The sequence below is a fragment of the Chloroflexota bacterium genome (assembly GCA_026710945.1).
In the GTDB taxonomy this organism is placed as follows: domain Bacteria; phylum Chloroflexota; class UBA11872; order VXOZ01; family VXOZ01; genus VXOZ01.
Genome location: JAPOQA010000047.1, coordinates 1 through 48,902 on the forward strand (window position 1 = coordinate 1; position 48,902 = coordinate 48,902).

A 48,902-nucleotide genomic window follows, 5' to 3' on the forward strand; every position below is an offset into this window, starting at 1 on the left:
AATTCGTTGACAGAATTCTCTCCCAAATTGGCAGTGTTGACAGATCATGTCATTCCGAGCGGAGCGAGGAATCTAGGGCCCATGCAACGTGTCGCCCAATAGGCTCAACATCTTAGATTCCTCTCTTCGCTGCGCTCCGTTCGGAATGACATGTATTCAGGCAAGAGCAGAGTTTTACTCCCATGAGTCTTCTATCAAATCTGTCAACGAGTTAACTGACTCTTACAATTCCCGCGAAAGCGGGAATCTATCCGATCTTCTCCGGTCGCACATGCCGTCGAGTGCGGGTCTCCCAGCTTGCGACTCTCGGCTTCTCCTCCGGCTTAGATGACCTACGCAATGAGAGTGCTTTTAACCCGGCACTACATCGAGCTCAGTGAGAATTGTCGGGCCGCCCTCAAGCGTGCGGTGCACCGGGCAGCGCTCGGAGATTTGCAGGAGCCGCTTGGCCTGGGCTTCGTCAATTGCGCCGGAGACGACGATGTAGCGCCGGATGAGGTCGATTTTGGAACTGCCTTCTTGCTCGCACTCCGCGCAGTCGCGGGCGTGTACGCGTTCGTGGCTGAGTTCCACCCGCACTGAACCCAAGTCCCACGCTTTCCTGTCGGCATACAGCCGCAGCGTCATGGCCGTTCAGGTGCCGAGCGCGGCCAGCAGGAGTTCATAGGGATTGGGACCGAGATTCTCGCCCTCCGGCGGCGGCTCGTCCGCGACGAGTGCGTGTGAGTCGGTGACCACGACGTGCTGGAGCCGTTCGTGGCTCTTTACCGTGACTGTCTGCATCTAATTGCCTCCATTCAGCATAGAAGGATCCTCAACGAAACATCTAGATACCTTGCCTGAAAAGGTATGCATCTTGCTCACCAAGCAGCGGGGGACAAGCCCCCGCGCTACTATCTGCATCGGAATCCCTCCGGGTCTCCGAGAAGTGCCCCGCGGCGTATGGTTGCTAGAGTCTGGTATGGAGTCTCGTTGGCTTACATTGCAGCCATGAGTTTTGTGCCAAACTCCGTGGGGTCGCTGCGTTCGATTACAAGGTCCGTCGCGTCGTGAAAGCGCATGAAGTCGCGCATGGCGCGGGCGACGGAGGCCGCCAGCCGGTCGCTCGGCTTCACGCCGGATTCAAGGTGAAGCGCCTTCAGCCGGAGCAGGCCGGTCTTTCGTTCCAGCTTTGGATCAAAGCGGCCGACCAGGCGTCTCTTGTTCAAGATTGGCAGACAGAAGTATCCCCACTTCCGCTCGGGCGCAGGCACATAGCACTCCAACTTCTGATGGAAATTCCACATGGCGCGGTCACGGCCTCTGGCCCAGAAGAGACTATCGAAGGGATTGAGAAACGTCGTCCGGCGGACGCGAAGGGAGCCATCTGCCGCGGCATCCAGCAGCGGCAGGTTTTCGCGATGCACGAGGAGATCGTGCGTTCCACCATCTGCGAGCTGGGCCTGAACAGTGGCGAACGTGCCATCTTCCATCAGCCCTCTCACCAGGGGCCGAGCCTCGCTGGCCTTGAGCTTGAAGTAGTTACCGACTTGCTCCGGCGTGCAGACCCCAAATGCCCGCATGGAAATCTCCAGCAAGTGCTTTAGCGCCTTTTCCTCCGTTGGCTCTTCTCTATTGACCCAGGACGGCAGCACACGATCACGAATGTCGTAAATACGCTGGAAGTTTACGCGGTTGGCGATTGCGAGTTCGCCAATGTTGTAGAGATGTTCCAGTGAGACCTTTGCATCGTCCCAGTTCCACCATGTTCCCGGTGCGCGCTTCTCGGTGCGAAAGTCTGCCGCGCGGGAGCCCCCGCTTTCCCGCACCGCTGCGTAGACATCTTTCACAAATTGCTGTTTCTCAGCATTGGCCAGCCAATTCCGGTACGACTTGTTATCGCCCTCCCGGTAGCTGCGCATGCGCGGCAGCAAATACGGGTAGAGGGTCAAGGGGATGATGCAGGCGGCGTGCGCCCAGTACTCGAACAGTCTCCGATTGTTGGTGGGCGATGCATTGCCGTCGTCAAAGAGGAGTCTATCCAGAAGCGAGGTGTCGTAGCTGCCCAGCCTGCTCCAAAGTGTGACGTAGTGCGCGCGGTTGACGACCTGGAGCGTATCGATCTGCACCCAGCCCACGCGCTCAATCGCCGCGTAGACATCCTCGATGCCGGGTCGTGAGATCGCGCCCAGCGACCTCCCCAGACCTTGGGCATGCAATGCCAACGTCAGAACGGCATACAGTGGATAGGGCGACCGCGCGCTCATGGGCGTGGGGTTGATTCTGCCTGTGGGCGTGCTGTGACACTTGCCGGCAAACCGTTTGTGGAGGTAACAGACTCGCGCCTATAGAGCGAAAGCACGCCGGACTCGTGCGCAAGCGCGGGCGCCTGCCAGCGGCTGCGGCGCTCCGAAAGGATCTGCTCAACTTCCTCCGGCGACCGCCGCTCACCTTTTACGCCCACAATTGCCAACGAGCGCGCGGGCACGTCAATTTCGATAAGGTCGTCCTTTTCCACGAGAGCAAGCGGGCCGCCCAGAGCGGCTTCCGGCATCACATGGCCGATGGCCGGGCCTTTGGCGGCGCCGGAATAGCGGCCGTCGGTGATGATGGCGGTGCTTGCTTCCAGATCGGGACGCGCTGAGATGACGGTAGTACAGAAGTACATTTCCGGCATGCCGGAGGCACGCAACCCCTCGTACCGGATGACCATCACGTCGCCGGGTTTGATCTCGTCGTTTGTGACGCCTTCAATCGCATCCTCTTCGCGGTCGTAGGGCACGGCACGTCCCGTCATCTGGTGCGTGCGCGGGTCGGCGGCGACGTGCTTCATCACCGCTCCCTCCGGCGCCAGGTTGCCGGTAAGCACGGCAATCGTGCCGCCCGATTTGTAGGGCTTCTCAATCGGATAGAGCACTTCTTCCCTGCGGACGCCGTGGTTGTCCAGATATCCTGCGATCTCCTCGAACCAGCCGGACTCTGCCAGGTCGTCCAGATTCTCGCCGATGGACTTACCGGTCACCGTAAGGCAGTCGAGGTGCAGGAATTCCTTGACCTCATTCATCAGGGCCGGCACGCCGCCGCAGTACCAGATGTACTCCACCGGATGGGTGCCGTAGGTCTTCACGTCGGTCAGCACCGGCACTTTTCTGCCAATCTCGTCAAACTGCTGCGGACGGATCTCGATGCCGACCTCCGCGGCGATGGCAGGCAGGTGGATGAGAAGGTTGGTTGAGCCTCCGACGGCGGCGTGGAGCACAAGCGCGTTATGGAACGCCTCCGGCGTCAGAATGTCGCGGGGCCGGATATTTTTTTCCAGCAATGTCATCACCTGCTCGCCGGCGTCGCGGGCCATGCGGGTGAGCTCGCGGAGCGCGGCCGGTATGAGCGCGCTGCCCGGCAATGCGAGGCCCAGCGCCTCGGCGATCACTTGATTGCTGCTGGCAGTGCCCATGAACTGGCACGCGCCGGGCGTGGGACAGGCGTGCTTCTGCTTGGCGATCAGCTCTTCCTCGGTGATCTGCCCTTTGTCGCGCATGATGCCGAGCGGGTACATGAGCTCCGACGACATGTTGCAAGGGCCGTTCGTCTGGGTGCCGCCGGGAATGTGGATGGCCGGGAGGTTCACGCGCGCCATGGCCATCAGGTGGCCGGGCACAGCCTTGTCGGCAGTGGAAATGCACACCATGGCGTCATGGGGATGCGCCAGGGCGTGGATCTCCGTCATGTAGCTGATAATGTCCCGCGAGGGCAGGCTATAGCTCATGCCGGCATGGGCTTGCGCCACGCCGTCGCAGATGTCGGTGCAGTAAAACTCGGCGGGCTTGCCGCCGCGCGTGTAGACGCCGAACTTGGCCTGTTCAACCAGGTCGCCGAGATGCACGCTGGACGGGTGGGAACAGCCGGTCACACTCTCCACCAGCACCTGCGGCTTGCCCAAATCGTCAACTGTCCAGTCCATGCCCATGCGCAGGGCATCGCCTTGGCGGTTGAGGTCTCGTAGCTTTTGGCTTCGCAGCGCCATTCCCCAAACCTCCCTCGATCTCACGTCGTGTTGTCCGCTGCCGTATTGCTCTCTATTGTACAGAAAGGAGGCAAGGTGCACCTTGATCATGAGTTGACAGTGGGCGGGATTGAGATGCAGGCTAAGGTGTACGGCACAGAGACGAGCGGCCTAGCAGGCAAGTCTGCTGGCGGCTGTTCGTTTCACTTCCTTCTTTATCAGCGCTTTACCGCGCGGACAGCTTGTTGACGCTTTGCTTCCCTTGCACAACGAAGTGACAACACTCGTCTAGAGCACTGCCAAGCAACAGGCAGTTCCCCCCGATGAAAGTACGGCACTATGACGGCAGAGGACCTGGTGCGCGCGGCGATCGCGAAAAAGGGCAGGATAACATTTGCGGAGTATATGGAGACCGCGCTCTATGCGCCGGGAGTGGGTTACTACACTGCATCCCCAGGTCACCGTGATGCGAGCGAAGAGCCCGCTGACAGACATTCACACTCCGGTGGGAGTCCTGTGTCTGAGCTTCACGCCGGCCCGCCGCATGACTACTACACGTCCCCGCAGCTTCACGCGGTCTTTGGCGCATATCTTGCCCGTCACGTGGCGCGGGTCTGGCAAGAACTTGGCGAACCCCAGCACTTTGACGTGGTGGAGATGGGAGCGGGACGGGGTATCCTGGCGTGGGACATTCTCAATGGGTTGCGCAATGAGATGCCGCGGTGTTGGGAGAGTACACGCTACCAGTTGGTTGACCGTGGTCCCGGTCCAAACGTCGCACAGCGGGAGGCGCTCGCCGCGGTTGCCGCGCAACCCATTGACATAAGCCATGCCCCTTCGGCGCCAGTATACGGCATCGTGCTATCCAACGAGTTTCTGGACGCCTTGCCGGTACATCGGGTACGAGTTAAGGGCGGTGCGTTGCAGGAACTTTACGTGACAGTGCGCGAAGGTCGGCTCTACGAAGTGCATGACGCTCCGTCCTGCCCGGAACTTGGAGCTTACGTGGAGCGACTGGGTCGGCCGCCGGAAGGTTGGCAGGGCGAGATTTGCCTGGCGGCTTTGGCGCGGTGGCAAACCCTTGCACAGGTCTTGAATCAGGGCACGGTGCTCACTATAGACTATGGCGCTACGTGGCAGGAGCTGTGCAGCGCACGCTGGGTCGATGGCACACTCGCCTGCTACCACCGCCATCGTGTCGGCAAGAACCCCTATGACCGCATCGGCTCCCAGGACATCACCGCCCACGTAAACTTTTCCGCGCTTGTGGAGTATGGTGAGGCATTCGGCCTGGGTACGGTCAGTTTGCAGTCTCAAGCGGAGTACCTCATGGGACTTGGCATTGGCGAGGAGTTGGCCGCGCTGGCGGTCCGGCCTGCCACGGCAGAGACGCAGCGCGCCAAGCGCGCCATCACCGACCTGATCTGGCCCGATGGTTTGGGTGGTTTTCGGGTATTGGTGCAGGAGAAGATTGCGGAACACTAGCCAAAACTTGCTTTTGGATTGAGTCCTTCGTCAGAATCAAGGAGTTCGGACAAAACCTCCAATGACCTTCTGACGTACTTTGTCCGTGTGGCGGCAGGCCAGCCTGCCAGGTGCGTAACTACCATCAGCCCTGATAAACACATGAGGATGACCCATACATGGGAAAACTTGCATTGACCGGTGGAACGCCAATCGTTGACGTGCCGCTCGCTATAGCCTGGCCGGTACACGATGAGCGCGACGAGCGAGCGCTGATGGAAGTCTTGCAGAGCGGGGCATGGACGCGCTCCAAGTCGCAGGGCGCGGAATCGTGGGTGTGGCGATTTGAAGACGCCTTTGCCGCGTTTCAAGACGCGCGGCACGGCGTAGCGGTCGCTACGGGGTCGATAGGTATGGAACTGGCCCTGAAGGCAGTAGGCGTCGAGCCCGGCGATGAGGTCATCATCCCGGCCGCCACGTGGATAACTGTGCCCACGGCGGTAATTGCTGTGGGCGGGGTGCCTGTTTTCGTGGACATTGAACCCGGCACGTACAACATCGATGCCGGCAAGTGCGACGCCGCCGTTACGCCCAAGACACGGGCGGTCATGTGTGTCCACAATGGGGGCATGCCGGCCGATTTGGACGCGTTGCGCTCACTGGCAGACAAACATGGCATTACGCTCGTTGGCGACTGTGCCCATGCCCACGGCAGCCAGTGGCGAGGCCGCGGCGTGGGCGCGATCGAGGACGCTGGGGCTTTCAGCTTTCAGGGTAGTAAGGTGTTGCCTTTAGGTGAAGGCGGCATGGTGCTAACCGACCGGGACGATCTCCGCGCGCGGCTGTACGGTTTTCACCACGTGAACGGCATTGTGGGACGCCCGAAACCGGCGCAATCGTTGCCAGCCACCAATTTGCGCATGTCGGAATGGATCGGAGCGCTGGGGCTTGTCAGCCTGGAGCGTCTGCCAAAGCAGATTGCGACCCGAGAAGAAAACGTCCGCTATCTGATACGGGGATTGGCTGAGGTCCCTGGTGTGGATAGTTTGGTGTGGGACCCTCGAGTGACGCGGTGGAGCTTCTATATCTGGCATTGGCGTTTCTTGGGCGCGGAATTCGAGGATATTCAACGCGACACCTTTCTGGCCGCGCTGAAGGCTGAAGGTGTTCCAACGAGCACGGGCCAGACTGCGCCGCTTTACAAGAACCCGGCGCTTACCGAAATGAACTGCGGACGAACCAACTTCCCATTCAATGCGCAGGTGTATGGGCGAAAGATGGACTATGCCGGCGTCACGTGTCCGGAAACGGAGCGCATTGCTGAAACTGAAGCGCTCGCTTTCTCGCACACGCTCTTCTTGGGTTCGCGGCAACGGATGGATGAAATCCTTGACGCCGTGCGCAAGATTCGGGAGAATGTCGCTGAACTGCACGCCTGGGAGCGTGCCCACGGCAGCAGTTCCCCCGCGTGACAGCGCGTAGGGTCTTGTTGTAGAGTGTACGACTTGGGTGGAGAGGCAGGATGGGCGGCGGTCGGTTCCCCGGTCCTCGTGTGGAAAGTTCCTTTTCTCTTGCCGTAGCGCATAGTGTAATATAGGCGTGCTCGTAGCAAATCATATAGGTGAAAACATTGGCAAAACGGAAACTCATCGTCGTTGAGTCGCCGACTAAGGCGCGCACAATCAAGAAGTTCCTCGGCCGCAACTATGCGGTCGAGTCGTCAATGGGACACGTCCGGGACCTTCCCAAGAGCAAACTTGGCGTAGAAGTCGACAACGACTTTGCGCCCTCCTACGTGGTGCCCCGTGACAAGAGCGCTACGGTCAAGAAGCTTACGGAGCAGGCAAAGAAAGCAAGTGAAATCTTGCTCGCCACCGACCCGGACCGGGAAGGGGAGGCGATAGCGTGGCACCTGCTCGAAGCGCTCAAGCGCAAGACGAAGAACCAGGACCTAAGCGCCAAGCGCGTGGTTTTCCACGAGATAACCAAGAGTGCCGTGCAGCACGCTCTGGAGGAACCGCGCGAAATCAATGCGGACCTTGTGGACGCACAGCAAGCGCGGCGGGTGCTGGATCGATTGGTCGGTTACAAGATGAGCCCGTTTCTCTGGCGCAAAGTCCAACGGGGTTTATCGGCGGGGAGGGTGCAATCGGTTGCGCTCCGCCTCATCGTGGACCGCGAGCGGGAGATCGAGGCGTTCGATCCCCAAGAGTACTGGTCGATTCACGCCACGCTCGCGAAGAGACCCGGCAAGCCCGCGCTGACTTCGTCAAAGACGCAGGATGAGTTCGACGCCGAGCTCGTGCAAGTACACGGCAAGAAGCCCGACATTAGCGATGCGGATACGGCACAGGGCATCCTCGCGGAATTGGACAGCGCTGATTGGACCGTGCAGAAGATATCTGTACGAGAGCGGCGGCGGCGGCCGAGCGCTCCGTACACGACGAGCACCTTGCAGCAAGATGCCTCCGGCCGCTTGGGCTATGGCGCCGCGCGCACTATGCGTCTCGCCCAGCAATTGTATGAGGGCATTGAGATTGGCGGGGGAGGCCAAGTGGGCCTCATCACCTACATGCGTACGGACTCCGTGCAGGTGAGCGGCGAAGCGATTGCACAGGTGCGGCAGTTCATCGATCAGACATACGGCGCGGATGAAGTACCCGAAGAACCAAATCGCTATACATCGCGGGTTAAGAATGCCCAGGAAGCCCACGAAGCAATCCGCCCCACCAGCGCGATGCGGACGCCGGACCAAATGCGAGAGTTTCTGGACGCCAACCAGCTCAAGCTCTATACGCTCATCTGGCAGCGGTTCGTTGCCAGCCAGATGCGCCCGGCCTTGTTGCAGACTACATCGGTAGACATCGTGCCGCAGCGGGATGGCTCAAGCCTGGCGTATCGCTTCCGCGCGTCCGCTACCAAAGTGAAGTTTCCCGGTTTCTATCGGATCTACCGAGCGGACGAGGAGGCAGATGACGAGAAGAAGTCGCTGCCCCCATTGGGAGAAGGCGAGGAAGTAGACCTGCGCAAGGTTTGGCCGGATCAGCACTTCACCCAGCCGCCCGCACGCTTTACCGAGGCAAGCCTCATCCGGGCACTGGAAGAGGAGGGCATCGGCCGGCCGAGCACGTACGCGCCTATCCTATCGGTAATTCAGGAGCGCACCTACGTTGAGCGAGAACGACGCAGCCTTAAGCCCACAGAACTGGGAATGGTGGTGCGAGACATTTTGGTCAAGCACTTCCCCGACATCATCAAACCTGAGTTTACGGCGGGGATGGAAGAAGACCTGGATGCCATATCCCGTGGAGAGAAGCAGTGGACACCGGTCCTCAAGGAATTCTACGGTGGCTTCGATGCCGCGTTAGAGAAGGCCGACCAGGAGGCGGAGCGCGTCAGACCCCCCGTGGAAGAAACCGGCGAGAGTTGTGAAGAGTGCGGCAAGCCTCTTCTCCTTCGCAATGGGCGGTTCGGCAAGTTCATTGGGTGCAGCGGCTTTCCGCAGTGCAAGAACACGAAACCCTACATGGATACCATTGGCGTGGATTGCCCGAAGTGCGGTGAAGGGGACGTGGTGCGCAAACTCAACAAGCGGCGGAGCGTCTTCTATAGCTGCTCCCGGTATCCAGACTGCGACTTTGCAAGTTCGCGTCCTCCTACCCCTCAAACCGGTGCTGTAGAGGACAAGGCCGTCAAGGAACCAGCGGAAGTTGCCGGTGGCTAGCCCCCTGATCCACAGGGCGTTGAGGTTCGCCAGGGGATCCCGCGCTAGAGGGCTGGGTCTCCAACCGGTGTGCTCTGGCAGATGCCCCGCAGAGTAGGCGAAATTGCCGATCTCGACTGGGTCCTATGCCGCAGTGGAGGAAACCCCTGCCCCCTTCGTTCGAGCTAGCCGAGGACTGCTCCACTTGGAGTCAGTCACCAAGTCCTAGGAAACCGGGATGGAGATTGTCATCTCCGTGAATTCACCGGGTTCGGACGTGGGCGCAATGGAGCCGCCGTGCTGTCGCACGATGTCATTCGAGAGACTGAGGCCTAGGCCGGTGCCCTTGTCGGCCGGCTTTGTCGTGAAGAACGGGTTGAACACCTTTTCCATGACGTCCGCCGGAATACCGGTGCCGTTGTCTCGAATGCGGATTTCGACTGCGTCTGCTACTTTCTTTGTCCGAATCCAAAGAGTCGGCGTGTAAGATTCACCTTGGGCTTCGCGCAGTCGTCGCTTTTCGTCCGTTGCATAACACGCGTTTCCGACCATATTCAGGAAAACGCGCCCCAGGTTTTCTGAGATTACGGGCACTCGACCTGCATCTTGGTCGAGCTCTTCTTCGATGTCTAAGCGGAAATCCGGCTCCAGGGCGCAAGCACTGTGGAAGGCAAGCATTGTATGTTCTTTGAGCAAGTCATTAATGTCCACGAGCTGCATCGCGCCGCCGCCGCGGCCGAGCATCAGCATGTCGCGCACAATGCGGTTCGCGCGATCGCCATGGGAACGAATGCGTTCCAAGTTTTCGGCTAAGCTCTGACAAATGTCATCGATGAGCTGCCGGTTAGCTTGATCCAGCTCTGCGGCGTTATGATCGAGCGTCACTTTTAGCTCGGCAAGCAGTTCATCCGACGCTTCTGAAAAGTTCTTCATGAAATTAAGCGGATTCCTGATCTCGTGCGCGACTCCGGCAGTTAGCTCGCCAAGCTCAGCGAGCTTTTCGCGAAGGATTATTTGCTCCTGCGTCTGCTGAAGCTCAGTCAAGACGCGCTCCAGTTCCTGGTTCTTGCGTTCCAGGTCTTCCGAGAGCTCTTTTACAAGATCCAGTTGCATGGCTTTGATGGAACGTTGCCTGAGCTCCTCGAGGGCCCGCGCCGATTCAGCGAGTTCGTCGTTGCCTTCTATCTCAACTTTGTACTCCAGGTCGCCTGCTCCCATGCGGCGAATCCAGACCTCCAAAGCTACGGTGCGCACGCCGGCAGTGACAAACGTGAACATGATAAATGCCAAGACGAGCGCGATTACGATGCCTACGGCCAGCGCCTGCAGTAACCCCGTGGATAGCTGCTGCAAAGTCTCGATTGGCACGGCAATCGCGGGAGCGGCGGCCCCTTCCGTACGGGCGAGCGCGGCAGGATCAGCTTGCAGCAACTCCCGGATACTCGTAAAGGCAAAATAGATGGCAATGCTGCCCCAAACGGCCAGCAGAATTAACAGGAATACAAGCAGAATCAGCTGATTGAATCTACGGCGCAAACTGAAGACGGGTAGAGTGAATTCTTCCTTGTTATTCACAGGACGCGCTTACCTCGTTACGCATGTCGAGTAGAGGTCTGCCGTTTATGAGTATAATCTCCCCGGCGTGCACTTCCAATTGAGGCTGACAAAACCGCCTGCGATTGACGTGAGGGGAAACAAGCAATCCTCTGCGAAAGTCCACGGCGAGCGGGTTTACAGAGGAAGCAGAGGCAGGTGCAGGATCCTGGGGGAGTTGGAAACTAGCTCAAGGCAGAGTCACCTCGAGTACCGGCGGCAGTTCAGGAATATCCCTTGATCCAGAACCGTTCGTGCTGAGGCGGCTTCGACAAGGACTTGTCGAAGTACGAACGGTTCTTGCCGGCATCGCTAACACCTTCTAAGATCGGCACGTCCCGGCGCACACCGCTTTCGCATTCAGTCGAAAAGAACCGAGTGGTTGGACAACTTTGCGGTGATGGATAGGCGCGCCGGTAGAAGGGCAAAAACTCCGGTAGATGGGTAGGAACTTCCGTAGAAGACTATGAACTCCCGTAGATGGAAAGGAGCTCCGGTAGCACAGGTTACAAACCTGTGCCCTGCCTCTCGGTTTGGTGTGCTCGACCCGTGCTACGACAAGATGGCGCAGGGTCTGCCCCGTGCGTGATACGGGGTTGCAAACGAGTCCTGAGCACTGCGGCAGGCCTGTGCTGAGCACTTCGACAGGCTCAGCACAGACCCTGTCGAAGCGACTAAGCTACACAGCAATTCAGTCGTGTCGGACCACTTGCGACAGAAATTGGAAAAAGCCAAAGCCTGTCGAGCGGTGCGGCCCACTGGAAGCTGAGCTCTTTGGTGTTGGGTGAGGTCCGGCCCGGGGACACGTCCGGTCAATCCTTGGCCGTTGGACGCAGCCGGCCGGTCGCATTGCCCAGTACGTTCACTCCCAGCTAAGGTCGATCTCGTGAGCGGTCTCGATGAAGCGCCGCACCAGATCTACCGTGGCGGCTACGTCTTGTTTGTTCACCATCTCATTGACCGTGTGGACGTAGCGGGTGGGCGTAGAGATCGTGATCGCGGGCACACCGTCCCGCGTCCGCTGAATGGCGCCGCCGTCGGTCCCGCCGCGCGGCAGAATCTCCATCTGGTGGGGGATATCCTCTTCACTGCAGATCTTGCGGCAGTGTTCCACCAAGCGCGGATCGCAAATCAGCGACGAGTCCATGATTTTGATGGCGGTGCCGTCGCCGAGTTTCGATACGCGGTCCGTTTCGGTGCTTCCGGGAATGTCTACTGCCAACGTCGAGTCGAGCGCTAGTCCGATATCGGGTTCCACGCCAAAGGCCGCGACCGTCGCACCGCGTAATCCGACCTCTTCTTGCGAAGATGCGACGGCGTATACCTCAGCCGCATGCTCGCCCAAACCGCGGATTGCCTCGATCATGACGTAAACGCTGACTCTGTCGTCCATCGCAGGGGACACCATTACGTCGCCAAGATCGTTGCACGTGCGGTCGAATGTGATGGGCGTGCCGAGAGGGACAAGTTCTTTCGCTCGCTCGCCCGATAGGCCAACGTCAACGAACAGGTCGTCGAGCTGCAACGCCTTGCCCCGTTCGGATTCGTCCAGGAGATGCGTTGGCTTGGTCGCGGGCATAAGCACGCCGGGCAAGTCTTCCTTGCCGTGCACGCGTACCCGTTGGGCTACCAGGGTACGGGGGTCAAAGCCGCCTACGGGCTGCAGCCGAATGAAGCCGTTGTCGTCTACATGCCGCGCCATGAACCCGATCTGGTCCATATGTGCGGCGATCATGACTTTGGGGCCGCCCTGTCCCTGGCGATAGGCGATCAAATTGCCCAAGGCGTCAACTTTGACTGTGGTCGCCAGTGGCTCCAGTTCAGCGCGGATGACACTGCGAATTGGCTCTTCTCGGCTGGGAATGCCCGGGGTCTCGCATAGCCGCTGCAAAAGCTCCATCGTGTTGCGCTCCTTGCAATAAAGTCTTGGGATGAGTCAGTTGACAGTCGATTTCATTCTGTAGTGTAACCGTGTTCTCGGACAACTGCCAGGCATCCTAGGCTGTCGTCAGCAGCACCGTCATGCGAAATCCGCTCCGCGCGAACAATTTCACCATGAACCGAATGCAGTTTGGGTGTAAGTTTTGCAGCCGCGCGAGCGATTGCCCAGTGTGGGTGTGAGAGTAAAGGAGAGTCAATACCGCAGGCAACAGCGCGGTTCGCGGAGCGTGAGACCTATTCGGTATGATAGTGAGGTAAATCTTCGCACGAGACGAGTGACATCATCATCGACCCCGCAAATGCCTCCCCGGTTGAACCGAACGACGTAGCAGAAGGCACAGCTTCCACTTTCTGGCGGCGGTTGTTGAGTCCACGGACTCTCTTCTCCTTCTTCATTGCCGTGGCGCTCTTGTTCGCGCTATGGCGAGTGGTTGGCCTGGATTGGCGTGGGGTCTGGTCGGAAATACGGCAAGTAGACGTGCGGCTTTATGTGGTCGCGCTGCTGGTGTATTACACCACGCTCGTGCCCCGGGCGCTGCGTTGGCGGCGCATGCTGCACAATCTGGGCCATCGGTTTCCACTGCGCTTGCTGGGTGAAGTGATCTTCCTCTCCTGGTTCATCAACCACCTCATTCCCGCCAAGATGGGGGACTTGTATCGCGGGCTAGTCTTGCGCCGCAGGGAGAAGATCTCCTTTTCTCTCGCCACCGGCAGTGTGATTGCGGAGCGTGTCGTTGACATTCTTGCGCTTCTTGTAATCGCAATTGGCACCGCACTCGTCTTTGTGCGTGGCGAATTGCTCACCGAGATGCGGGGAGTGCTGCTGGCTGCAAGCATCTTGATTGTGATTATGGCGGGTGGCTTGTTTGTCTTTTGGCGCCTGGACAGTACGATGTTGGAGCGTTTCCCTCTCAGTTTGGGACAACGATTTGAGCGGCTCCAGCGCGGTGTTTTTAAGTCTGTCCAGCCATTGTGGCTCGTCGCCCTGTTGACAGGATTGGCGTGGGCTGCGGAAGCAGGGCGCTTCCTGCTGGTGGCAAACGCATTGGGTGTGTCCCTGACATTGCCGCAATTGCTCTTTGTCTTTGCGGCCGGTGCGTTGTTGCTTGCGGCTCCCACACCCGGCGGCCTCGGCGCAGTGGAAGGGGGAATGGTGGGGGTCATGCTGCTGCTCGACGTACCGGTTGACCTGGCGGCGGCGGTGGCATTCCTTGACCGGCTCATCAGTTACTGGCTGGTGCTCATTCCGGGTGCAGGCTACTATTTTACCCACGCCCGTCTGAGACTCTAGCCCCGGTTGCAATGAGTGCGCGTTCAAGATATGCACAGCCGGATTGAGGCACGGACAAGTGTACCGTGATTACGCATGACATGACGCTTGGACGTACTTAAGTATCTAGGATTCTGAAATCGGGTGGAAATTAGTAGCGTGGCTCTCTGTTGGCTATGAAGGTAGGCATCGACTTTACGTCAGCGGCGCAACCGGCCGGCATTGGTCGATATACGCGCTCGCTTGTCGGGGCGCTCGCCGCTCAAAACCCCTCCGATCGTTTCTCGCTCTTGACACCTAGGCAATCCTCACAAGCGCTCCAACCGCTTCTCAGCCTACCTAACGTAACGCGCAGAGAACTACCCGTATCAGAGCGCATATTGGCACGTATCTGGCATAGGTTGCGGCTACCACTTTTTGCCGATCTTCTCGTCGGAGGGGCGGATGTCTTCTACGCGCCGGACTTTACCCTGCCACCCCTGTGGCACGCTCCGGGCGTCATCACCGTACACGATCTTTCGTACCGCCTTTTTCCAGATTCATATCCGGATTCCTTGCGCACGTACTTGGAAACCGTTGTGCCGCACAGCGTAGCGAGGGCAGAGCTGGTCTTAGTTGATTCAGCGGCGACGCAGCAGGACCTGTTCGCGGCATATCAGGTTGATCCGGCGAAAGTCAGCGTGCTTTACTGTGGCGTCGCCCCGGTCTTTCGTCCTCAAGATTCGCAGGCTGCGCGTCAGGCCGTACGCCAACGCTACGGCATTGAGCATCCGTACTTCCTTTCGGTGGGGACGATTCAACCACGCAAGAACATTGCGCGCACGATAGCGGCTATGCAAGGAGTCGTCGAGTCCGGTCTTCCGCATCATCTGGTGCACGTGGGACGTCCGGGGTGGCTCCATGAGGAAATCCTCGATGCGCCGCGTGAACACCGCGTCTCCGACCGCGTGCACTTCCTGACCGGAGTAGATTCTGACGACGACCTCGCGACGCTGTATTGCGGGGCGAGTGCGTTCGTCTTTCCGAGCCTGTACGAGGGCTTCGGCATACCGGTGCTCGAGGCCATGGCCTGCGGGACGCCGGTGATAACCGGTAACATTTCATCCCTGCCGGAGGTTGCAGGCGATGCGGCAATCCTCGTAGAGCCATCGGACGTGAATGCAATTGGCGAGGCGCTGGTGCGCCTCGCTTCATGCGAGAGCACACGGGAGCAGCTTATCGCTGGTGGAAAGAAGCGCGCCGCTCGCTTCACTTGGAAGCGAGCGGCGGAAGAGCTGCGCACACACTTGGCGAGTGTTGCCAAGAGCTAGTTCTTGGCAAGAAACCGGAAGACTCTTGAGCCTAATCGTGGTCAATGTAAAGGGAAGAGGATAATACAATGAAACTTGAGGTGGAAGGTAAAGAGGAGTACGTGAATCTGCTATAATGTGGCAGTGTGAATGCTATTTCGCGATCACCCCATGCACAGCGCGCGTGAAGTTCCTGTGACCACATCGTCTGCATTCGCAGAATCCCACCACGGCGAAAGACCCAGCCTGAATAGCGCTTGTGCAAGAGTCATACCTACCAATTAGTGCATCTAGAGGGAAGAGATTGAGCACAATGGGTAGCGGTGAACTACGACGGTGGCAGGTTCGATTGCTGCTCGTAATTTGGTGTCTCACACTCCTTCCTGCACCTCTCATCGCGAGTACGGAGGCGAGTCGCTCCGCTGCCAATGACCCCGTCGTGCAGGGCGCTATGCACCGCTACTTTGAGCAGATGGGGGGCCAAGCCGTGCTCGGTGCCCCGCTGACGAATGAGCAGCAAGAAGACGGCCTAGTCGTTCAGTATTTCGAAAACGCTCGGTTGGAGTGGTGGTCGGGGCGCGACCAGGTGCGTCTCAGTCCCATCGGCCGCTTGCTCTATCCGCACTGGCGTTTCTTTGCCAGGGAGGAAGCGGTAGAGCAGACGTCGGCGCAGCGTCACTTTCCGGAGACCGGGCACACGGTGCGCTTTGCGTTTCTTCAGTTCTTCCAAGCGCACGGCGGAGTCAAGACGTTTGGACTGCCAATCTCCGGTATGTTGCCTGCAGACGACGACTGGCGTCATCCGGTTCAATACTTCGAGCGGGCGGTCTTTCGCTACGATCCCGCGAAAGCCGGTACTCCCGAGGAAGTTAAGCTTGCCCCGCTTGGACGCGAGTTTCTCGCCCTACGCGATCCATCTCGGCAAACGCCCATTCAAAACGACCAAACCGGCCGATCCGATGGGCCAAAGCTTTTTGCACAGGTGGGGCTCTTCTATGACCCGAACATCAATCGCGTACTCGCATTAGCAAAGGCCGCCGGGTTTACCGGCATTAAGCAGCAGGTACCATGGAAGGCAATTGAGATCGCTCCCGGGGGGTACACCTGGGGCCAGGTGGACCGCATCGTCGAGGCGGCAAATCGGCACGGGTTGGACGTATTGCTAAGCGTGTACGCGGCGCCTGCGTGGTTGCGCCGGGTGCAGGCCCGCGGCAGCCGAGTTGACGTGCCGGAGACCGACCGCACAGAGTCACTCCAAGAGTGGTGGGACCGATTCAAGGAATTCCACGAGGGTCCGCCAGCGAACTTCGCAGACTACGGGCACTTCATGGAGCTGATAGCCAGTCGCTATGGTGACAAAGTGCAAGCCTATGAACTGTGGAATGAACCGAACCTGGCCGCCAACTGGGATGCCAGTGTGTCACCGGAAGAGTTTGTGGAGCTAATCGCTGTGGGCTACCGGGGCGTAAAGCGTGGAAACCCAAGTGCCACGGTAATTGCCGGCGGCCTGGCGCCCACTGGCGTGAACCTCGAGGGAGTCGCTATGGATGACGTGCGCTACCTCGAAGCCATGTACCAGTATCGCGATGGGATGATTCGCGATTACTTCGATGTACTTGGCGTGCACTCTTATGGCTACAATAATGCCCCTAACGATACTCCGGAAAATTACACGACCTCGAGCACCACGTACAAGGACCACTGGTCATTCTTCTTCCGCCGCTTTGAACAACACTGGGACGTGCTGCAGAGGTATGATGACACGAGCAAGCGGATTTGGATGACTGAGATGGGATGGACCACGTACAACTACCACCCTGACTTTGCTTTTGGGGCCGATGTCTCAGAAGAGGATCAGGCACGGTATCTTGTTGAGGCATATCAGCTGGTCAAGGAACGGTTTTGGTACGTAGAGGGATTGGTGGTCTTTAATTTGAACTTTGCCAATCACGTCGTGCCGAGAGACAGTGCGTATTCATTCTCCATCTTGGATAAGAACCTACAACCGCGCCCAGCGTACCTGGCGCTGCGTGCACTAGAGAAATAGCCATTGCACCTATGGAAGTCGCCGTTAATGGGTATTTCCTCAATGTGCACCATACCGGCAGCGGCCAGTATGCGTACCATCTGCTGCGGGCTCTACAGAAGCGCAACGGCAACCATCGCTTGACGGTGCAAGTGCCCTACTTCTCGCGTGATACGATGCGTCCGGTAGGCGGCATTCGTGCACATGCGCCACTGGCTGGTCTCCTTCGCAGCGGGAACCTGGCAAAGCTTTGGTGGGAACAGGTAACGTGGCCGCGACAGACGGCAAAACTGGGTGATGGTGTGGTGGGGCACGTGCCGTATTTTGCGCCGCCGCACTACCACAGCTTTCCGCTGGTAGCTACTATTCACGATCTGATTCCGGTAGTCTTGCCGGAGTATCGGGGTAACTTCCTCGTAAGACTCTACACGAGCCTCGTTATGGCAGCGGCGCACAAGGCAGATGCCATCATTGCGGACTCTGAAGCTGCGAAGCGCGAAATGGTCGAGCACCTCAAGGTGAGCGAAGACGACGTGCATGTTGTCCATCTGGCCGCGGACTCACGTTTCTCGCCAGACATACCGGTCGAGGATGTCCAGGCCGTCCGGCGACGTTACGATCTGCCGGAGCGCTTTCTCTTCTACCTCGGCGGGGTGGACGTGCGCAAGAACATTGGGACACTCTTCGCGGCGCTGACCAAGCTGCCGGAAGACGTCTCGCTTGTGGTTGCGGGTCGTACCCGACACGGCAAGGCGGCCCTGTTTCCCGATTGGGTGCGCCAAGCGACTGAATCCGATGTTGGGCATCGCGTGCGCTTCCTGGGCGGCGTTCCCGAAGCGGATAAACCTCTCTTGTACCGCGCCGCGACAGTTTTCACTTTTCCTTCACGGTACGAAGGCTTTGGCTTGGATCCCTTGGAAGCCATGGCCTGCGGCACGCCGGTCGTGTGCAGCGATACCACGTCGCTCCCTGAGGTGGTGGCAGACGGTGGCATCCTCGTCGCACCTGAAGACGCAGACGCCTGGGCGGCGGCGATTGGACGGCTCTGGGAATCCGCTCAGGAGCGGGGGCACTATGCAGAGCGGGCCTTGACGCGGGCGCGGTCGTTCTCGTGGGAACGCACTGCCGCACAGACGATTGCGGTGTATGAGCAGGTGAGCTGATGCGAGTTCTCTACATTTCTAAAGCCCTCGTGGTGGGCACGTACCAGCGCAAGATGGAAGAGATCGCCAAGTTCCCGGATGTTGAGTTGCGGGCCATCGTGCCTCCCTATTGGCGCGAAGGTGAACATCGCCAGGTATTGGAACGCCGCTACACGTCCGGGTACGAGTTGGTAGCGGAGCATATGCGCTTCAACGGACACTATCACGCGCACTACTATCCAAACCTCCGGCGTCATCTTCTCGAGTGGCGACCCGACGTGGTGCACGTGGATGAGGAACCGTGCAATTTTGCTACTGCGCACGCCATCTGGCACGCGCGACGAGTCGGCGCCAAAGCGATCTTCTTTGCGTGGCAGAACATCTACCGCGTTTACCCCCCGCCATTCTACTTTTTCGAGCTCTTTTCTCTGCTTAAGTCACACGCAGCGCAGGCGGGCACCCGCCAGGCTCAGGAAGTGCTGCGACGAAAGCGCTTTTCATACCCCTCGGCGGTTTTCCCGCAGTTTGGGGTGGATGCAGAGCTCTTTACCCCGGCCCCGCAACCCGCAAACCGTGATGAGGTCTTTAGGATTGGCTTTGTAGGTCGGCTCGTGCCGGAAAAAGGCATACACGTGCTGCTCAACGCTGCTTCGCGGCTTAGTTTTCCCTACCGTGTGCAGCTCATTGGCACCGGTTCCGCCGAACGAGCGCTCCGTGCGCAGGCTGAGTCTCTCGGCATCCAAGATCATGTAGAATTCCTCGGCCCCGTTTCCAACAGCGCAATGCCCGTCCACTACCGAGCACTGCACGTCTGCGTATTGCCTTCCCTCACTATGCCGAATTGGAAGGAGCAATTTGGGCGCGTACTCATCGAAGCAATGTCATGTGGTGTGCCTGTGGTCGGCTCGGAGTCCGGTGAAATCCCTGAAATCATCGGCGACGACGCTGGCGAGCGATCCGGCGTGACATTCCCGGAGGGCGACGTGGATGCGCTTACCACGTCTCTGACCGCCTTATATCAGGAACCCGCCCTGCGACACGAATTCGGCGTACAGGGACGAAAGCGGGTACTGCGTGAGTTTACCCAGGAGCGCATCGCCGCAAAGACCGTGCTCATGTATCGCCAGTTGACCCACGGCTTGATGTACAGCGCACAGCGACAGGCGTCCCAATCCTAGCGCCTTGCCGCGAATCCAGATGACTAGTGGCGGGGTCTCCCCCTTGGCTCCCGTCAGCCGGGCGTGCGGTCAGCGGGAGAATTTGGCGAGGTGAGGGCGGTATCCGGTGTGGAGTTCTCCGCCGCACTCTTGTTGTCATTGCGACCGAGACTTGCTTGAGAGCAAGGTCGAGGCGCCGAACTCTTCGCGCGGCTGGCTGCGGTATAATCGAACCGCTACGGGTTTCATATAGCGTCAGAGTCGACGGAGTACCCCTAGGTAATGTCCTGAAGCCTTGACAGTAATGGGTTCCACTTTGGCGCGTCTGTCACGGTGGCAGACAGCCGAATTGGTTTAATCCACCTCAAGAAACACCAGAGATAGGCATACGGCCGTGAACATTGGATTGCTTTACCATCCTGGTCGCCAGCAGGCGCATGCGCTTGCTACCGTTCTGCACACCGTCATTCAGAAGGAAGGACATAAGGCGTGGCACGTGCCGGTGGAAGCGGAATCTGAGTGGCATGAATTGGTACCCGCCACCGATCTTCTCTTTACATTGGGAGGCGACGGGAGCATCTTGCGGGCGGCGCCGCTCTGCGCGCAGAATGATGTTCCCATTGTCGGCGTAAAGTTTGGCAGGCTCGGCTTTTTGTCGGAGTTGCTGCCGAAAGAGGCAATCCAGATGTTGCCGCGCTTCTTGAATGAGGAATACTGGATAGAAGAGCGTTCGATGCTAGACTGCCAAATCGAGGGTGAGGCACAGAAAACCGTAGCGCTCAATGAAGCTGTGATCAGCCAAGGGCATGTGCGGGGCGTATTGGATATTAAAGTTTGGATTGATGATGCTTTTCTCGCCGACTACGTTGCGGACGGCTTGATGATCTCCACGGCGACCGGGTCAACGGCCTATTCTATGGTGGCGGGAGGGCCGATTCTGCATCCCGAGGTGCGGAACATGCTCATCACGCCCATGTTCGTGCTGCGAGGACCGACGACGGCTTTTGTCTTGCGCCAGTCCGCGCGCTTGCGGTTGCAGGTCTTCCACCAACACGAAGCAGTGGTCACCATTGACGGGCTGCCAGTAGGCGACTTGGCCAATGAAGGGATGATGCACCTGACCACCGCAACGCAATCCTGCAAATTTGCCCGCGTACAGGAGCGCACATACTTCTACGAGACGCTCGTGCAAAAACTCCGGATTCCCCTCGAAAGTTCCTAGGGCCCGCCATGCTGGAGCGCTTGGAAATCCAAAACTTCGCTCTCATAGACGAAGTCCGGGTCGAGTTTGGCGCTGGGTTCAATGTCCTTACTGGCGAGACCGGCGCCGGCAAGTCGATCATCATCGATGCCATCGGCGCACTGCTCGGCAACCGCGTGGGCGCTGCCGAGGTGCGCAGCGGCGCCCGTACCGCCCGGATCGAGGGCGCCTTTGCGCTGCCTAACGTCCCCCCGGACCTCGCAGAGGTGCTGCAAGAGTTCGACATCAGCATGGACGATGAGGATCGATTGCGGCTCTCGCGGGAGATCGCAGCCTCCGGTCGCACAACCGCCCGCATTCAGGGCCGCGCAACTCCTGTGGGCGTTTTGCAGCAGGTGGCCGGCCAGCTTGTTGACATTCACGGTCAGGGTGAGAACCTTTCGCTGCTTCGCTCCAAGCTACAGCTCGACTTCCTGGACCGCTTCGCCGGTCTGGGCAATCTGCGGCAGCGTGTGGCGCAATCCTTCCGCATGTTGCGAGCGGTGCAGTCCGAGGTGCGGCATCTCCGGCAGGACAAACGAGAGTTGGCGCAACGCGCCGACCTGCTTGCCTTTCAAGTTCAGGAGATATCCGAGGCGGGCCTTGCCCCTGGCGAAGAGGAAGCGCTGCGCGCCGAGTATCGGCGACTACGACATAGTGCGGAGATAGTAGACTTGACGGGCGCCGTGCTCGGTGCGCTGAGTGATGCCGCTGAACCGGCGCGGCCCGCCAGCGATTGGCTGGGTGATGCGGTCAAGGATCTCGAGCGCCTGTCTGAACTCGATCCCGACGCGGAGCAGTTTCTCAAAGCCGGACAGGAAGTCTCGGCGCAATTAGAGGAACTGGTTGCAGACGTCCGGCGCTATACCACCGGCCTGGAGCAGGAGCCGGGACGCATGCTGGAGGTGGAGGCGCGATTAGACATTGTTGAGAGTCTGAAACGCAAGTATGGCGATTCCATCGCAGACGTCCTGGGGTATGCGGATGAAGCAGCGGCAGAGCTGGCGCGCATTCAATCAAGTGAAGACCGCGTAGCGGACCTCGCGCAGCAGGAACAGCAACTTGCCGGAGAGCTTGCCGGTTGCGCCGCCGAACTCTCGGGGAAACGGAAGTCCGCCGTGAAGGAACTGGTGGCGGCCGTGCATAGTGAACTAGCGCTGTTGGGGATGCCAAACATGGTGTTCGACGTGGCCGTGACACAAGAGGAAGTGCCGCAAGGACTCCTCATTGAGACCGAAGAAGGTCCCCGGGCGCTGCAGTGTGGACCAACAGGCATCGATACCGTCGAGTTTCTCATCAGCCCAAATCAGGGCGAACCACTGAAACTCCTGGCAACCATCGCATCCGGCGGCGAGGCGTCCCGCCTCTTGCTTGCCCTCAAGTCTGCCTTGGCCCACGCCGACGAAACGCCGGTGCTCGTGTTCGATGAAATCGAGATCGGTGTCGGTGGTCGCAGCGGGGCCGTGTTGGGTGAAAAGATGTGGAGCCTTGTCGAGAATCATCAGGTGATTTGTGTTACGCACCTCCCGCAGGTGGCTGCGTATGCCGATCACCACTACTTCATCCATAAGGCCGCTGAAAGCAGCCGCACGTTTACCCACGTCGATAGGCTTGAAGCGGACCGGCAGGTAGATGAGCTGGTAGCAATGAGTGGCGCCGTAGGTGCGGCGGCAGAGCGGGGCATTCGTGAGCTCCTCACCCGCGCACAGCGCTGGAAGCTGGAACGGGAGGGCTCCCTCATGCAACGTTGAGGGATATCGTGACGCTGGAAACGTGCGATCTCTCCAGAATACCTAGACTTGGACTTAATCCCTTTGTTGAGCAGAATTGCGTGTCATTCCAGTAAGTGTTGAGTATTTCGCTGACAGAATCCTCTCCCCAATTGTCAGTGTTGACAGATCATGTCATTCCGAGCGCAGCGAGTAATCTGGAACCCTGTGACACGAGATTCTTCGGCGCAGAATTCATTCTGAGCCTTTCGGCAGGCTCAAGACAGGCTTGTCGAAGAACTCCCCAGAATGACAGGCATAGGGAGCCGGGTTGCGCCTGGGTTAGCAGAATGCCTCTTCCCGTGAGAGGTCCTGAGTTCAAAGCTTCTCGCAGCGCACTATTCTGCTCCCGATGATTGTAAGTGTTGAGCAATTCGTTGACAGAATTCGCATTACCGAAGAGAGCGCTGCAAGGCCTTGTGATTCCTGTATGTGTTGAGTAATTCGCTGATAAAAGCTTCTACTCACTGAACTGTGTCGAACGTACATGTCATTCCGAGCGAAGCGAGGAATCTAGGGTCCATGCTTGACAAAGTACACTGGCTTCAGCACTCTAGATTCCTCACTTCGCTGCGCTCCGTTCGGAATGACATGCATGCAGGCAAGCGCAGAGTTTTGCTCCCGTGATTCTTCTATCAAATCTGTCAGCGAATTACCTGACTCTTACAATTCCGAGCGTAGCGTCGAACCCTGTTTGAGGAATCCAGGGTCCCTGCTCAACGCACTTTGACGGCTTTTGCACTCTAGATTCCGCGCTAAGAGCGACACTCCGTTCGGAATGACACGTATTCATGCCGTTCGGAATGACATTTATGCAGGCGAGCGCAGAGTTTCGCTACAAGGATTCTTCCACAAAGTCTGTCAACGAATTACTCAATACCAGCAGGAATCACGGAATTCCAGCTGCATTCCGGTCATGTAATGCAAGACGCCCACAGGAGCAAATTCCTGTGGGCGTCAGTTGCCGTCTGTGGCGCAGGCGAAACGGCGCCTATTCCCCGACGCGGATCTTGAGCCGCTTCGACTTCGCCTTCTCCTCCTTGGGCAAGTGCACCTTGAAGATGCCATTCGACCAGGAAACCGCGGCCTCGTCGGCGTAGACGGCGCTCGGGAGCGTGTAGGCAATCTCGAACTCGCCTTCAGGCAAGTTGCGCCAGATGCTGGTACCCGTCTCGGTCTCGGGACGCTCGTAGCGGCCTTTGATGATCAGGCTGCCCTTGCTCAGGGTCATCTCGATGTCATCGGGATTCACGCCCGGGATTGCCAACTCCAGCACATAGGCTTCATCGGTCTCCCAAAGGTTGGCAGGGAAGCCTCGGTTTACCGGGGTTGTGGCGCCGTTGCTAAAGAGACCAGGGCCAAAGAGCGACCGATCGAAGAGCCGGTCGAAGACATCCTGCACCGTCGCGTAGGTGTGGGGCTCGTAGCGCTTGAGTTCAGCCATTGCAATTCCTCCTCTTACTTTACTGTTGATGAACCAAGCCTCTGCTAGTATTCTAAAACATGCGTCGCTCTGTGTCAAGTATCTTTAGTAAGATTATTTAACTTTATTGATGCCAATAACGAACATCCTCTTAAGCCGGCGGAGTGAAGGTGTGATTTTAGGCAAAGGGAGTGGGTCTCGGTCTATGGCGCTTTTGACCCGAGGCTGCGGCGATTGCTATCCTGCTACCGGGTTGAGCGTGGAGAGGAACAAAACATGGCCGTTCAAGTGTTGCCTGCCGCGCTCGCGGCAAAGATTGCGGCGGGAGAGGTGGTGGAACGTCCCGCTTCGGTGGTCAAGGAGTTGTGTGAAAACGCGCTTGACGCGCAAGCAACCTCCATCGCAGTAGTCATCGAGCAGGGCGGGCTGCGCCGTCTATGCGTCGAAGACGACGGAGTGGGAATTGCCGCGAACGATCTTCCGCTCACGGTGCGCCGCTATGCCACCAGCAAGATTGGCAGCGTGGACGACCTCGCGGCCATTCGCACGCTGGGATTTCGTGGCGAGGCGCTGGCTTCCATCGCGGCGGTATCGCATCTGGACATCCGTTCCCGCACAGCCCAAGACCGCGCCGCCCAACAGCTTAAGACCGCCGGCGGCGATGACCCCAAGGTGACGGCGACCTCCGGCCCGGTTGGCACTGCCGTGGACGTGCGGCAGCTCTTTTTCAACGTGCCGGCGCGGCTGGCTTTCTGCAAGAGCCCGCAGGCGGAAACACAACGCGTCACGCAATGCGTGCAGCACCTGGCCCTGAGTCGCCCCGCCGTGCGTTTCTCCCTCACGGTAAGCGGGCGTGAAGTCTTTGCGTCCGCCGGCAGTGGGCGCATCGAGGACGTTTTCATCGCCATGCACGGCCACGAGCTTGCCGAACAGTTGATCCCGGTGGACGATCCGTTGGTGCAGGGCGTGCTCGTGCAGCCCACGGTGAACCGCGGCAACCGCACCGGCGTCTCCCTCTTCGTAAATAACCGTTGGGTACAGCAGCGGGCGCTTCTCTATGCGCTCACGGACGTGTATGCGGAACTCATGCCTGACGGACGATACCCGCTGGCGGCCCTCAACGTCTCGCTTCCTTGGGAAGAGGTTGACGTAAATGTGCATCCGCAAAAGTCGGACATTCGACTAAGGGACTCGGCCCGCGTCGTACGGCAGATGCGTCATATACTGCGCTCGGTACTCTCGCAGCACGTGGCCGTGCAGCCCATGCGCCAACGTTTCCAAACGGCGGACACGTGGCGCAACCCCGAGGCGCAGGCAAGTCCGGGCCAGAGCGCTCGAGCGGTCGATCTCTTTCGTCCGGTGGGCGCGGAAGGGCTTGCGCCGGACAACGGAGCGCTGCAAGCCGCGCCCACCGCGCCGTCGGAGTTGCGGGTACTTGGGCAGATCAATGCCATGTACCTGATTGCCGAAGGCATAGATGGCATGTATCTCATCGATCAACACTCGGCGCACGAGCGCGTACTCTACGAAGCCGTCCTCAAGCGGCTGCCCGAAGCGCAGAGACAACAGTTGCTCCAACCGCAACCTCTGTCGCTGGCGCCGCCGCACCTGCAATGGCTGGAGGGGTACGCAGAGGACCTGCAGCGCATGGGTTTTGAAGTGGAACCGTTTGGCAGCGGCGCATGGCTCTTGCGGGCGGTTCCCACGTTTCTGGCAGAGAAGGGTCATGACTGGGGGCAATTCGTGGCGACGGTGATCGAGCAGAAGGATAACCCGGACTATCGCGGCGATCCGCTTGAGCGGCTCCGGTGGATAATTGCGTGCCACGGCGCGGTAAAGGCGGGGGACACGCTTTCCCACGAGCAGATAACAGCGCTGCTTAGCGCGTTGGAAAGGTGCGATCTGGCGCGAACGTGTCCGCATGGACGTCCGACGATGGTGCGGCTTTCGCATGCGCAACTGGCGCGGGAATTTGGACGCACGTAAGCGGGGCCAATCCCATTGTGTGGTAGGGTTCAGTTGCAGTGTCGCAGCAAGACTGCGCGGATAGCCGTTAAGTCGTAGCGCGGGGGCTTGTCCCCCGCTCTGTTCACAAATGGCCGGTTTACCTAACAGGGGCAGACGAGAAGCATGGCAGGCAATAACCGAGAGGCGCGGGCGGCTGCGGACCTCATCTCCCGCCAGGAGAAGCGTGAGCAATGGAATTGCGACGCGTATCTCTCGCTGGCGCCCGAGGACATGGATTCGGCGGGAGATGATGCCGCGTACCGCCGTGCGGTAAGCGTCGCCAACGTAATCGTCATGCCGTTAGACGAGCCGTCGATCGCCTATTGGCATGAGCTCGACGATGCCGCGCGCAGAGGGCGCATTATGCCCTTTGCTGAGTTCTTGCGTGGCCGCTACCCGCGTGCGCAAGTTCTGGTCTTCTTCGTTGCCGACAACCTGGTGGTTGGGCGGGCGGTTTGGCTCCCCACTAATCCGTCGCCCGACATTACAGTCTTACACGAGGCGCTGCCGCTGGAAGAAATCGAGCCGGAGGTGCTTGCGGGCCTGCCGCTCGATCAACAAGATTAGACTCACGGAGACAGTGGAACGATGAGTGACGGATCGATTGCGGGCGGTGCGGTCAGCTATTCCATACCAGGCAAATAGGTGGATGTTCATCTCAGTCATTCCGGCGCAAGCCGGAATCCATCTTCGCTTCACACTAGGACTCCGGCTTGCGCTGGAGTGACGATGCGCGCGCTGCCCGCCATATCCATTGCATGGTACGAATTGACGCGGCACGTAGCGGGCCAACCTAATGTGTGTCGCTGCCAATAGGTGGCAATCCTACGTGCCGGTTGACGATTCCATTCTGACAGCGGAAAATCTGACTCTCACTGAGCGTGACGAATCAAGCTGCATAGGCCGCTTTGCGGCCACTCTTTCAAACGAACTGCCCTTGCTAATCCTCAGAAGCAAATTCTCATTCACCACACGGTCTAATTGCTGTTGAGATAAGACAAGGTAGCTTCCACCGCCACTTGCAGCGCATGCCCGATCGAGGCTTCGTCGAGATCGTAGAGGCTGTGGTGCAGGGGGTACGTGATGCCGCGGTCGGCGTTGCCAGAGCCAAAGAGCCAGTAGACACTGGGGACACCCTCGGCCAGGAAGCAGAACGTGTCGCCGATGAGCAGCGGGGCGTCCATCATCACGGCGTTGTCAGTGCCAAGAACTCCGGCCGCGGTAGCGTGCACGAGTGACGCCAAAGCGGGGTCATTCACCACTGGCGGGTTGCCCTGCGTAAGTGAGAATTCCGCAGTACAATCCGCACTCTCAGCGGCGGACTCTACCAGGGCTGCCAAGCGCTCGCCCAGTCCCGCGCGCGTGTCAAGATCGCCGCAGCGTACGGAGCCCTTCATTCTGACTGTCGATGGAATCAGGTTGTAGTCCTTGCCGCCCTCGATGAGGCCGACGTTCAGGGAGTACACCTGATTGTTTGGCGCCACGCGGGAGCCGACGCCGTAGAGTGTTTGGATGACGTGGCTCGCTGCCAGAATGGCGTCTTTTCCTTGGTGTCTGCGCGCGGCGTGGGTCTCTTTTCCGGTGATCTCCAGTGAGAACATGTCGTATCCCGTAAAGATGACGCCGGGGCGCAACCACACTTGGCCTACCGGGATTTCAGGCAGGTTGTGGAATCCCATCAAGGCGTCCACCTTCGGGTTATCCAGCACACCGGCAGCCCGCAGGGCTTTGGGTCCGCACGGCGGGCCGCCCAAGGCTTCGGACGCGCCGCCCGTCTCTTCTGCCGGATCGAAGAGCAGCTTGACCGTCCCTGCAAACTGATCGCGCATGTTCGCGAGGATCGCGGCAATGCCGATGCCGATGGCCGTGTGGGCGTCATGGCCGCACGCGTGCATCACGTCGGGAGTCTGTGACGCGTAGGGAACCTGCTTCCAATCGGGGAACGGCAGGGCGTCCATATCCGGTCGAATAGCCAGCACCTTGCCGGGACGGCTGCCGTGCAGAATGCCGACCACTCCTTGCCCGCCAACGTCAGTCTCCACCTCCCAGCCGGCGGCTGCGAGTTTCTCGGCGACAATGCGTGGCGTTTTATCCAGTTCGAAGGCGACTTCAGGGTGTCGGTGGATCTCTCGCCGAATTGCCACGAGTTCCGGTTCCAGTTCGCGGACGCGTGTTTGAACCTCTGCAGTGCTCATTGCTTCCTCACGTCAGAATTGCTGCCAAAATGCCCACCAGGAAGATACCATCAAAGCCCCCCGCCCCGCCAATGCTGACCACGTGGGCTCCCAGACGGTGGATGCGCGGTAGATTGAGGATGTCTGCGCCGATGAGCGTGCCCATTGCGCCGGAGATGTACGCGACGGCGGTGCGTCCCGCCGGATCGGATACGAGAAGGTACGCCAACAGTGCGGCAATGATTGGCGGGATCAACGCGGGAATTGTTATGCCAACGCCCTCTCGCGGACGCGCGAGCGCGAAACACACGACACTCACCGTCGCGGTCGCCACGAGTACTTTGGCCAACGGCGCGTTCGGCAAGACATAGAGAGCCAGCAATACGGGGATCACCGCGCCACCTACGTTTATGGCGAGGACCTGTTCTTTCACGCGCGGCGGGTAGCGGAAGAGCGGAAACGGGAAGGGCAGGGGCAGCAAGGATTTACCCTCAATTCGTACCTTTCTCCGTGAAACCGGGATGTTGACGAAACTGCCGATGAGAGAGAGGTAGAAGATTATGATGACCAGCGTGGGCGACAGACCCAGGTTCGCGAAAGCGAGTGAGACTGCTTGGACTTGCAGTAAGACTACGAGCAGAGGCAGTAGAACAAAGGAGAAAAGGAGAGGCAGGAGAGGGCCGAGCATGAGTCTTTTACACAGCGGGTGAAGTGTGGGGATCGTCCTGCTTTGCCGCCACGAGCTCGATCCAACCTACCTCGGGCGGACAGTTGAGGCGGATGGGCAGCATGGAAACGCCAACTCCTGCAGAGCAGTAGATTAGGTGGCCACCAACCTGCATCAGACCGGCGTTGCGCGGCAACGGTACACGCGTGTTCGTATGCCAGACTATGTTCTCAGCCAAGCGAACTTGCCCGCCGTGCGTGTGGCCGCAGAGGATGAGATCGAATCGTTCGGTGTGCAATGTGCGAACAACGTCGGGGGTGTGGGCGAGCAGCAGACGTGTGGTGTCGTCGGGTGCGCCGTTCGTCGCGCGCCGGATATCGTCCAGCCAGGTGAAGGGGTCGTCGACGCCAACGAGGGTCAGTGGCTGACCGTTTACGGTAACGTTGGCATGCGCATTCGTGAGCACGTGGACTTGCTGGGATTCGAGCGTGTGGACGAGCTTGGTCGTATCGTGAAAGCGGTGCGGCTGCCCGAACCAACTCTTGATGCGATGGCGGTGTACGTGGTCGTGGTTGCCGAGCACGGCAAAGACCCCATGGCGCGCATGGATGGGCGCGAGCGCTTCGAGAACTGTCTCAATCTCGGCGTCAGGATTACGTCCTCCATGGATGAGGTCGCCGGTTAGTAGTAGGAGGTCGGGTTCCAGGTACGCGAGCTGCTGAAGCATGCGTACGCGTCGCTTGTCTTCGGCGCGCATGTGCAGATCGGTAATGTGGAGAATGCGAACTGTAGCGTCCGGTGAATTGAGGGATGGTATCGGCAGGCGGATTCGCCGCACGCGCAGCCGGTAGGGCTCTATAAAGTAGCCGTAGGCGCCAACGGCAAATATCCCGAGGGCGGAAAGTGAAATTAGCAAGCGAATCACGTGTGCGTGGCATTCATGCTGCGGTTAAACCGATGCAGCCAGGGCTGTGGCCCCGGTGATACTGTACCGCTCGTCAAGAGTGCCCTCCAGTACCCCCTTCTCGCGCACGTAGGCCTCCACAGGGTTATCCAAGCTCAGGTCCTCTCTGCTGCGGGCATCCTTGAGCATGGTGAATGCCGAGCCGCCTCTGGCGTGGAAGGCATCCATCGCTACCCGGTACGTAGCTTCAGGTAGCAACGGCTTGTCGTCCACGCGAATTTCCCGCACGCGCTCACCGGTCGGCTTCGTCAAGTCAACCTGCACCTGCATGCCCGATTGGTGGAGAAAGTTGCATCCCGGCAGAGCCGACGCAGATTCTAGTTGTGTCACCAGTTCATCGCGGCGATCCGGCGGCAGGAAGGCATAGGATTGATCCGCAACGCTGTGTTCGACGGCTTGCTGAACCTGACTGCCTGTCAGAGTGAGCATTTTCGATAAAGGAAATCCTCTGACGCAGAGCTGGATATCCCAACTCGTAAGCGCATGGCCGGGGGCGAAGAGAGGTGTGATGAAGGTCGCCTTCGTCCAAGCGATGTCGGCGCCTGTTGCTTCCCGCCAAATGTCTGTAACGGTGTTACCCAGCCCATTGCTTGATAAGTAGCCCTGGCCCACGTTTTCCCCGGCAGTACCGATTGTGCGCAGCTTGTCGGGATCACTCCGCCGGCCTTGTAGCCGGAGCAGTCGTTCCATTACCGGGTCTTCCGGGGTCGTCGCATCTATGGTGTGCAGAGTGGACTCGATGAGCGGGTTGCCATCCGTTGGGGTGATATCCACCTGGCCGAGGAACATACCGTTAAGGCCGGCCTGTACGATCTTCGTCTTGCCAACGCAAATTGGTCTCAGTGTCGGGTGGTGGCAATGGCCGCTGAGAATGAGATCGATCTCCGGTATCAACTCAGCGAGCAGGATGTCCTGGGCCATGCCGGAATGCGAGAGCACGATGACCATGTCCACCCGGTCGCGGTAAGCGTTGACCAGGCTTGCCGTCTTTGCCGCCGACCGCCGTGCGGAAGGGTAGAAATTGTTCGCAGGCGTCGATAGGTCCCAGTGGCTGTCTTCCGTGCAGACTCCGATGAACAAGATTCGAATACCATCCAGCGTAAGCACGCGATAGGGCCGGCACGAGGCCGGGAGACGCGCGTTGAAACCGCTGGTGCAGAGCATCGTGCCGCAGTTTTGGGCAATCAAGAAGTCCAAGTGCCAGGGATCGAAGCGTGAGAGTTCGGCATTCCCCGGCGTCACAACATCGTACTCAAGTGTCCGCAGCGTCCAGGCGGTGACGCGATCGTCATCTTGTGGCCGCCGGTGGCGCTTGAGGCGGAAGTAGTCGCCAACGTCTACAAAGAGTACATTGTCGATTTGCGCGCGCTTGTCCCGCACGCTCTGCGCCAAACGCGGCGTGGAGCGCACAAAGCCATGCAGGTCGTTGGTATGTAGAATGGTGAAGCCCACGTGCTCATTCAGCTCTAGCGGTACGGAGTTCGCACGTATCCTCGGAGAATCTGACGGCCAATCTCCTTCTTTCTTACAATACTAGACGGAAGGCATGTTTCACAATGCGTTCCGCGACATAGGCGAAATTCATACCAGGGCATGTAAAGAATTCGGCACTTTGGCTGCCCGGCGAATTGTATCATTCACAATCATATTGTCCCGCTTGCAATTTACTCTGCGTGCAAAGAGTTTACTGGTCTATACTAACTTCAATAGAGTATACTCAAGGGCAAGTAACACGCTCATTCTAGATAGTGTTTATCACAGGAGTGCAGATTATGCCGCGCAAAGCCTTAGTAGCCACTGCCTGTGTCGGCCACATAGGCGGACGTCCTACGATTGCCGCAAATCACGAATTGGCGGTTGAGTTGCTCGACCAGATGGGCGGCTTGGGCGCTGATCTGGCGTGCTTGCCGGAGGAGTTTACCCTTTTGGGCTTGCCGCAAGATGAGGAAGAGCGCGCCAAGATTTGGGAGCCAATTCCCGGTCCAACTTCAGACCTATTCGCCGAGAAAGCGCGCCAACACGGCATGTACGTGGTGGCGGGCATGTGCGAGGAGCGCGGCAATACACGCATAAACACCAGTGTGCTCTTTGGCCGCCAGGGTGAAATCGTGGGTCAATATGACAAGATCCACCCCACGCTGGGAGAACTCGAGGCAGGCACGGTGCCTGGTGTCTATGCCGACGTGCCGGTGTTCGAGACTGACTTCGGCAAGCTGGGTATGCTGATTTGTTTCGATGTAGATTACCCGGATGAGTGGGCGCGCATTGGAGAGGCGGGGGCCGAGCTTGTGGTCTTCCCCAGTATGTGCGATGGTGGCTTGCGGCTGCGCGCGTACGCTTGGCTGCACAGTTACATCATCGCGTCTTCGGTGAGCGGTGGACGCTCGCGCATCATCAACAAACTCGGCGACGAGGTCGCCGCCAGCGGCTTGGGCGTGCACGTGGCCCACAGCACCGTAGATCTCGAGGCCGAGGTGTTCCATTACGATATGCAATACCAACAGATTCGCCAGATGCAAACGGACTTTGGCAATAGAGTTACTATTGTCGGCACGCGAGATGATGGCGTGTTCATGGTGGAATCCAATGATGACGCCTGGCCGATCTCCCGCATGAAAAGCGTATACGGCCTTGAAAACTGGCAGGAATACCATGATCGCTCGGTCCGTGAAGCGGAGCGCGTGATTGCACAGCAATCCGTAGTAGTTGGTTAGCCCTAGATTCGAGTTGTTCCGGCACCGCAGTTACGTGATTTGCGATTGAAAGGAGGCCCAGGAAACATCTCTTTATGCCCGCAAGTCAAGCTGTGCTTGGCAACGAGGCTAGATGCCGCCGGCAAGTCGATGCAATTGGGGCAGTTTCTTGGTTGCAAAAGGACAGTGTGGTCAATATAATGGTTCGCAATATCGAAGCACGAAGAAGTGCTATGAGGGAGGAATGAAGATGAGACAGGTTTGTAAGCTCCTAATCGCTCTTAGCGTAATGCTCGCGCTGCTTTTCAGCGTAGCGTGCGCTACTGAAGAGGCGGATACGGGAGAGATGGCAGAAGAGACCGAGGCCAAGACCGAGATGGTGGAGGCGCCGGCCATGACTTCGCGGCTGGACACCGTGCGTGAACGGGGTCATGTCATCTGCGCCAGCCGTAATGACGTACCCGGCTACGGTTCCGTAGACGCGGACGGCAATAACGTTGGCTTCGACATTGACCTTTGCCGCGCCGTGGCTGCGGCAGTGCTGGGTGACCCGGATGCGTTCGAAATCCGGTTGATTACGGCCGCTGAGCGTGGGCCTACCATTCAGTCAGGCGAAGTTGACCTGCTGGTGCGTACCGTGACGTGGACGACTTCTCGTGACGCCGCCTGGGGCAACTACGCCCAGACGATGTTCTACGACGGCCAGGGCTTCATGGTTCCCAAGAGCCTCGGCGTCACAAGCGCGCTGGAATTGGCCGGCGCTGCGGTCTGTGTGACCAGTGGTACGACTACCGAGTTGAACATGGCTGACTTCTTCCGCCAGAACAACTTGGAGTACAACCCGAAGGTCTACGAAGATACGGACGTGGTCTTGGAAGCGTACAAGAGTGGCGCCTGCGAGGTCTTCACGAATGACCGCTCGCAGCTTGCCGCGCTGAGAACGGCTCTGCCGAATCCGGACGACCATGTCATTCTGCCGGAGACGATTTCCGAGGAGCCGCTAGGACCAGTGGTGCCGCACGGTGACGAGCAGTGGTTCGACCTTGTGAAGACCGTGATGGGCCTCCTGATCTATGCCGAGGCGTATGGCATCAACTCCACCAACGTTGATGACATGGCCGTTGGCGAAAACGTCAAGGCGAAGCGTCTGCTTGGCACTGAGGGTTCATTCGGTCAGGAAGAGCTAGGTCTTGATCAGAACGTGGGTCAGACCATCATCAAGGCGGTCGGGAACTACGGCGAGATTTATGCGCGCAACTTGGACAACCCCGATGGCGTCCAACTGCCGCGTGAAGGCTCCCGCAATGCTTTGTGGTCGAATGCGCCGTGTACTGACTGCCCGAAGGGCGGCCAGATCTATTCTCAGCCATTGCGCTAATTCGTAGTCGCTGACTATTGTCGCGTCGGCCCGGACCATTTCCGGGTCGGCGCGACTTTTGATATAAGGATGGCTCGCTTGGCCTACAATAGGGGCAAGCCATTCGAGTGCAAAGGGGCTGGCAGTATGCCGTGGCAAGTGAATCACCGGAAACCAACCAATCATACTGCTATCAGCGGGGAGGCAATATGAGTGGACGTGGGAGTTTGGCAAGAAAGCTAGCTGCCGGATTAGCGCTGGCATTCGCACTGCTCCTGGGTGCGGCATGCGCCACCACTGCAGAACCGGCACTCGAGGAGGCGGCTGCTGATACCGAGGCCGCTACCGTGGCTCCGCCGGCGGTAAGTTCGCGGCTTGAAACTGTGCAAGAGCGGGGTCGTCTCATTTGCGCCAGCCTCAACGACACGCCGGGGTTTGGCTATGTGGACGAAGCCGGTAACAATGTTGGTTTTGACATCGATCTCTGCCGCGCCGTCGCGGCGGCAGTGCTTGGCGATCCCGATGCCGTCGAAATCCGTCTCATAACGGCTGCTGAGCGTGGACCTGTGATGCAATCGGGCGAGGTGGACTTACTCGTGTATGTCACCACGTGGACCACGTCCCGCGACGCCAATTGGGGCAATTTCGTGCAAACGATGTTCTATGACGGTCAAGGTTTCATGGTACCCAAGAGCCTGGGAGTAACAAGCGCGTACCAGTTGGCCGGTGCGGCCGTCTGCGTGAATACCGGTACGACCTCTGAGCTCAACATGGCCGATTTCTTCCGCCAGAACGGGATGGAGTATAGTCCCAAGACATTCGAAGAGGCGCAGGTGGCTTTCGAGGCCTACAAGAGCGGGGCCTGCGAGGTGTTCACTACCGACCGGTCGGCGCTGACGGCGCTGCGCAGTTCGCTTGAAAATCCCGAAGAACACATCATTCTGCCTGAGACGATTTCCGAGGAGCCGCTTGGACCCATGGTGCCCCACGGCGATGAGCAGTGGTTCGACCTCGTAAAGGCCGTGATGGGTATCCTGATCTACGCCGAGGCGTACGGCATCAACTCCGTTAATGTGGACGAAGTCGCCGCTGGCGACAACGTGAAAGCAAAGCGTTTGCTGGGAACGGAGGGTTCATTCGGGCAGGAAGAACTTGGCCTCGAACAGACCGTGGGTCAAACCGTAATCAAGTCGGTGGGCAACTACGGTGAGATATACGACCGCAATTTGGGGCCTGGTACTGGCATAGACTTGCCGCGAGAAGGCTCCCGCAACGCGCTGTGGTCAAATGCGCCGTGTGCTGATTGCCCCAAGGGCGGGCAGATTTACTCTCAGCCGCTGCGTTAATGGCTCTGCGAACGAATTGGTGTATACTGCTGTCAGCATGAATCGCCAATAGTGTAAGCGCTAGGAATTAAAGCCGGTGCGACTTTCGTTGACATACCAAGGCATTCCTATTTGGCGGCACTCCCGCATCTTGAGTTGGACTGCGCAGATCGTGTCGGGCATCTTGGTCGTGGCGGCGGTCGCATTCTTCTTTTCCAATGTCACCTCCGCCATGGTGCAGCGCGACATTCCCTTTGGCTTTTCCTTCCTCAATCGGGAGTATTCCACTCCTATTAGCGAGCACCTGCTGCCCTATCAAGAGAGCGATACCTTCGCTTACGCCTTTCTCGTTGCCGCGACCAACACCCTCATGGTCTCTGTGGTGGGCGTCATCCTCGCTACGACCCTGGGAATCATCGTGGGCGCGTTGCAGCTATCCGGCAACTGGGTAATTGGCAAAGTAGCCACGGTATTCGTGGAAGTCTTCCGCAACGTGCCCTTATTGGTGCAGTTGTTCTTTTGGTATATCTTGCTGCTGGGACTGCCATCGGTTCAGCAGGGCGGGTTTGTCTTGTTCGAAGCTATCTACCTCAACAACAATGCCGGGCTGTCGTTTCCGTGGCCGGAGGGGCAGCAGCAACCGGGGCTCTGGTTGCTCTGTGTCGTATTGGCCGTGGTGGTGGGGATCGTAACGAAGATACTCCTGGAGCGCCGCGAGGAGCGCACCGGCCGTCCGTCGTATCCCTGGCTGGGAGCGAGCGGCGTTTTCATCGCGGGATCATGCGTAGCCTGGCTGGTGTGGGTCGCGATTGGCGATGCCCCCTATGTCATGAGCGTGCCGCACCCTGAGGGCCGCTTCGGTCACCCTGTGGGCGGCTACACCATATCCATCGAATTGACGGCTTTACTGGTCGGGCTGATCATCTACACGGCGGCCTTCATTGCGGAGATTGTCCGCGGCGGTCTGCAATCCGTGTCGCGGGGTCAGAGCGAGGCATCCCGCTCTTTGGGTTTGGGCACGATGCAGACGCTGCGCTTTGTGACCTTCCCCCAAGCGTTGCGTGTCATCGTTCCACCCCTCATCAGCCAGTATCTCAATCTAACGAAGAACAGCAGTCTTGCGCTTGCTATCGGGTACGCAGACTTGACCAGCGTCGCCAAGACTATGACTCAGACTGCGCCGGCGGTCACCATCTTCTTGATAATCATGGGCATCTACTTGCTGTACAGTCTCACATACTCCCTGATCGGCAATCTCTACAACCGGCACATCCAGTTCACGGGAGGCTAGTCGGATAATGGCTACTGCGGAAACGTGGCAACCGGCGCCTTCACTGCCGCCGCCACGTACAGAAACTGGCTGGATCGGTTGGGCGCGAGCCAACTTATTTGGCAACTGGCTCAGTGGCTTGGTGACTGTCGTCACCGTGCCAGTAATACTCTGGGCCGCTTGGCGTATGTTGGGTTGGCTATTTGGCACCGCGGACTGGACGCTTATTGCCAGCCGACCGCAGCAGTACCTTATCGGCCTTTACCCCACGGAACTCGCTTGGCGCCCTTTAACGGGCTGGCTGCTGGTTTCTATCCTCTTCGGCATGGCCGCCGCCATGTGGGGTGGCGCCGCGCGGCGCATAGCCATTGGCTACGGCGCGGTTACGGTGTTGCTGGGAGTTCTGCCCTACGGATTGTTCCATGAGGGCGTGATCATGCCCTGGTGGGTGCGCGCGCTCATTCTGGCTAACGTGTTGACCATCGGCTTAGGCTACGGCTTGGGCAGCAATCCAAGAACCGCGAAACCGCGCACGTTCGTGCTCGGCGGCATTGCGATCTACGTGTTCCTGCTACTATTGCTCACCGGATTGCCGGGTTTCCCTGGCATGGAAGAGGTGGCGCCGCGGAAGTGGGGCGGCTTGATGCTCAACCTGATCCTGGCGGTTTCCGGCATCTTCTTTGCTTTTCCGATTGGTGTATTGCTGGCGCTAGGGCGGCGCAGCAATCTGCCGGTGGTCAAGATCCTCTGTGTCGTATTCATCGAAGTCTTTCGTGGTGTGCCGTTAATCACGCTCTTGTTCATGTCGCAAGTGCTGGTGCCGCTGGCATTACCGGCAAACTTCCCCGTCGATTCCGTGACGCGGGCAGCCATTGTGATTACGCTCTTCTCGGCGGCGTACACGGCCGAGAACATTCGCGGCGGCTTGCAGGGTTTGCATCCGGGTCAAGCCGAGGCAGCGCGAGCCTTGGGCCTGCCGGGCTGGCAAGTCACCATGCTGATACAGTTGCCGCAGGCGATCCGCAACGTGATTCCCGCAATCGTGGGACAATTCATTGCGCTTTTCAAGGATACAAGTCTGGTCTACATCGTCGGTATGTTGGATATCTTGGAGATGGGACGCTCCATCGTGCAGGGCAACGTGCAATTCGCTGACAATGCACGAGAGCTCTTCATTTTCGTGGCGGCAGTGTTCTGGGTCTTTACCTACACGATGTCGTTTGTGAGCCGCCGGGTGGAGCGGCACCTCGGCGTCGGCCGACGTTAGGCTGCGTTCGATGCGACGAAAACCGAGAATAGCTGATTGATTGCGGCGGGGCGCCGAAATCATACGGAGGTAAACGTGGCAACAGAAGTGGCAGTAGCAGCAGAACAGACTCCTGAACAAGACGACATCATAGTGGCCCGCGACGTGCATAAGTGGTTCGGCGACTTTCATGCGCTGCGTGGGGTGACCACGACCATCGGTCGGGGTGAAGTGGTGGTTGTCATCGGCCCGTCCGGCTCGGGCAAGTCTACCTTCATTCGCACGATAAACCGCCTGGAGCAGCACCAGCGCGGCGACATCATCGTGGATGGTGTCGAAATGACCGATGACGTGCGCAACATCGACGCCATCCGCCGCGAAGTGGGCATGGTGTTTCAATCGTTCAACCTCTTTCCCCATCTGTCGGTTTTGCGTAACATCACCCTAGCGCCGACGAAAGTGCGCAAGACCCCAGTGGATGATGCGGAGGCCAGCGCGCGGCAGCTTCTGGAGCGCGTGGGTATCCCGGAGCAGGCCGAAAAGTTTCCAGGCGAACTCTCCGGCGGACAGCAGCAGCGCGTCGCCATCGCCCGCGCGTTGGCCATGAACCCGAAAATCATGCTCTTCGATGAGCCTACGTCTGCGCTTGATCCGGAGATGATCAAGGAAGTCCTGGAAGTCATGAAAGAACTGGCTGCTTCGCACCAAATGACGATTGTGGCGATTACCCATGAGTTGGGCTTTGCCCGCGAGGTTGCCGACCGGATCGTTATGTTCGATGAAGGCCAGATCGTCGAAGACCTTCCCCCGGATGAATTCTTCAACAATCCGCGCCATGAGCGCGTGCGGCGCTTCCTTTCCCAAATTCTCTAGCCTTTCTCTCCTGGGCACGTAGCGGAACGCCAACTATGGTTCCGTCCCTGCCCGTGCAGTCCTTCAGCGTATGTCACCGGGTGTATGCTAGACATATGCTTCACATGGTGGTAAAAGACAACTGAGCAGTTTGCCCATTGGCGGTACCCCTCGCGCTAGAGGAAGGGAGGCATGGTTCCGAAGGACACCGCAGCGACGCTAAACCCCACGTAGACGGCGCGCGTTGTCGTGGGACACGCTCAATTTGCTGAAGGACTACTGGAGCATAATGTGTGGGAGGAAATGCAATGAGTCCAAATTCGACACGGATTTCACGCCGCATGACCATGGCAGGGCTTGGTAGCACGCTGGCGGTTTTGGGTCTTGCCGCCTGTGGTGCTGTGCCCGCAGCAACCATGGCTGAGGAAGAGCAAGCGGAAGCGCCGCAGGCAGAGGCCGTGCCTCCTGAAAAGGAGACCGTGTACGTCTTGTTTGCCACGCATCCCTACTTCAAGTTCCAGGAAGCTGAGGGCGTTTCCGCCGAACTGGTCGCTGAGTTCCGCGCAGAGCATCCCGATATCGAGTTTGACGTCAATCCGCCGTCGACGAGTTCGAGCGAACGGTACGCCGCGTTTCGCACGGCGTTTGCCGCCAACTCACCACATGATCTCAGTTCCTGGGGCGAGTGGCACGCCATCGAGTTGGGCGCGCTCGGCCAGGCGCGGGGCCTCAATGACGTCGTCAAGAGCTCCAACATCGACATGGAGGACATTTGGACAAGCCTGACCGAAAACATGGTCTGGAGCAAGGACGGTCAACTTTATGGCTTTCCGTATGGCCCCGACCTTCGTGTGCTCTACATGCACGACGGCATCTTCTTGGAGAACGGCCTAGACCCGGATAACGGCCCCGAATCTTGGGACGACCTGGAAGCGGTTGTCCAGAAGACCATGCGCAAGGACACGGCCGGTAATCTGGTGGTTGCCGGGTTCCCGCCTGAATGGGGCAGCGGCGGCAGGTACCAGTGGATTACACCGCTCTTGCAACTTGGCGGGCAGCGAGTCAGCGACGACCTGAGCAAAGCGGCGCTCAATAGCCCGGAAGGGATTGAAGCGCTCACGTGGGTCAAGAAAGTAAACGACCTGCAAGGTGGCTGGGACGCCCTTGCCGCGCTCAATCAGACGGCTCGGCCCTCCGGTTCGCCGCGGGGCGCCGCCCTCGTCAACGACTTTACCGCCACGATGTACGCGACGTACTCAACGCGCAAGGCGGAAATCTACCCCATCGATGAGAGTTTCGAGTTCAGTATCATCGAGCATCCAAAGCCGCCCAACGCGGTACGGCAGGTAAGTTGGAGCGGGCACCACATCTGGATCATGTCGTCGTGGACGACCGTGCCCGAAGAGGCATTTGCCTGGATCGAGTTCGTGTCCCGACCCGAGAACAACCTCCGTTGGGCAAAGGCGTGGGACCGCGTGCCGATTCGGCTATCGGTCGCCAATTCGTCGGAGTTCACCGAGGGTGACCCGTTCCTCGAGCACCAGAGCTACCAGATCCCGTTCCGCGCGTCCCACTCGTTGCCAATCCCTGGCGCCGACGAGATGCGCACGGCCCTGTCACAATTCTTGCCCGACGTCATGGCAGGCAACATTACCATCCAAGAGGGCCTGGCAAACGTCGATCAGGAGTGGAACAATATCATCGCCAAGTGGCAGGAGCTTGTGGGCGGCTGGTAGAGCGCGTAAGTTGGCTAAGCGGCTACGGCCGCTTAGCCAACACGGCACTCGTGTAAAGCCATGCTCTCGGCCCGGCTGCCCGGGACTGCGGCGTGGAGCGACTATTGAGTACTACGGGCGATAATTGGCATGTGCAAGTGTCTGGATACGCAGCAGCCCGGTTTGCGGAACGTGAGAAAGCGCTAGTGCCGTGATTATTGACGTCCACGTGCACCCGCACGTATCTCGCCGCTTGGACGACTTTGCCGATTTGATTGCCATTGCCGAGCAATTCGATGTGCAACTCGTCACATATTCCGTCCGCCCGGTCACGGCCGCCAACAACCATGAGTACCCGTCGCCGGAGAACATTCGCGCTTGTAACGATCAGACGCGCATTTTGATGGAGCGCTATCCTGACCGCGTGCACGGGTTTGCCTACGTCAATCCCGGTCACGCGCAGGAGGCATGCGAGGAACTCGATTTCCGGCTGCGAGAGCAACACTTCGTGGGCCTCAAGCTGTGGGTGGCGGTGCCGTGCATTGACCCGCGTCTCGATGAACTCATGGAAATCTGCGCCCACTACCGCGTGCCTGCGCTCCAGCACACGTGGCAGAAGGTGAACGGACAGAAGACAGGGGAATCGCCACCAGCCATGGTGGCCGCGCTGGCCGAGCGCCATCCGCGCACGACGATCATCGCGGCCCATGCCGGTGGCGACTACGAATATGGGGCGAAGGTCTTTCGCTCGTGCGAGAATGTCTTGCTCGATATCGGCGGCAACGAGTGCAACGCGGGCTATGTGGAAATTCTGGTGAATCACGTCGGCGCCGACCGTGTGATCTTTGGCACCGACATGCCCGGCAGATCATTTACTTCGCAATTGGCCAAGGTACTGGGCACTGAATTGTCGGAAGCGGACAAAGAGAAGATTCTCTTTGGCAACATGGCGCGCGTCCTGGCGGAAACGAAAACGATTGGTGATCCATCGTACTTTGCAGCGTATAGTTAACCTTGGTGCTGTGGGATTCTCTACCACGAGAATGCAGCCAGTCAGCCTGGCAATTCGCCAAGCAGAAGGCCGTGAAGAAGAGCTCAAGTACCCTAGATTTCTCGCTGCGCTCGAAATGACATAGAGAGCAAATGTAGGGATCTAAGTCGGAATACTCAAATGCCAATCATCGACGTGCATGTCCACACCGACGTCGGCAAGTCGCTGGCCGACTTTGCGGTACAGATCGCGATAGCGGAGCAATTCGATGCTGTGCTCGTGACGTATGCGATTCGTCCGGTGGCAGACGCTTCCCGCTACTCGTTCCCGACTGCGGAGTTCTGCGCACGGTCCAACGACGAAACGTACGAGCTCATGCAGCGCTATCCTGAGCGTGTGCGCGGTTTCTGCTACGTGAATCCTTGCCACGCTGATGCCGCGGCGGCGGAATTGGAGAGGCGGCTTGATACACAAGGTTTTGTAGGACTAAAGCTGTGGCACGCGGTGCCGTGCGACGATCCGCGGGTTGACCGTCTGGTGGAAATCTGCGCGCACTATCGTGTTCCCGCGCTGCAGCACACGTGGCTGAAGGCGGGCGGCCTGGGCTATGGAGAATCGCCGCCGGAAATGGTGGCGGACCTTGCCCGTCGGCATCCGCAGGCCACCATCATCGCGGCCCACGCCGGTGGTGACTACGAGTACGGCGCCAAAGTCTTTCGCAGTACGCCAAACGTCCTGCTCGATATTGCCGGAAACGAGTGCAATGCTGACGGTGTGCATATACTTGTCGACCACGTTGGGGCAGAGCGCGTGATCTTTGGTACCGATATGCCGGGCCGCTCCTTTCCATCGCAGCTTGCGAAAGTACTGGGCACACGGCTGTCGAGTAAGGACAAAGAGAAGATTCTCTACGGGAACATGGCGCGTGTGTTGGCGCAGTGCAAGACGACGCGGCATGGAGCCTAGTGGTTCGACATCTTTGCAGTGATGGGTAGGAGCGCCGGTGGATGGTTAGGAACTCCGGTAGCACAGGTTTGCAACCTGTGCCTAGCATTTCGGCTCGGCGTGCTCGCCCAACGCTACGGCAAGATGGCGCAGAGCCTCCTGCCCCGTACGTGATACGGGGTTGCAAACCTACGCTACCCATCAATACAATCGTGTCGAACCACTAGACGGCGTTTCCCTCTCCCACAGGAGAGGGAGTTAGACACGTGAAGCGAGGGACGATGCGACATGATCGATAGCAACGCCTACGTCGGCGAGTGGCCGTTTCGCCGCCTGCCGCACTCCCAGCCGGACAACCTGCTGCGTAAGATGGACTCACTCGGCATTGAGAAGGCCGTGGTTTCGCGTTTGGAGAACGTCTTCTTTAAAGATCTGCTCGTCGGCAACCGCGAACTGCACGAGATTGCACAGGCGCATCCGGACCGTTTCATCCCGGCGTACACTATCAACCCGGGGTATCCGGGGTGGGATGAAGACCTGGAGATTTGCCTTGATGAACTCAGCGCCAAGAACCTGCGTCTGCACCCCAATTACCATGGCTACGAACTGTTGGGGCAGGAGAACTTGCGCTTGCTGGAGATCGCGCGCGAACACGACTTGCTTGTGATGATCGCAATTGGCTTGGAGGACGTGCGGCATCACCACCGGCTCGTAGTAGTCCCGGACGTGGGGGCCGGGGACATTGCGCAGACCGTCAACGCTTTCCCGCAGGTGCGTTTTCTCGTCACTGGCGGGCGATTTGGAGAGGTTACGAGCATTTGGCGGAGCGTCGACAAGCGCGAAAGTTTGTATGTAGAAAACAGTCGCGTGCAGGGGCCCATCCACGACGTGGCGAAGCTTTGTAGCACCATTGGCCCAGACCATGTGCTGTTTGGCTCCAACTCACCTCTGCACTACCATGAGTCTGCGAAGCTTAGCATCGAGACCGAATCGCAGATTGTGGACGCGGTCAAGCAGAAGCTATTTCACGAAAATGCGGCGGGGCTGTTCGGCGCGTGATATTGCCTCGGTGGGAGACAGGAACGGGAGCATATTACCAGCTACGTAGTCCCGGTAGCGCAGGTTTGTAACCTGCGACCACCTTGCCCGTGCAAGACTCTTGGGTATTGAGTATCGGACACGTGGGAATGGGCTGAAACTTTGGGGGGATTACCCCTCACCCCGGCCCTCTCCCCAGGGAGAGGGAGTAATCTCGTCCGCCCAACGGGATCGCGGGACTGTCAAAGTGAAGGAGAGAAGTCCGGTAGCGCAGGTTTGCAACCTGCGACCACCTGGCCCGAGCAAGACTTTTGGGTATTGAGTATCGGACACGGGGAAATAGGCTGAAGCAGCGAGGTATTCCCCTCACCCCGGTCCTCTCCCCAGGGAGAGGGAGTAATCTCGTCCGCCCAACGGGATCGCGGGAATGTCAACGTGAAGGAGAGAAGTCCGGTAGCGCAGGTTTGCAACCTGCGACCACCTTGCCAATGGGCAAGTGCGAGATAGTCCCGGAGCCTAAAGTTTGTAGTCTAGGTGGGTGGATGGCAAAGAGGCGGTGGACAATCCCCCGCGCAACGGAACAACGATAGGTCATCGGGCTGCACTCGTTGCACAGGAGCGCAGTAGTGAGCAAAAATTTGAAGTCGGCGCCACCAGCATCTCAAGACCAGGGTGTTACCCATGGCGTGCAGGTAACGGCGGAAGAAACGCAAGTAACTTTGCAGGCTGAGCTTGGCACGTGTGCGCTGAGTCCGGCCGATCCGGTCGTTGCAGGTGCGTTTGGCACGTGGACACTCACGTATACGGCGGGGTGTGCCGGCATCGCGCCTGGCGGGGGTATCGCGGTGGCGCCGCCCTGCGTACATAGTGTACGGTGGCGTCTCGGTCACGTTACGGCGACCACGAGCGGTCGCTGCGGCGTCGCTGTGCAGGTCCGCAACGGCTATCCGCTCAAGTACCATCACTCGCAGTTCCCCTGTGTGTTCGTGACGGTGGAAGGCGCAGCGCTGCTACCGGGCGAAGAGATCGCGGTGACGATCGGTGATGCCGGATCGTTCATACCGGGCTTCTACGAGCGTGCACGCGCGCAGGAAGTCGCCATGCACGAGATGTACTTTCAGGTGCTTGTGGACGTCCTGGGCAATGCCAGCTATAGCAATCCGCGCTATCCCGGCGGCGATCCGAAAGGCTATCGGCTGCTGCCGGAGTTGCCGGTTGTGGATGTCGTCGCGGGACCGCCTGCGCACCTCGGTGTGATTGCCCCTGCCACGGTTGCTGCTGGTGAAGAGTTCACAGTACTGGTGCGGGTTGAAGATGCGTATGGCAATGTCTGTACGGACTTCGCAGGAGAAGTCGCTCTGGGTGCAAAGCCGGGCGGCATCAGTGGACTTGCGCCTTTCGCCCTTGCGGCGGGCGATGGCGGCACGGCGCGGATTGGCCCGTTTATTGCCGCCAGGAATGCGGCAGGCCCGATCACGGTTACGGCTGCGGCCTGGGAGGCTGGGATTTCCGGCGTTAGCAATCCGATCGACGTTGTTGGAACTGGCAGCGACCGCATCTTCTTTGGCGATCTGCACACCCATGCGCCCCGCGCGCTTGATCCCGGTCACCGACCCCACGGGCCCTTCATGGCGCACGGCGTTGGGACGTATGCTGAGGCGTTTCGCTATGCCCGGGACGTTTCCGGTCTCGACTGCGTCGGCGTGGCGTGGTTTCCGCCGCCGCAGAATATCGAGGCCATCTGGTCTGTGCCGCGGGCGGACGACTGGGAAGAGTATCAGGCGATCATTGCGCAGTTCCATGCAGCCGGACAGTTCGTGCCGCTGGTGGCCGTCGAATTGAGCGATCCGAGCGCAGGACACCGGGTAATTCTCTATCCTGATGAAGGAAAGCGCATTACGACCAGCACAATCGAGGAAATCTGGCCGGCGTTGGAGGGCACCGGCGCCGTGGTGGTACCGCATCACATCAACGTCACCTCAGAGGGCGGCTGGCAGAACTGGCAGGTGCAGGACTGGCAGCGGCACAATCCTGAGTACCAGACTGTTTTGGAGATAGCGCAAAACCGCGGCGCGTTCGAGACGGATGAACCCGGCGGTGCGACCGTGATTGGCGGCGGTGGCGCTTCCGCCCAGGACGCTCTGGCCATGGGACACCGCCTCGGCTTTGTGGGCGGCACGGATAGCCATCACGCCCAGCCCGGCAGGAACACCTGCTCCATGGCCGGCGTTGATTTTCACGACCACGTCACCGGCGGCTTGACTGCTGTGATTGCGCCGGAACTTACGCGTGAAGCGATTATCGAGGCTCTCAGGAAACGCCGCTGCTATGCCACCACCGGCGCACGCATTGTGCTGGATTTTCGTGTGGACGGCCACGGTATGGGTGAGGAGTTCACCGCAGCCGCGCCGCAGGTGGCGGCGGCGGCGCGCGTACTTGGCACCGCCCAGCTCGCATATTTGGAAGTTGTCTGCAACGGTAGTGTTGCATTCGCGCAATCCGGCGACGGTCGCGTGGCTGAGATCGCCGAGACGCTCCCTCTTACAGGTGATCAGACCTCTTACTTCTACTTGCGCGCGACTCAGGCCGACGGCCATGTCGCCTGGTCGAGTCCGGTCTGGGTGTCACCGCCTCAGAAGTAAAGCTGAGCGCATGCGAATGCCTGTCAAACTGAACATCATAGGCAACGGCGATTGGCGTAGGCGCGTGGTAAGATAGGGAGCAACGTGACGGTTCAGGGTACCGAATTAGCATTGCGACGGGCTGTCGAAGCGGACCGAGAGTCCCTCATCAAGCTCTTCGTACTCGCATATGAGGACGTGCGCGCGCAGCAGCCTGGTGACATTCTCGATCGCATCTGGGAAGAGTGGAAGGACGATCTCAGGCAGGAAATTGACATAACCAAGGTCATAATTGCCGAGATTAATGGCGAGGCTGTGGGCTTTGCGAGCTACAAGCTAGACGACGCCACTCGTATCGGGACTGTGGATGACAATGCTGTACTGCCGCACTATCGTGGTCGCGGCATTGGCGGGCAAATGCTCGCACGAGTGCTTGAAATCATTGCGGCGGCCGGCATGGAGTTTGCCCAGGTCACGACCGGTCTAGAAGACCCGTCCGCGCCCGCCCGCCGTATGTACGAGCGGCAGGGATTCACGCCGTATTTCCGTAGCATTTGCTACATGAAAAAGCTCGCGCAGGACACCCCATGACCATGAGTGCGACAGACGTGACAATCCGGCGCGCTGTTGAGGCAGACCGCGGGACGCTCATCGAGCTCATCGTGCGCGGGTTCGCGGAAGTTACCGTCAATCGCTGGCGCGAAGAGCGCTACGGCATCATCGGCGGGCGTACGTGGGACGAGTGGAAAGCCGACGACATGCGCACGATTGACATCAACAACGTGGTGATTGCCGAAGTTGATGGCAAGGCGGTGGGCTTTGCCACCTATCACGTCAACGAAGAGACGCGCATCGGGACGGTGGGCAACAATGCCGTGTTGCCGGAGTATCGTGGGCGCGGCATTGGCGGGCGGCTAGACGCACGCGTTTTGGAACTCATCGCGGAAGCGGGGATGGAGTTTGCTCAAGTGTCAACCGGGCTGGAAGACTGCTACGAGCCCGCCCGCCGCATGTACGAGCGGCAAGGGTTCGAGCCGCTCAACCGCAGCATTGTCTACATGATGAGACTGAGCGAGCGTTCGGAGCCTTCACAATAGCCGTTGGCGGCGAGAAGACCTGGTAGGGCACTTGTCCCGAGCTATGCATGCCCTTCGACCCTTCGATAAGCTCAGGACAGGCAGGCTCAGGGCGAACGGACATCCAATCCTAATTGATAGAAGATTAGCGAACACGTTCTTAGACGGAGAGGATAGAAGCGACGGAATGGATTACAAGATTCTCTGGGGCGACATTCACAACCACAATACCGTAGGCCTGTTTCATTACACGAAAGGCACGTTGGAACGTGCCATCGACATGGCGCAGAGTCATTTGGACTTCTTTGCGTTTACCGGCCACGCGCAGTGGCACGACATGCCGGAGATGCCCAACAACCGGCACGAACAGTGGCAAGAAGGCTTTGACCGCCACAGGGAAGTCTGGCCCAGAACCAAGCAATTGATCAAGGATGCCACCGCCCCGGGGCGCTTCGAGGCGTTTCTGGGCTATGAGTGGCATTCCGCCGGCTTTGGCGACCATTGCGTGATCTACAAAGAAGACGGCCCGTTGCAATTCGCCAACCATGTGCGGGAGATCCAGGAACACGCTCGCCGCAGCGGCGCGTTGCTGGTGCCGCACCATCCGGGGTACATGCGTGGCTTCCGGGGCGCGAACTGGGACTGGCTCGATGAATCGGTGTCACCAATCGTGGAGATTATTTCCGAGCACGGCGGTGCGGAGCGCGACCGCGGCCGGTTTGCCTATACGCGGCACGGTCTCGGTCCGCGCGTCACCATCAATACTATCCAGCATGCGCTCGCGTTGGGTCACCACGTAGGCTTTACGGGTTCTTCCGACGACCATCAGGCCCATCCGGGCGCGTACAACGAGGGACAGGTGGCGGTCTTGGTGCCGGAGTTTACGCGGGAGGCGATTTGGGAAGCGCTTTGGAGCCGACGCTGCTACGCCGCTTCCGGCGATAAGATTGAGTTGGACTTCCGCATCAACGGTCACCCCATGGGATCGATCCTTCCTCCCGCCCACGAGCGCGCGATTGCCGCGAACGTCCGCGGCTGGGACGAAATCGAGAAGGTTGAAGTCATCAAGAACAACCGTGTCATCCACCGGCACTTCCCGGCTGATAGCGAGCCGGCAGAAGGGTACCCTTGGTCGCGGCGGCATCGCTGCCGTGTCGAGGTCGGTTGGGGCCCGTGGTCGGCATTCGGCAAGCCCCGCATCGCCGAGTGGGACCTGACCGTGTCGGTGGACGGCGCCCGCATCAATCAGGCGATGCCGTGCTTCCAACCGGGACCGTTCCACGAGGAGAAGCGCAGTCGCATTTTGGAATCAACTGCCACGGCGTGCAGATTCCAGACGTACACATCGCTGGCTGAGTGTCTCAACGATTGCCCGCAGAATTCGGTGGTCTTGGATGTCGAAGGCCCGCCAAATGCCACGGTGACGCTCGCCTTTACCAAGCCGATGCAGCGCACGGAAACGTACACGCTGGAGGAAGCGTCGCAGAACGCTATAACAGATCTGACCACCGGCTTTCCTTCTGACTCGTTTCTGATTCATCGTCTCGTGCCGGACGAATTGGCCCGTGCGTCGTATGACTTCGCCGATTCTCCCAGCACAGATCGCGCGGAAGACTATTACTATCTGCGCGTAACGCAGGAGAACGGGCAGGTCGCGTGGTCGAGTCCGATATGGGTAGCGAATTCATGAAAGAGGAAATCCTAACCGTGCCAAGTCCGTGGGAGTGAGCTGGATAGCGAAAATTCACCCTCACCCCGGCCCTCTCTCTCGAGGAGACCTTTGCATAACCCCACTTTCAAGCAGGGGCACTCCCTCTCCTGGGGAGGTTGTCTCAATATTCTGGTGCGGGGCACGGAGAATGGGGAGAGAAGGACAGACAGATGGCGGGTGGGATGAACAAGACGGTGCCAGTGTCGGGTCTGTCCTTGGGGCGACGCTGGGCTAGACCCAGACCGCCACAG

General features: G+C 59.0%; 37 protein-coding genes. 26 read left to right on the forward strand and 11 right to left on the reverse strand.

Translation table 11 applies throughout. The features are described from left to right. Positions 1-351 precede the first annotated feature (351 nt). From OXE05_09685 to OXE05_09700, 4 genes are all read right to left on the reverse strand, one after another. Positions 352-627 carry an OsmC family protein gene (locus tag OXE05_09685; GenBank protein MCY4437587.1) on the reverse strand — a complete coding sequence of 92 codons (276 nt, stop codon included), beginning with the start codon at positions 625-627 and terminating at the stop codon, positions 352-354. 6 nt (positions 628-633) lie between these two features. Next, positions 634-783 (reverse strand): hypothetical protein, encoded by a 150-nt coding sequence (locus OXE05_09690; GenBank protein ID MCY4437588.1) that lies wholly within the window; start codon positions 781-783, stop codon positions 634-636. 194 nt (positions 784-977) lie between these two features. Beyond that, positions 978-2,246 carry a winged helix DNA-binding domain-containing protein gene (locus tag OXE05_09695; GenBank protein ID MCY4437589.1) on the reverse strand — a complete coding sequence of 423 codons (1,269 nt, stop codon included), beginning with the start codon at positions 2,244-2,246 and terminating at the stop codon, positions 978-980. Then, positions 2,243-4,003, reverse strand: coding sequence for a dihydroxy-acid dehydratase (locus OXE05_09700; protein ID MCY4437590.1), 1,761 nt, complete (start codon positions 4,001-4,003; stop codon positions 2,243-2,245). The genes OXE05_09695 and OXE05_09700 overlap by 4 nt, the downstream gene beginning before the upstream one ends. A gap of 318 nt (positions 4,004-4,321) precedes the next feature. On the opposite strand from OXE05_09700, the gene OXE05_09705 reads away from it, so the two are divergent. From OXE05_09705 to topA, 3 genes are all read left to right on the forward strand, one after another. Then, the gene (locus tag OXE05_09705) at positions 4,322-5,467 is read left to right on the forward strand and encodes an SAM-dependent methyltransferase (GenBank protein MCY4437591.1); all 1,146 of its coding nucleotides are present in this window, start codon (positions 4,322-4,324) and stop codon (positions 5,465-5,467) included. Between the two features lie 158 nt (positions 5,468-5,625). After that, positions 5,626-6,918, forward strand: coding sequence for a DegT/DnrJ/EryC1/StrS family aminotransferase (locus tag OXE05_09710; protein ID MCY4437592.1), 1,293 nt, complete (start codon positions 5,626-5,628; stop codon positions 6,916-6,918). 158 nt (positions 6,919-7,076) lie between these two features. Continuing rightward, positions 7,077-9,170 carry a type I DNA topoisomerase gene (topA, locus tag OXE05_09715; protein MCY4437593.1) on the forward strand — a complete coding sequence of 698 codons (2,094 nt, stop codon included), beginning with the start codon at positions 7,077-7,079 and terminating at the stop codon, positions 9,168-9,170. A 204-nt stretch (positions 9,171-9,374) separates the two neighbouring features. On the opposite strand, the gene OXE05_09720 is transcribed toward topA, so the two are convergent. Then, the gene (locus OXE05_09720) at positions 9,375-10,724 is read right to left on the reverse strand and encodes an ATP-binding protein (GenBank protein MCY4437594.1); all 1,350 of its coding nucleotides are present in this window, start codon (positions 10,722-10,724) and stop codon (positions 9,375-9,377) included. Positions 10,725-11,604: 880 nt separating this feature from the next. Then, positions 11,605-12,642 (reverse strand): M42 family metallopeptidase, encoded by a 1,038-nt coding sequence (locus tag OXE05_09725; protein ID MCY4437595.1) that lies wholly within the window; start codon positions 12,640-12,642, stop codon positions 11,605-11,607. A gap of 405 nt (positions 12,643-13,047) precedes the next feature. Here OXE05_09725 and OXE05_09730 point away from each other — a divergent pair, with 405 nt between their 5' ends. The 7 genes from OXE05_09730 to recN all read left to right on the forward strand — a co-directional run bounded on the left by OXE05_09730 (position 13,048) and on the right by recN (position 22,558). Then, positions 13,048-13,974: a lysylphosphatidylglycerol synthase transmembrane domain-containing protein gene (locus OXE05_09730; GenBank protein MCY4437596.1), complete on the forward strand. Its 927-nt coding sequence runs from the start codon at positions 13,048-13,050 to the stop codon at positions 13,972-13,974. A gap of 155 nt (positions 13,975-14,129) precedes the next feature. Next, a complete protein-coding gene (locus tag OXE05_09735) occupies positions 14,130-15,263 on the forward strand; it encodes a glycosyltransferase family 1 protein (GenBank protein ID MCY4437597.1) in 1,134 nt (377 codons plus the stop codon). A gap of 292 nt (positions 15,264-15,555) precedes the next feature. Continuing rightward, complete coding sequence (locus tag OXE05_09740; GenBank protein MCY4437598.1) at positions 15,556-17,289, forward strand: cellulase family glycosylhydrolase; 1,734 nt, start codon at positions 15,556-15,558, stop codon at positions 17,287-17,289. A gap of 11 nt (positions 17,290-17,300) precedes the next feature. Then, complete coding sequence (locus OXE05_09745) at positions 17,301-18,431, forward strand: glycosyltransferase family 1 protein (GenBank protein ID MCY4437599.1); 1,131 nt, start codon at positions 17,301-17,303, stop codon at positions 18,429-18,431. Beyond that, the gene (locus tag OXE05_09750) at positions 18,431-19,588 is read left to right on the forward strand and encodes a glycosyltransferase family 4 protein (protein ID MCY4437600.1); all 1,158 of its coding nucleotides are present in this window, start codon (positions 18,431-18,433) and stop codon (positions 19,586-19,588) included. Before OXE05_09745 ends, OXE05_09750 begins: the two co-directional genes overlap by 1 nt. Before the next feature lie 373 nt (positions 19,589-19,961). Beyond that, positions 19,962-20,789: an NAD(+)/NADH kinase gene (locus tag OXE05_09755; GenBank protein ID MCY4437601.1), complete on the forward strand. Its 828-nt coding sequence runs from the start codon at positions 19,962-19,964 to the stop codon at positions 20,787-20,789. An 8-nt stretch (positions 20,790-20,797) separates the two neighbouring features. Next, on the forward strand, positions 20,798-22,558 hold the full coding sequence (gene recN / locus OXE05_09760; GenBank protein MCY4437602.1) for a DNA repair protein RecN: 1,761 nt from the start codon (positions 20,798-20,800) through the stop codon (positions 22,556-22,558). Positions 22,559-23,567: 1,009 nt separating this feature from the next. Here recN and OXE05_09765 read toward each other — a convergent pair. Further along, positions 23,568-24,020, reverse strand: coding sequence for an Hsp20/alpha crystallin family protein (locus tag OXE05_09765; protein ID MCY4437603.1), 453 nt, complete (start codon positions 24,018-24,020; stop codon positions 23,568-23,570). Between the two features lie 255 nt (positions 24,021-24,275). On the opposite strand from OXE05_09765, the gene mutL reads away from it, so the two are divergent. Both mutL and OXE05_09775 read left to right on the forward strand, forming a co-directional pair. After that, positions 24,276-25,985, forward strand: a complete 1,710-nt coding sequence (gene mutL, locus OXE05_09770; GenBank protein MCY4437604.1) for a DNA mismatch repair endonuclease MutL — start codon at positions 24,276-24,278, stop codon at positions 25,983-25,985. A 144-nt stretch (positions 25,986-26,129) separates the two neighbouring features. Continuing rightward, positions 26,130-26,573, forward strand: coding sequence for a hypothetical protein (locus OXE05_09775; GenBank protein MCY4437605.1), 444 nt, complete (start codon positions 26,130-26,132; stop codon positions 26,571-26,573). 410 nt (positions 26,574-26,983) lie between these two features. On the opposite strand, the gene OXE05_09780 is transcribed toward OXE05_09775, so the two are convergent. The 4 genes from OXE05_09780 to OXE05_09795 are packed head-to-tail and all read right to left on the reverse strand — an operon-like array spanning position 26,984 to position 31,263. Further along, a complete protein-coding gene (locus tag OXE05_09780; GenBank protein ID MCY4437606.1) occupies positions 26,984-28,201 on the reverse strand; it encodes an amidohydrolase in 1,218 nt (405 codons plus the stop codon). A 7-nt stretch (positions 28,202-28,208) separates the two neighbouring features. Next, a complete protein-coding gene (locus OXE05_09785) occupies positions 28,209-28,868 on the reverse strand; it encodes a DUF1614 domain-containing protein (protein ID MCY4437607.1) in 660 nt (219 codons plus the stop codon). Positions 28,869-28,875: 7 nt separating this feature from the next. Further along, entirely contained in the window at positions 28,876-29,772 is an 897-nt protein-coding gene (locus OXE05_09790) for a metallophosphoesterase (GenBank protein MCY4437608.1), read from the reverse strand. A gap of 24 nt (positions 29,773-29,796) precedes the next feature. Beyond that, positions 29,797-31,263 (reverse strand): 5'-nucleotidase C-terminal domain-containing protein, encoded by a 1,467-nt coding sequence (locus OXE05_09795; protein MCY4437609.1) that lies wholly within the window; start codon positions 31,261-31,263, stop codon positions 29,797-29,799. Positions 31,264-31,583: 320 nt separating this feature from the next. On the opposite strand from OXE05_09795, the gene OXE05_09800 reads away from it, so the two are divergent. The 14 genes from OXE05_09800 to OXE05_09865 all read left to right on the forward strand — a co-directional run bounded on the left by OXE05_09800 (position 31,584) and on the right by OXE05_09865 (position 48,630). Beyond that, entirely contained in the window at positions 31,584-32,525 is a 942-nt protein-coding gene (locus tag OXE05_09800; GenBank protein ID MCY4437610.1) for a carbon-nitrogen hydrolase family protein, read from the forward strand. Positions 32,526-32,754: 229 nt separating this feature from the next. Then, positions 32,755-33,882, forward strand: coding sequence for an amino acid ABC transporter substrate-binding protein (locus OXE05_09805; protein MCY4437611.1), 1,128 nt, complete (start codon positions 32,755-32,757; stop codon positions 33,880-33,882). A gap of 188 nt (positions 33,883-34,070) precedes the next feature. After that, a complete protein-coding gene (locus OXE05_09810; protein MCY4437612.1) occupies positions 34,071-35,207 on the forward strand; it encodes an amino acid ABC transporter substrate-binding protein in 1,137 nt (378 codons plus the stop codon). Between the two features lie 76 nt (positions 35,208-35,283). After that, a complete protein-coding gene (locus tag OXE05_09815; GenBank protein ID MCY4437613.1) occupies positions 35,284-36,477 on the forward strand; it encodes an ABC transporter permease subunit in 1,194 nt (397 codons plus the stop codon). Positions 36,478-36,484: 7 nt separating this feature from the next. Then, positions 36,485-37,723: an amino acid ABC transporter permease gene (locus tag OXE05_09820; protein MCY4437614.1), complete on the forward strand. Its 1,239-nt coding sequence runs from the start codon at positions 36,485-36,487 to the stop codon at positions 37,721-37,723. Positions 37,724-37,849: 126 nt separating this feature from the next. Continuing rightward, a complete protein-coding gene (locus OXE05_09825; GenBank protein MCY4437615.1) occupies positions 37,850-38,575 on the forward strand; it encodes an amino acid ABC transporter ATP-binding protein in 726 nt (241 codons plus the stop codon). Positions 38,576-38,862: 287 nt separating this feature from the next. Then, on the forward strand, positions 38,863-40,290 hold the full coding sequence (locus OXE05_09830) for an extracellular solute-binding protein (protein ID MCY4437616.1): 1,428 nt from the start codon (positions 38,863-38,865) through the stop codon (positions 40,288-40,290). Positions 40,291-40,480: 190 nt separating this feature from the next. Continuing rightward, entirely contained in the window at positions 40,481-41,281 is an 801-nt protein-coding gene (locus tag OXE05_09835) for an amidohydrolase family protein (protein MCY4437617.1), read from the forward strand. 159 nt (positions 41,282-41,440) lie between these two features. Then, positions 41,441-42,226, forward strand: coding sequence for an amidohydrolase family protein (locus OXE05_09840; GenBank protein MCY4437618.1), 786 nt, complete (start codon positions 41,441-41,443; stop codon positions 42,224-42,226). 267 nt (positions 42,227-42,493) lie between these two features. Further along, on the forward strand, positions 42,494-43,264 hold the full coding sequence (locus tag OXE05_09845) for an amidohydrolase family protein (GenBank protein ID MCY4437619.1): 771 nt from the start codon (positions 42,494-42,496) through the stop codon (positions 43,262-43,264). Between the two features lie 605 nt (positions 43,265-43,869). Continuing rightward, positions 43,870-45,885, forward strand: coding sequence for a DUF3604 domain-containing protein (locus OXE05_09850; GenBank protein MCY4437620.1), 2,016 nt, complete (start codon positions 43,870-43,872; stop codon positions 45,883-45,885). An 84-nt stretch (positions 45,886-45,969) separates the two neighbouring features. Then, entirely contained in the window at positions 45,970-46,455 is a 486-nt protein-coding gene (locus OXE05_09855) for a GNAT family N-acetyltransferase (GenBank protein ID MCY4437621.1), read from the forward strand. Between the two features lie 2 nt (positions 46,456-46,457). Continuing rightward, positions 46,458-46,961, forward strand: coding sequence for a GNAT family N-acetyltransferase (locus OXE05_09860; GenBank protein MCY4437622.1), 504 nt, complete (start codon positions 46,458-46,460; stop codon positions 46,959-46,961). 166 nt (positions 46,962-47,127) lie between these two features. Further along, positions 47,128-48,630: a hypothetical protein gene (locus OXE05_09865; protein ID MCY4437623.1), complete on the forward strand. Its 1,503-nt coding sequence runs from the start codon at positions 47,128-47,130 to the stop codon at positions 48,628-48,630. Positions 48,631-48,902: the final 272 nt, after the last annotated feature.

What these genes read in the sequence shown, in the direction of transcription:
- OXE05_09740 (MCY4437598.1), top strand. Translation starts at nt 15,556, where the DNA reads ATGGGTAGCGGTGAACTACGACGGTGGCAGGTTCGATTGCTGCTCGTA.
- OXE05_09775 (MCY4437605.1), top strand. Translation starts at nt 26,130, where the DNA reads ATGGCAGGCAATAACCGAGAGGCGCGGGCGGCTGCGGACCTCATCTCC.
- OXE05_09765 (MCY4437603.1), bottom strand. Translation starts at nt 24,020, where the DNA reads ATGGCTGAACTCAAGCGCTACGAGCCCCACACCTACGCGACGGTGCAG.
- OXE05_09695 (MCY4437589.1), bottom strand. Translation starts at nt 2,246, where the DNA reads ATGAGCGCGCGGTCGCCCTATCCACTGTATGCCGTTCTGACGTTGGCA.
- OXE05_09820 (MCY4437614.1), top strand. Translation starts at nt 36,485, where the DNA reads ATGGCTACTGCGGAAACGTGGCAACCGGCGCCTTCACTGCCGCCGCCA.
- OXE05_09685 (MCY4437587.1), bottom strand. Translation starts at nt 627, where the DNA reads ATGACGCTGCGGCTGTATGCCGACAGGAAAGCGTGGGACTTGGGTTCA.
- OXE05_09810 (MCY4437612.1), top strand. Translation starts at nt 34,071, where the DNA reads ATGAGTGGACGTGGGAGTTTGGCAAGAAAGCTAGCTGCCGGATTAGCG.
- OXE05_09860 (MCY4437622.1), top strand. Translation starts at nt 46,458, where the DNA reads ATGAGTGCGACAGACGTGACAATCCGGCGCGCTGTTGAGGCAGACCGC.
- OXE05_09845 (MCY4437619.1), top strand. Translation starts at nt 42,494, where the DNA reads ATGATCGATAGCAACGCCTACGTCGGCGAGTGGCCGTTTCGCCGCCTG.
- OXE05_09785 (MCY4437607.1), bottom strand. Translation starts at nt 28,868, where the DNA reads ATGCTCGGCCCTCTCCTGCCTCTCCTTTTCTCCTTTGTTCTACTGCCT.
- OXE05_09725 (MCY4437595.1), bottom strand. Translation starts at nt 12,642, where the DNA reads ATGGAGCTTTTGCAGCGGCTATGCGAGACCCCGGGCATTCCCAGCCGA.
- OXE05_09690 (MCY4437588.1), bottom strand. Translation starts at nt 783, where the DNA reads ATGCAGACAGTCACGGTAAAGAGCCACGAACGGCTCCAGCACGTCGTG.
- OXE05_09735 (MCY4437597.1), top strand. Translation starts at nt 14,130, where the DNA reads ATGAAGGTAGGCATCGACTTTACGTCAGCGGCGCAACCGGCCGGCATT.
- OXE05_09780 (MCY4437606.1), bottom strand. Translation starts at nt 28,201, where the DNA reads ATGAGCACTGCAGAGGTTCAAACACGCGTCCGCGAACTGGAACCGGAA.
- OXE05_09800 (MCY4437610.1), top strand. Translation starts at nt 31,584, where the DNA reads ATGCCGCGCAAAGCCTTAGTAGCCACTGCCTGTGTCGGCCACATAGGC.
- OXE05_09830 (MCY4437616.1), top strand. Translation starts at nt 38,863, where the DNA reads ATGAGTCCAAATTCGACACGGATTTCACGCCGCATGACCATGGCAGGG.
- OXE05_09745 (MCY4437599.1), top strand. Translation starts at nt 17,301, where the DNA reads ATGGAAGTCGCCGTTAATGGGTATTTCCTCAATGTGCACCATACCGGC.
- OXE05_09710 (MCY4437592.1), top strand. Translation starts at nt 5,626, where the DNA reads ATGGGAAAACTTGCATTGACCGGTGGAACGCCAATCGTTGACGTGCCG.
- recN (MCY4437602.1), top strand. Translation starts at nt 20,798, where the DNA reads ATGCTGGAGCGCTTGGAAATCCAAAACTTCGCTCTCATAGACGAAGTC.
- OXE05_09840 (MCY4437618.1), top strand. Translation starts at nt 41,441, where the DNA reads ATGCCAATCATCGACGTGCATGTCCACACCGACGTCGGCAAGTCGCTG.
- OXE05_09700 (MCY4437590.1), bottom strand. Translation starts at nt 4,003, where the DNA reads ATGGCGCTGCGAAGCCAAAAGCTACGAGACCTCAACCGCCAAGGCGAT.
- OXE05_09750 (MCY4437600.1), top strand. Translation starts at nt 18,431, where the DNA reads ATGCGAGTTCTCTACATTTCTAAAGCCCTCGTGGTGGGCACGTACCAG.
- OXE05_09865 (MCY4437623.1), top strand. Translation starts at nt 47,128, where the DNA reads ATGGATTACAAGATTCTCTGGGGCGACATTCACAACCACAATACCGTA.
- OXE05_09805 (MCY4437611.1), top strand. Translation starts at nt 32,755, where the DNA reads ATGAGACAGGTTTGTAAGCTCCTAATCGCTCTTAGCGTAATGCTCGCG.
- mutL (MCY4437604.1), top strand. Translation starts at nt 24,276, where the DNA reads ATGGCCGTTCAAGTGTTGCCTGCCGCGCTCGCGGCAAAGATTGCGGCG.
- OXE05_09705 (MCY4437591.1), top strand. Translation starts at nt 4,322, where the DNA reads ATGACGGCAGAGGACCTGGTGCGCGCGGCGATCGCGAAAAAGGGCAGG.